Source organism: Pseudomonas sp. JDS08PS003 (assembly GCF_045013505.1).
Taxonomy (GTDB): Bacteria; Pseudomonadota; Gammaproteobacteria; order Pseudomonadales; family Pseudomonadaceae; genus Aquipseudomonas; species Aquipseudomonas protegens_B.
Genome location: NZ_CP120724.1, coordinates 1,025,474 through 1,082,997 on the forward strand (window position 1 = coordinate 1,025,474; position 57,524 = coordinate 1,082,997).

The 57,524-nt window shown below is 59.9% G+C and carries 48 protein-coding genes, 3 tRNA genes and 1 other RNA gene (2 of these 52 running past the window's edge); 37 read left to right on the forward strand and 15 right to left on the reverse strand.

Features of this window, described 5'->3' with window-relative positions; translation table 11 throughout:
- The 8 genes from P7C00_RS04605 to P7C00_RS04640 all read right to left on the reverse strand — a co-directional run.
- On the reverse strand, positions 1 to 811 hold the 5' portion of the coding sequence (locus tag P7C00_RS04605; RefSeq protein ID WP_154946590.1) for an integrase domain-containing protein. Its footprint begins 446 nt before the window's first position; the window shows 811 of its 1,257 coding nt (coding positions 1–811); its start codon is at positions 809 to 811; its stop codon lies beyond the left edge, outside the window.
- Positions 812 to 998: 187 nt separating this feature from the next.
- Positions 999 to 1,392, reverse strand: a transfer-messenger RNA (tmRNA) gene (ssrA, locus tag P7C00_RS04610).
- A gap of 88 nt (positions 1,393 to 1,480) precedes the next feature.
- Complete coding sequence (locus P7C00_RS04615; RefSeq protein ID WP_041115918.1) at positions 1,481 to 1,768, reverse strand: hypothetical protein; 288 nt, start codon at positions 1,766 to 1,768, stop codon at positions 1,481 to 1,483.
- A gap of 213 nt (positions 1,769 to 1,981) precedes the next feature.
- The gene (locus P7C00_RS04620; protein ID WP_404938213.1) at positions 1,982 to 4,792 is read right to left on the reverse strand and encodes an FAD-binding and (Fe-S)-binding domain-containing protein; all 2,811 of its coding nucleotides are present in this window, start codon (positions 4,790 to 4,792) and stop codon (positions 1,982 to 1,984) included.
- Positions 4,789 to 5,460 carry a lactate utilization protein gene (locus tag P7C00_RS04625; protein ID WP_346633681.1) on the reverse strand — a complete coding sequence of 224 codons (672 nt, stop codon included), beginning with the start codon at positions 5,458 to 5,460 and terminating at the stop codon, positions 4,789 to 4,791. Before P7C00_RS04625 ends, P7C00_RS04620 begins: the two co-directional genes overlap by 4 nt.
- Positions 5,460 to 6,914, reverse strand: coding sequence for a LutB/LldF family L-lactate oxidation iron-sulfur protein (locus P7C00_RS04630; RefSeq protein ID WP_404938214.1), 1,455 nt, complete (start codon positions 6,912 to 6,914; stop codon positions 5,460 to 5,462). The genes P7C00_RS04625 and P7C00_RS04630 overlap by 1 nt, the downstream gene beginning before the upstream one ends.
- Positions 6,911 to 7,735, reverse strand: coding sequence for a (Fe-S)-binding protein (locus P7C00_RS04635; protein ID WP_015634106.1), 825 nt, complete (start codon positions 7,733 to 7,735; stop codon positions 6,911 to 6,913). The genes P7C00_RS04630 and P7C00_RS04635 overlap by 4 nt, the downstream gene beginning before the upstream one ends.
- Positions 7,736 to 7,877: 142 nt before the next feature.
- A complete protein-coding gene (locus tag P7C00_RS04640) occupies positions 7,878 to 9,572 on the reverse strand; it encodes a lactate permease LctP family transporter (RefSeq protein ID WP_404938215.1) in 1,695 nt (564 codons plus the stop codon).
- A gap of 261 nt (positions 9,573 to 9,833) precedes the next feature.
- On the opposite strand from P7C00_RS04640, the gene P7C00_RS04645 reads away from it, so the two are divergent.
- A complete protein-coding gene (locus P7C00_RS04645; RefSeq protein ID WP_053149011.1) occupies positions 9,834 to 10,601 on the forward strand; it encodes a GntR family transcriptional regulator in 768 nt (255 codons plus the stop codon).
- Between the two features lie 81 nt (positions 10,602 to 10,682).
- On the opposite strand, the gene smpB is transcribed toward P7C00_RS04645, so the two are convergent.
- Positions 10,683 to 11,165 carry an SsrA-binding protein SmpB gene (gene smpB / locus P7C00_RS04650; RefSeq protein ID WP_025131431.1) on the reverse strand — a complete coding sequence of 161 codons (483 nt, stop codon included), beginning with the start codon at positions 11,163 to 11,165 and terminating at the stop codon, positions 10,683 to 10,685.
- Between the two features lie 117 nt (positions 11,166 to 11,282).
- Between smpB and P7C00_RS04655 the strand changes: the two genes are divergently transcribed.
- From P7C00_RS04655 to P7C00_RS04665, 3 genes are read left to right on the forward strand one after another with little or no spacing between them, the layout of a single operon-like run.
- A complete protein-coding gene (locus P7C00_RS04655) occupies positions 11,283 to 12,686 on the forward strand; it encodes a sodium-dependent transporter (protein ID WP_346633742.1) in 1,404 nt (467 codons plus the stop codon).
- A 7-nt stretch (positions 12,687 to 12,693) separates the two neighbouring features.
- On the forward strand, positions 12,694 to 13,128 hold the full coding sequence (locus P7C00_RS04660) for a type II toxin-antitoxin system RatA family toxin (protein ID WP_346633677.1): 435 nt from the start codon (positions 12,694 to 12,696) through the stop codon (positions 13,126 to 13,128).
- The gene (locus P7C00_RS04665; RefSeq protein WP_404938216.1) at positions 13,121 to 13,435 is read left to right on the forward strand and encodes an RnfH family protein; all 315 of its coding nucleotides are present in this window, start codon (positions 13,121 to 13,123) and stop codon (positions 13,433 to 13,435) included. The genes P7C00_RS04660 and P7C00_RS04665 overlap by 8 nt, the downstream gene beginning before the upstream one ends.
- Positions 13,436 to 13,494: 59 nt before the next feature.
- Here P7C00_RS04665 and P7C00_RS04670 read toward each other — a convergent pair whose 3' ends face one another.
- Positions 13,495 to 14,022, reverse strand: coding sequence for an outer membrane protein assembly factor BamE (locus tag P7C00_RS04670; protein ID WP_102861073.1), 528 nt, complete (start codon positions 14,020 to 14,022; stop codon positions 13,495 to 13,497).
- Positions 14,023 to 14,120: 98 nt separating this feature from the next.
- Between P7C00_RS04670 and fur the strand changes: the two genes are divergently transcribed.
- Complete coding sequence (fur, locus tag P7C00_RS04675) at positions 14,121 to 14,525, forward strand: ferric iron uptake transcriptional regulator (RefSeq protein WP_011059185.1); 405 nt, start codon at positions 14,121 to 14,123, stop codon at positions 14,523 to 14,525.
- 94 nt (positions 14,526 to 14,619) lie between these two features.
- Here the strand turns inward: fur and recN are convergent, their stop codons facing one another.
- Complete coding sequence (recN, locus tag P7C00_RS04680) at positions 14,620 to 16,293, reverse strand: DNA repair protein RecN (RefSeq protein ID WP_404938217.1); 1,674 nt, start codon at positions 16,291 to 16,293, stop codon at positions 14,620 to 14,622.
- 250 nt (positions 16,294 to 16,543) lie between these two features.
- Here recN and grpE point away from each other — a divergent pair, with 250 nt between their 5' ends.
- The 8 genes from grpE (at position 16,544) to P7C00_RS04720 (ending at position 27,044) form a co-directional block, all read left to right on the forward strand.
- Complete coding sequence (gene grpE / locus P7C00_RS04685; protein WP_346633674.1) at positions 16,544 to 17,110, forward strand: nucleotide exchange factor GrpE; 567 nt, start codon at positions 16,544 to 16,546, stop codon at positions 17,108 to 17,110.
- A gap of 102 nt (positions 17,111 to 17,212) precedes the next feature.
- Positions 17,213 to 19,129 (forward strand): molecular chaperone DnaK, encoded by a 1,917-nt coding sequence (gene dnaK, locus P7C00_RS04690; protein WP_123727411.1) that lies wholly within the window; start codon positions 17,213 to 17,215, stop codon positions 19,127 to 19,129.
- Positions 19,130 to 19,450: 321 nt separating this feature from the next.
- Entirely contained in the window at positions 19,451 to 20,575 is a 1,125-nt protein-coding gene (gene dnaJ, locus P7C00_RS04695) for a molecular chaperone DnaJ (protein WP_404938218.1), read from the forward strand.
- Between the two features lie 10 nt (positions 20,576 to 20,585).
- A complete protein-coding gene (dapB, locus tag P7C00_RS04700; protein WP_015634113.1) occupies positions 20,586 to 21,392 on the forward strand; it encodes a 4-hydroxy-tetrahydrodipicolinate reductase in 807 nt (268 codons plus the stop codon).
- 257 nt (positions 21,393 to 21,649) lie between these two features.
- Positions 21,650 to 22,786: a glutamine-hydrolyzing carbamoyl-phosphate synthase small subunit gene (gene carA, locus P7C00_RS04705; protein WP_047301683.1), complete on the forward strand. Its 1,137-nt coding sequence runs from the start codon at positions 21,650 to 21,652 to the stop codon at positions 22,784 to 22,786.
- Between the two features lie 130 nt (positions 22,787 to 22,916).
- Entirely contained in the window at positions 22,917 to 26,138 is a 3,222-nt protein-coding gene (gene carB, locus P7C00_RS04710; RefSeq protein WP_123727413.1) for a carbamoyl-phosphate synthase large subunit, read from the forward strand.
- Positions 26,135 to 26,611: a transcription elongation factor GreA gene (gene greA, locus P7C00_RS04715; protein ID WP_011059193.1), complete on the forward strand. Its 477-nt coding sequence runs from the start codon at positions 26,135 to 26,137 to the stop codon at positions 26,609 to 26,611. The genes carB and greA overlap by 4 nt, the downstream gene beginning before the upstream one ends.
- A gap of 28 nt (positions 26,612 to 26,639) precedes the next feature.
- Positions 26,640 to 27,044 carry an MFS transporter gene (locus tag P7C00_RS04720; protein ID WP_346633741.1) on the forward strand — a complete coding sequence of 135 codons (405 nt, stop codon included), beginning with the start codon at positions 26,640 to 26,642 and terminating at the stop codon, positions 27,042 to 27,044.
- 12 nt (positions 27,045 to 27,056) lie between these two features.
- Here the strand turns inward: P7C00_RS04720 and P7C00_RS04725 are convergent, their stop codons facing one another.
- Positions 27,057 to 27,365 (reverse strand): YhbY family RNA-binding protein, encoded by a 309-nt coding sequence (locus P7C00_RS04725; protein WP_102861082.1) that lies wholly within the window; start codon positions 27,363 to 27,365, stop codon positions 27,057 to 27,059.
- A 104-nt stretch (positions 27,366 to 27,469) separates the two neighbouring features.
- Between P7C00_RS04725 and rlmE the strand changes: the two genes are divergently transcribed.
- From rlmE to P7C00_RS04815, 18 genes are all read left to right on the forward strand, one after another.
- Positions 27,470 to 28,099 carry a 23S rRNA (uridine(2552)-2'-O)-methyltransferase RlmE gene (gene rlmE, locus P7C00_RS04730; RefSeq protein WP_047283886.1) on the forward strand — a complete coding sequence of 210 codons (630 nt, stop codon included), beginning with the start codon at positions 27,470 to 27,472 and terminating at the stop codon, positions 28,097 to 28,099.
- 201 nt (positions 28,100 to 28,300) lie between these two features.
- Complete coding sequence (gene ftsH / locus P7C00_RS04735; RefSeq protein ID WP_060837486.1) at positions 28,301 to 30,205, forward strand: ATP-dependent zinc metalloprotease FtsH; 1,905 nt, start codon at positions 28,301 to 28,303, stop codon at positions 30,203 to 30,205.
- An 8-nt stretch (positions 30,206 to 30,213) separates the two neighbouring features.
- The gene (folP, locus tag P7C00_RS04740) at positions 30,214 to 31,065 is read left to right on the forward strand and encodes a dihydropteroate synthase (RefSeq protein ID WP_404938219.1); all 852 of its coding nucleotides are present in this window, start codon (positions 30,214 to 30,216) and stop codon (positions 31,063 to 31,065) included.
- 16 nt (positions 31,066 to 31,081) lie between these two features.
- Positions 31,082 to 32,419 carry a phosphoglucosamine mutase gene (gene glmM, locus P7C00_RS04745; protein ID WP_199010586.1) on the forward strand — a complete coding sequence of 446 codons (1,338 nt, stop codon included), beginning with the start codon at positions 31,082 to 31,084 and terminating at the stop codon, positions 32,417 to 32,419.
- Between the two features lie 66 nt (positions 32,420 to 32,485).
- Positions 32,486 to 33,241, forward strand: a complete 756-nt coding sequence (gene tpiA, locus P7C00_RS04750; protein ID WP_025131413.1) for a triose-phosphate isomerase — start codon at positions 32,486 to 32,488, stop codon at positions 33,239 to 33,241.
- A gap of 4 nt (positions 33,242 to 33,245) precedes the next feature.
- Complete coding sequence (gene secG, locus P7C00_RS04755; protein ID WP_015634120.1) at positions 33,246 to 33,629, forward strand: preprotein translocase subunit SecG; 384 nt, start codon at positions 33,246 to 33,248, stop codon at positions 33,627 to 33,629.
- Between the two features lie 29 nt (positions 33,630 to 33,658).
- Positions 33,659 to 33,744 (forward strand) — tRNA-Leu (locus tag P7C00_RS04760).
- Between the two features lie 96 nt (positions 33,745 to 33,840).
- Positions 33,841 to 33,917 (forward strand) — tRNA-Met (locus P7C00_RS04765).
- A gap of 130 nt (positions 33,918 to 34,047) precedes the next feature.
- Entirely contained in the window at positions 34,048 to 34,506 is a 459-nt protein-coding gene (gene rimP / locus P7C00_RS04770) for a ribosome maturation factor RimP (protein WP_041120545.1), read from the forward strand.
- 47 nt (positions 34,507 to 34,553) lie between these two features.
- Positions 34,554 to 36,035: a transcription termination factor NusA gene (gene nusA, locus P7C00_RS04775; protein ID WP_346633670.1), complete on the forward strand. Its 1,482-nt coding sequence runs from the start codon at positions 34,554 to 34,556 to the stop codon at positions 36,033 to 36,035.
- 27 nt (positions 36,036 to 36,062) lie between these two features.
- Entirely contained in the window at positions 36,063 to 38,591 is a 2,529-nt protein-coding gene (gene infB, locus P7C00_RS04780; RefSeq protein ID WP_404938220.1) for a translation initiation factor IF-2, read from the forward strand.
- 159 nt (positions 38,592 to 38,750) lie between these two features.
- A complete protein-coding gene (gene rbfA, locus P7C00_RS04785; protein WP_016967778.1) occupies positions 38,751 to 39,152 on the forward strand; it encodes a 30S ribosome-binding factor RbfA in 402 nt (133 codons plus the stop codon).
- 3 nt (positions 39,153 to 39,155) lie between these two features.
- Entirely contained in the window at positions 39,156 to 40,073 is a 918-nt protein-coding gene (truB, locus tag P7C00_RS04790; RefSeq protein ID WP_058438936.1) for a tRNA pseudouridine(55) synthase TruB, read from the forward strand.
- A gap of 115 nt (positions 40,074 to 40,188) precedes the next feature.
- On the forward strand, positions 40,189 to 40,458 hold the full coding sequence (rpsO, locus tag P7C00_RS04795; RefSeq protein ID WP_011059205.1) for a 30S ribosomal protein S15: 270 nt from the start codon (positions 40,189 to 40,191) through the stop codon (positions 40,456 to 40,458).
- Positions 40,459 to 40,655: 197 nt separating this feature from the next.
- Complete coding sequence (pnp, locus tag P7C00_RS04800) at positions 40,656 to 42,761, forward strand: polyribonucleotide nucleotidyltransferase (protein ID WP_346633668.1); 2,106 nt, start codon at positions 40,656 to 40,658, stop codon at positions 42,759 to 42,761.
- Between the two features lie 119 nt (positions 42,762 to 42,880).
- Positions 42,881 to 42,956: transfer RNA gene (locus P7C00_RS04805), tRNA-Thr, on the forward strand.
- Positions 42,957 to 43,238: 282 nt separating this feature from the next.
- On the forward strand, positions 43,239 to 43,760 hold the full coding sequence (locus tag P7C00_RS04810) for a hypothetical protein (RefSeq protein WP_346633667.1): 522 nt from the start codon (positions 43,239 to 43,241) through the stop codon (positions 43,758 to 43,760).
- A 438-nt stretch (positions 43,761 to 44,198) separates the two neighbouring features.
- Entirely contained in the window at positions 44,199 to 44,495 is a 297-nt protein-coding gene (locus P7C00_RS04815) for a DUF6388 family protein (protein WP_185073817.1), read from the forward strand.
- A gap of 40 nt (positions 44,496 to 44,535) precedes the next feature.
- On the opposite strand, the gene nadC is transcribed toward P7C00_RS04815, so the two are convergent.
- Positions 44,536 to 45,384: a carboxylating nicotinate-nucleotide diphosphorylase gene (gene nadC, locus P7C00_RS04820; protein WP_346633666.1), complete on the reverse strand. Its 849-nt coding sequence runs from the start codon at positions 45,382 to 45,384 to the stop codon at positions 44,536 to 44,538.
- A 363-nt stretch (positions 45,385 to 45,747) separates the two neighbouring features.
- On the opposite strand from nadC, the gene P7C00_RS04825 reads away from it, so the two are divergent.
- The 4 genes from P7C00_RS04825 (at position 45,748) to P7C00_RS04840 (ending at position 51,618) form a co-directional block, all read left to right on the forward strand.
- Positions 45,748 to 47,976 (forward strand): DUF1631 domain-containing protein, encoded by a 2,229-nt coding sequence (locus tag P7C00_RS04825; RefSeq protein WP_404938221.1) that lies wholly within the window; start codon positions 45,748 to 45,750, stop codon positions 47,974 to 47,976.
- 63 nt (positions 47,977 to 48,039) lie between these two features.
- Entirely contained in the window at positions 48,040 to 48,600 is a 561-nt protein-coding gene (ampD, locus tag P7C00_RS04830) for a 1,6-anhydro-N-acetylmuramyl-L-alanine amidase AmpD (RefSeq protein WP_346633664.1), read from the forward strand.
- On the forward strand, positions 48,597 to 49,433 hold the full coding sequence (ampE, locus tag P7C00_RS04835) for a regulatory signaling modulator protein AmpE (protein ID WP_346633663.1): 837 nt from the start codon (positions 48,597 to 48,599) through the stop codon (positions 49,431 to 49,433). Before ampD ends, ampE begins: the two co-directional genes overlap by 4 nt.
- Positions 49,434 to 50,913: 1,480 nt before the next feature.
- Positions 50,914 to 51,618: a methyl-accepting chemotaxis protein gene (locus tag P7C00_RS04840; protein WP_404939911.1), complete on the forward strand. Its 705-nt coding sequence runs from the start codon at positions 50,914 to 50,916 to the stop codon at positions 51,616 to 51,618.
- Between the two features lie 18 nt (positions 51,619 to 51,636).
- Here P7C00_RS04840 and P7C00_RS04845 read toward each other — a convergent pair whose 3' ends face one another.
- Positions 51,637 to 52,428 carry a TatD family hydrolase gene (locus P7C00_RS04845; protein WP_346633661.1) on the reverse strand — a complete coding sequence of 264 codons (792 nt, stop codon included), beginning with the start codon at positions 52,426 to 52,428 and terminating at the stop codon, positions 51,637 to 51,639.
- A 3-nt stretch (positions 52,429 to 52,431) separates the two neighbouring features.
- The gene (gene cra / locus P7C00_RS04850; RefSeq protein WP_346633660.1) at positions 52,432 to 53,427 is read right to left on the reverse strand and encodes a catabolite repressor/activator; all 996 of its coding nucleotides are present in this window, start codon (positions 53,425 to 53,427) and stop codon (positions 52,432 to 52,434) included.
- 302 nt (positions 53,428 to 53,729) lie between these two features.
- On the opposite strand from cra, the gene ptsP reads away from it, so the two are divergent.
- Positions 53,730 to 56,591, forward strand: a complete 2,862-nt coding sequence (gene ptsP / locus P7C00_RS04855) for a phosphoenolpyruvate--protein phosphotransferase (protein WP_346633659.1) — start codon at positions 53,730 to 53,732, stop codon at positions 56,589 to 56,591.
- A protein-coding gene (gene pfkB, locus P7C00_RS04860) for a 1-phosphofructokinase (RefSeq protein WP_041115950.1) crosses the window boundary here: on the forward strand, positions 56,591 to 57,524 show its 5' portion. The gene runs 8 nt beyond the window's last position; only the first 934 of its 942 coding nucleotides appear in the window; its start codon is at positions 56,591 to 56,593; its stop codon lies off the right edge, out of view. Before ptsP ends, pfkB begins: the two co-directional genes overlap by 1 nt.

A 57,524-nucleotide genomic window follows, 5' to 3' on the forward strand; every position in this document is an offset into this window, starting at 1 on the left:
GCGGGATGGTCCAGATGCGTTTGTCAAAGTCGATGTCTACCCATCGGGCGGTAGCCGCTTCGGCAGGACGGGTCATAGTGTGCAGTTGCCATTCGATCAGGCAGCGGGTGATCCGCTTGATGCTGGCGTTCGCGATTTCGATCATGAGCTCGGAAAGCTCATCGGGTCGTAGCGCGGCCATGTTCTGTTTTTTGGGTTTCTTGAATACCGCCCGAATGCCACTGAGGGGGTTAGCGAAAATCAACCCGGAGTTCACCCCGTAGGTCATGATCTCGTTGAGCCGTTGGCTCAATCGCTTCACTGTCTCGAGGCTGCCTTTGGCCTCGATTGGGCGAAGCAGTTCGATGACAATCGGTGCGGTAATTTTCGAGAGCGGCGTTGTTTTCAGGTCTGGAAATACATGCAGCGTGAGCGATCGCCAAATGTCTTCGGCGTACGCCGGCGTGACGGAGTCCTTCTTCAGCTCGAACCAGGCGGTGGCTACGTTCTCGAACGTATGTTCCGTCTCCGCTCGTTTGGCTTCGTCCTGTGCATTGCGTTGCACCTTGGGATCAATGCCTTGTGCAAGCAGCTCGCGTGCTTCCACCACTTTCTTCCTGGCGTTCGCTAGCGAGAGCTCTGGGTATGTCCCCAGCCCCATATTGATACGATTTTTGGTTACCGGCTCGCGGTAGTTGAAGTTCCACAGCATCGAGCCATTGCTCCTGACTCGGAGCTGAAGGCCGTCACCATCGCTGAGGACATAATCCTTGTCTTTTGCCTTGACTGCCTTGAGCTGACGGTCGGAGAGGCGGAGGGCTGGAGCAGGCATGAGAGCTACCTCTGACACCGTTTTGGTATTCCAAAAAATAGCACCGGATGGCTTGGAATACCATTTGGAATACCCAAACGGCTGGAACTCAAAAAACCTCTCCAGCGCCCAGTAGTGCTTAACCCCTTGATTTTGCTGGATTTCAGGCACAAAAAAAGACGTCCGTGGACGTCTTTAGATGTTGAAGTGGTGGAGCCGGGGGGATTTGAACCCCCGTCCGCCAGTACTCCGCTGTCGGTACTACATGCTTAGCCGTGTCTATTGAGTTAACCCTCAGCGACCCGACGGGCAGGGTGCTTTGGGCGAGTTGTGTAAGTTTTAGCCGCTTCGTCCACAACGTACTGCACGGCGATTCTGTTCTATATGACAATCATTTTGGGTTTACAGACATCCCCTGATGATTGCTGGACCCGAAGGTACCAGGGGGGAAGGGCTAAGGCTGCTTACGCAGCGAGAGCGTAATCCCCGTAGGTTTCGTCATTGGCAACTATAGGAAGTTGCAACAGTGGATTTACGAGTTCTGTTACCAACTCGGCATGCACCTAAAGTTTCGCAACCGGCGTCGAATCCTAAACGGCCCCGAACCTGTTGTGCATTACCAACAGGTGGGCGGAGTTTACGCTAACCGAGGCCAGAAGGCCAACCCGAAGGTTGGCCCAATGCATCGGCCTACTGATCGCCCTTGGTGTTGTTCTGCAATTGCTGGATCGCCTGGGTGGTCAGGGAGATGCAGTTCTTGGTGCCTTCCTCGGTGCCTTTGGCGTGTTCGGCGGTGGCTTGCTGGACCTTGGCGTCGATGTCGCTGCTCAGGTCCGAACTCATGACTTCGGTGCTGACTTTGGCATCCTTGATCTTTTGCAGGTTGATCTGGCACAGGTCCTCTTGCCCGGCGGCAAACACCGGGGAGGCCAGCATCGCGGCAGTGATGAACAGTCCAGCCAGTGCAGAACGCTTCATGGTTATCTCCTTGATCGCAGGGGCTCGGTGCCTCCGGTCAACGGGGCAGGCTGCCGAGTGGGGCTAAGCCCTTTGTTGCGGGCCTAGAAAATGGACTCTAGCCGCGCGCCGGGGTTCTGTTTTTTTTTTGCGATGAAATGGAAAAGCCATGGGCGCCTTGCGCCAGGCACAAAAAAGGGGCGAAAACGCCCCTTGGTTGCCCGGTTCGATGGCTCAGACCGCCTTGGCCCGGGTGACTCGATCCACCAGGTAGACCAGCCCGTGATAGTCGATCCCGCCATGCTGGCTGAGGCCGATTTCACAGGTGCGGCTGGTGGAGATGCCTTCGCTGCAATACTGCACCGCGTCCTTGAGGCTGCGCAGGGAGTGGGCATTGAGTTCCGGGGTGGTGAAACCCTTGTCGCCGGCGAAACCACAGCAATGGATGCCTTCGGGGATCACCACGTTGTTGCTGCAACGCCGGGCCAGTTCGATCAGGGCCTGGCTCTCGCCCAGGTGCTGGGTGCTGCAGGTGACGTGCACCGCGATCGGCGCTTCCTGTGGGGTGAACTCCAGGCGCTCCAGCAGGTGGGTGCGGATGAAGCGCACCGGGTCGTAGAGGTCCAGGCGTACATCCCCCAGGTCCTGTACCAGGCGCAGGGTGCAGGGGCTGGTGTCGCAGTAGATCGGGTCGAGGCCGCCCCGGCTGGCGTGGAGCAGGGCGCCGATCAGTTCCTGGCGCTTGTCCTCGGCCTGGGTGGCGTAGCCCTTGGAGGCGAACGGCTGGCCGCAGCAGAGGTTGTCCAGGTTGTCCGGCAGCACCACTTGGTAGCCGGCCTTTTCCAGCAGGCCGCGAGTCTTCTCGTAGAGCGAGCTTTGTTCCTTGTCCCCCGCCGCGGGCCCCATGACCCGGGACACACAGGCCGCCAGGTACACCACCCGCGGCCGCGCATCGCTCACCGCCGGGCTGAAGCGGATGACCCTCTCCGGTTGCGGCATGGCGTTGTTCCACTGCGGCACCCGGCCCTTGGACAGGCGGGTCAGGCTCGCCGACAGCTTGCTCAGGCGCGGTGCCCCCAGGAGCATGCGCGCGCCGTTGGCCACGTGCAGGGTGAAGCGGGCGCCCTGCAAGGTGGTGGCGAAGTGCGAGCCGAGCCAGTCGGCGGTGCCGTTATGGGTGGCGTGTTCACTGCGCAGTTTCTTCACCAGCTCGCCGGTGTTGATGCCCACTGGGCAGCGCTGGGCGCACAGCCCGGTGGCGGCGCAGGTATCGATGCCCTGGTACTGATAGGCCGCTTCCAGTTCCGTGGTGTCGATGCCGGCCCGTTTGCGTGCCTGGATATCACGCCAGATGACGATGCGTTGGCGCGGGCTCAGGGTCAGCCCCTTGGACGGGCACACCGGCTCGCAGAAGCCGCACTCGATGCACTTATCCACAATCTCGTCGGCCGCCGGCAGTGGCTTGAGGTGCTTGAGGTGGATCTGCGGGTCTTCGCTGAGCACCACGTCCGGGTTGAGGATGTTGTTGGGGTCCAGCAGGCGCTTGAGCTGCCACATCAGCTGGTAGGCATCGCTGCCCCATTCCAGCTCGACGAAAGGCGCCATGTTGCGCCCGGTGCCGTGTTCGGCCTTCAGCGAACCGCCGAATTCCACCGCCACCAGTTGCGCCACATCGTCCATGAACGCCTGGTAGCGGTTCACTTCCTCGCTGCTGTTGAAGCCCTGGGTGAAGACGAAGTGCAGGTTGCCCTCCAGGGCATGGCCGAACAGGATCGCTTCGTCGTAGTGGTGCTTGTCGAACAGCTCGATCAGGCGGTTGACGCCGATGGCCAGCTGTTCCACGGGGAAGGTCACGTCTTCGATGATCACCGTGGTGCCGGTCTTGCGCACCGCGCCCACCGCCGGGAAGGTGTCCTTGCGGATCGCCCAGAGCTTGGCGTTTTCCTGCGGGTCTTCAGTGAAGTCCACCTGCTTTTCCACCGGGAAGGCGGCCAGGGAATTCATGATCTGCGCCAGTTGCTCGTGCAGCAGCGACGAGGATGCGGCGCGGGACTCGATCAGCAGCGCGCAGGCGTTGGCCGAGAGTTGCTGGACGAAGGCCGGCATGCCGGGCTTGTCCTGCACTGAGCGCAGGCTGCGACGGTCCAGCAGCTCCACTGCCGACACTGGCTGGCTCTTGAGCACGGTCACGGCGTTGCAGCAGGTTTCCACATCGGGAAACACGATCAGCGCCGAGGCCTTGTTCGGGTGGTCGATCACCGTGTCGTAGGTCACTGCGCTGATAAAGCCCAGGGTGCCTTCGGAGCCCACCAGCAGGTGGCTGAGGATGTCCAGCGGCTCGTCGAAATCCACCAGGGCATTGAGGGACAGGCCGGTAGTGTTTTTCAGCCGGTATTTGTGGCGGATCTTCGCCGCCAGCTCGCTGTTGGCGCGGGTGCTGCGGCCCAGTTCGGCCAGGCGCTCCAGCAACGGACCATGGCTGGCGCGGAAGGCGCTGACGCTGGCCTCATCCTCGGTGTCCAGGCGCGTGCCATCGGCCAGCACCAGGCGGATGCCGGCCAGGGTGTGGTAGGTGTTCTGCGCGGTGCCGCAGCACATGCCGCTGGCATTGTTGGCGACGATGCCGCCGATCTTGCAGGCGTTGATCGAGGCCGGGTCGGGGCCGATCTTGCGCCCGAACGGCGCCAGCCAGGCATTGGCCTGGGCACCGATCACACCGGGTTGCAGACGAATCTGCGTACCCTGATGGCGAATCTCCTTACCGTTCCAGTTATCCCCAAGAACGATCAGCACCGAGTCGCTGATGGCCTGCCCGGAAAGGCTGGTGCCCGCCGCGCGAAAGGTCACCGGTACTCGGTCGCGCTGGGCCAACTGGAGCAGGGCCACCACTTCGTCTTCGGACTCGACGCGGATTACCAGCTTGGGGATCAGTCGGTAGAAGCTGGCGTCGGTGCCGAAGGCCAGGGTCGAGAGCGGGTCGTCGAAGCGCCGCTCCTGAGGGATCAGTTGCTGGGCATCACGCAGAAAAGCGGCCGGTAGGCTCATTGGTCCTCCAGGATCAGCACCACCAGGTCTTTCGGGCCGTGGGCGCCGTAAGCCAGGACTTGCTCGATATCAGCGGTCTTCGACGGGCCGGACACAAGAAGCGCGTTGGTCGGCATGCCGGCGGCCCAGTTCATCTGTTGCTGCACCTGATAGAAGTTGTCGCGGATCTCGCTGGCCTTGAGCAGGGCGAAATGCACCGGCGGCACCAGGCTCATCAGCCGCGGCTCTTCCCGGGTCGGCCAGAGGATCAGGCTGCCGGTGGCGGCGATGGCGCCCAGGGTGGTGGTGAGGCTGGCCGGGGTGTCGTTGAACAGCTCGGCTTTCCATTCTTCCACCGGGCGGTCGTAGGCCTTGAGCGCCGGCAGTTGCGGCCGCTCGGCCCAGTACTGGGTGACCCGCTGGCCGTGGGGCGTGCTCGGGGCGATCAGCAGGCTGGGCAACTGGCGTTCCTGCAGCAGGCGGGCCAGCAGTTCAGGCCAACCGGCGCCGGTGCTCAGGTGGATTTCGGTGTGCACCGCTTCCATCTGTTTGCGCAGTTGCGGGATGCGTTGTTCCGCGCTGTAGGTGTAAGGCTCGGTGACCAGCGCCTCGTCGAAGTTATCCACAATCGGCGTGGTGCCGCTCAGGCTGTTGCGCAGCTTGGCGAGGATGTTGTGTTTCGCGCTCATCAGCGGTCTCCCTGCTTGTCCAGGTGCTCACGGGCCAGATCATGCAGCGACCGGGCGGCGGGTTTTGGCGCACTGTGGTTCTGCGTCCAGGGGCCGACCTTGCTCGGGGTGAGGGCGCGCAGCCGGGTGGCGGCCAGGGTGAACAGGCGATACAGGCGCGGTGAGCTGTTGAGGCGGGCCCAGGCGTTCCAGATGAAACGTTCCTTGCGCGAGTACTTGCTGCCCTGGCCACGCATCACTTGATGTGGGCTGTCCGGGGCCTTGACGTTCTCTTCCCGCAGGCGCCGCAGCAGCGCCGGGATCGGGATCTTCACCGGGCAGACTTCGCCACAGGCACCGCACAGCGACGAGGCGCTGGGGTGATCGGGAACCTTGGCCAGACCGACCATGTGCGGGGTGATGATCTTGCCGATCGGCCCCGGGTAGACCTCGCCGTAGGTGTGGCCGCCGACCCGGGTGTAGACCGGGCAGTGGTTCATGCAGGCGCCGCAGCGGATGCAGTTCAGGGTCTGGCGCAGTTCGCTGTCGGCAAACGCCTGGCTACGACCGTTGTCCAGCAGCACCAGGTGCACTTTCTGGGGGCCGTCGAGCTCATGCTCTTTGCGCGGGCCGGAGATCATGTTGACATAGGTAGTGATGGGCTGGCCCAGGGCCGAGCGAGTCAGCAGCGACAGCAGGGGAACCACGTCTCGCAGGTTCTCGACGACTTTCTCGATCCCGGTGACGGCGATGTGCACTGGCGGCACGGTGGTGGACATGCGCCCGTTGCCTTCGTTTTCCACCAGCAGCAGGGTGCCGGTCTCGGCCACGGCGAAGTTGACGCCAGAGACGCCGATGTCGGCTTCGAAGAACTTCTGCCGCAAGACCTTGCGACCGATCTGAATGAGTTGGTCAACGTCCTTGGTGTACTCCACGCCGAGTTTGTCGTGGAACAAGGACGCGACCTGACCGGCATTCTTGTGGATCGCCGGCATAATGATGTGTGAAGGCTTCTCGTGGTCGAGCTGGACGATGAACTCGCCCATGTCCGACTCAAGGCATTCAATGCCTTGTTCAGCGAGGACATGGTTCATTTCCATCTCTTCGCTGACCATCGATTTGCCCTTGATCACTTGCCGCGCCTCGTGAGCGCGGATGATCGAGAGGACGATGCCATTGGCCTCGTCCACCGTTTCCGCCCAGTGCACTGTCACACCGTTGCGGGTCAGGTTCTGTTCCAGGCGCTCGAGCAGGTCGGGCAGCTTGGATAACGCCCGGGCGCGAATCGCGTTGCCCAGGGCGCGCAGGTGTTCTCTTTCGTGGGCATCGCTGAACGAGGCCGCACGCTTGGCCATGAGTGAATCCATGGCACTGCGAAAGTTGTTTCGCAGCTGTTGGTCACCCAGGGCCTGGTGGGCCCGGGTGCGAAAATCGTCCGCCAGCGTCGTGGTCGGAATCAGCTCTGGGGTGCTCATTGTGCACCTCCAGTACGTTGCCAGAGGAAGCTCGCCAGGTGCTGGCCGCGCAATGCCTCTTGCTGTTTCTCCAGCGCCCCGTTGATGTTCATCAAGCAGCCGCAGTCGGCACTCAGCACCTGATGTGCGCCGGATTCCTTCAGCGCCCGGGTCTTGTCCGCGACCATGGCGCCGGAGATGTCCGGCATTCGGACGCTGAAAGTCCCGCCAAAGCCACAGCATTCGCTTTCGTGGCTGTGTTCTACCCGTTCCACATTGCTCAGCTGTGACAGCAACTCACGGCCGTGCAGGTGGGTGTTCATTTCCCGGCGTGCCGAGCAGGAGGTGTGCAAGGCCACCTTGACCGGAGCGCCACTGTCCTTGAGCTGCACTTTGCACACGTGCAGGAGGAACTCGGCCAGTTCATAGGTGCGGGCGGCCAGGGCCTGCACTTGTTGCAACGTCTCGGGCTCGTCCTTGAACAAGTCCGCGTAATGCTCGCGCAGCATGCCCGCGCAGGAACCCGACGGCACCACCACCGGATAGTCGCCGGCAAACAGCGCCAGTTGCGAGCGGGCCACGGTGCGCGCCTGTTCGGTGTAACCCGAGGTGTAGGCCGGTTGTCCGCAGCAGCTTTGCCCTTGCGGGTACTCCACGCGAATGCCTTCGCGCTCCAGCAGGTGAATCGCGTCCATCCCGGCTTCGGGATAGAACAGGTCGACCACACAAGTGCCGAACAGGTAGACCCGCGACGGCTTCGCGCTGGGGTACTGCCGGGGTTCGGCCAGCGGCGGTGCGACACGGGTCGCATTGGGCACGGCGTTGTAGAAAAGCTCGCTCATCAGGCGTGTCTCCGGGTGGTCCCGGTTATTCGTCCGTCGCGGCGGCTGAAAGGTAAACCAGCAAGCTTTCAGCAGCCTTGCAGACCGGGTGGTGAATGACTGACGCCGCGGGTGAGGGCGGCGTCGGCTCTTTCGGTGTCGCTTAGTGCACCAGCATGCCGGTGAACCAGTAGGCCTGGGCCAGGGTGATCAGACCGACAATAGTGGCAAAGAACAGGCTGTGCTTGAGGGTGAAGCGGAACAGGTCGGATTCCTTGCCCACCAGGCCGGTGGCGGCGCAGGCCACGGCGATCGATTGCGGCGAGATCATTTTGCCGGTCACGCCGCCACTGGTGTTGGCCGCGACCAGCAGGGTGTCATTGACCCCAATCTGGTGCGCGGTGGTGGCCTGCAGCGAACTGAACAGGGCGTTGGACGAGGTATCGGAACCGGTGAGGAACACCCCGAGCCAGCCCAGGAACGGCGAGAAGAACGGGAACGCCGCGCCGGTGGCGGCCAGTACCAGGGCCATGGTCGACGACATGCCCGAGTAGTTGGTGACGAAGGCGAATGCCAGCACCATGCCGATGGAGAGAGTCGGCCAGCGCAGCTCGTAGAAAGTCTCTTTCAAAGTGGTCAGACCAGTTTTGAAATTGATCTTCAGCACCAGCATGGAGATCAGCGCGGAGAAGAAAATCGCCGTGCCAGTGGCGGAGATCGGGTCGAGCTTGAACACCGCCGGGATGGCCGTTGGCGTGGTCACGATCGGCGCCATCTTGATCACCAGTTGATCCAGATGCGGGATGGCGAAGTTGAACACCCAGCCGTACATCGAGCCGCCGGCGGCGAACATCGCCTTGAAGGGCTTGAGGGTCCAGATGGTCACCAGCACGGTGAGGATCAGGAACGGCGACCAGGCCTTGAAGATCTGGCCCAGGCTGTAGGGCGAAGCGACGGTACTGCGTGGCTGGCCGAAACCGCCGGCGCTGGCGGTGATGGCGACGCCAGAGGTGGCGCCGGCAATCTGCGCGCCGGCGGTGCGCTTGGGCTGCCAGATTTTCAGGAACAGGGTCAGGGAGATCAGGCTGGCCAAGGCCGAGGTGATATCCGGCAGTTCCGGGCCGATGAAGTTCGAGGTGAAGTACTGGGTAATGGCAAAGCTCAGGCCGGCTACCAGCGCGGCGGGCCAGGTCTCTTTGACGCCGCGCAGGCCGTCCATCATGAACACCAGCCAGAACGGCACGAACAGCGACAGCAGCGGCAACTGGCGGCCAGTCATGGCGCCGATCTTGAAGGCGTCGATGCCCGTCACCTGGCCGGCGACGATGATCGGAATCCCCAGAGCGCCGAAGGCCACGGGTGCGGTGTTGGCGATCAAGCACAGGCCGGCGGCGTATAGCGGGTTGAATCCCAGACCCACCAGCAGGGCGGCGGTGATTGCCACTGGTGCGCCGAAGCCTGCCGCACCTTCGAGGAAGGCGCCGAAGCAGAAGCCGATCAGCAGCACTTGCAGGCGCTGGTCGTCGGTGATCGACAGCACTGAGCTGCGGATGATTTCGAACTGGCCGCTCTTCACGGTCAGTTTGTAGAGGAATACAGCGGCGACAATGATCCAGGCGATGGGCCACAGACCGTAGGCAAATCCATAGCCAGCGGCAGCGAGGGCCATGTCGGCGGGCATCTTGAAGGCGAAGATCGCCACCAGGATCGACAGGGCCAGGGTGATACTCCCGGCGACGTGTCCTTTGAGACGGAACACGGCCAGAGCCAGGAAGAAGAACACGATCGGGATAACGGCGGCGAGGGCGGACAGGCCGAGGCTGCCAAGCGGGCTATAGAGCTGTTGCCAGGTTTGCATAATGGGGTGGCCCCTAATTGTTGTTGGTCAGGCACTGCGAGTGTCTTGGTAAATTGGTAAGACCAATTTACAAGCGCTGTTGGCTAGGGTAAAAGCCTTGTGCGTGGTGTGTCAATTTGCCGCCCTAAAACTTTTGTCGAATGCGCTATGGCGCGGGCATCTGATCGGTGCAAAAGGCCTCGTTCTGCTAGGTGTTGGCGCGCCGCGAATAGGCCAGAATAGAGCCCCCCGGCGAAGGGTCGGGAGGGTGGAGAGTGAGTTATGGGGTTTGATCAGATACGCCAGCGCCGTTTGTCCGACGATATTGTCGAGCGTCTGGAAGGGATGATTCTTGAAGGCACCTTGAAGGCTGGCGAGCGGCTGCCGGCCGAGCGGGCACTGGCCGAGCAGTTCGGTGTCTCTCGGCCCTCACTGCGCGAGGCGATCCAGAAACTCACGGCCAAGGGGTTGCTGATCAGTCGTCAGGGCGGTGGCAACTATGTGGTGGAATCCCTGGGCTCGACCTTCAGCGATCCACTGCTGCACCTGTTGGAAAACAACACGGATGCCCAGCGCGATCTGCTGGAGTTTCGTCATACCCTGGAGGCGTCTTGCGCTTACTACGCGGCGCTGCGCGCGACGGCGGTGGACCGTGAGCGGCTGACTCAAGCCTTCGAGGAGTTGCAGGATTGTTATTCCCGTTCGGACGATATCAGTCGTATCGAGGAAGGCGCGGCGGATGCCAAATTCCACCTGGCAATTGCCGAGGCCAGCCATAACGCGGTGTTGCTGCACACCATTCGCGGGCTGTTCGACCTGCTCAAGCGCAACGTGGTGACCAACATCGGTGGCATGTATAAACAACGCACGGAAACTCGCGACATGCTGATCAGTCAGCATCGCGATCTGTACCTGGCGATTATTGAAGGGCGCGCAGAGGAGGCTCGGGAAGTCTCCAGCCGGCACATTCTTTATGTGCAAGAGGTGCTTGAGGAAGTGCGTCAGGAAGTACAGCGAGTGGCCCGGGCCGAGCGGCGCAAGGGCATGTAATGCAAATCGCCGGCAAGTCGGCTCCTACCTGGGTTATGTAGGAGCCGGCTTGCCGGCGAAAACGACCTCAAGGCAGGAAGATCAGTCTTCCTTGCCCTTGGTCCGCACCGCGCGCTGCAGCTCACGATCGGAATCGCGCTCGCGTTCGGTATGACGCTTGTCGTATTCCTTCTTGCCCTTGCCCAGTGCTATTTCACACTTGATCAGGTGCTTGCTCCAGTAGAGCGAAAGGCACACGCAGGCGTAACCCTTCTGCTGCACGGCGGCAAACAGCTTTTCCAGCTCTCGCTGGTTGAGCAGCAGCTTGCGCGAGCGCGTCGGGTCGGCGATGACGTGGGTGCTGGCGGTGGTCAATGGCGTGAAGTGGCTGCCGAGCAACCAGGCTTCACCATCCTTGAGCAGCACATAACTGTCGACCAGCTGTGCCTTGCCTGCACGCAGACTCTTTACTTCCCAGCCGGCCAGGACCATGCCAGCCTCGAACCGATGTTCGATGAAGTAATCGTGACGCGCCTTTTTATTTTGCGCGATGGTCCCTGTTGGGTGTTTCTTCTGTTTAGCCATAGGGGCGGCATTATAGGGAGTTGCGCGCGCGTCGGCTACGGTGACGCAGCGTGCTTGAGCAGGTTGATTGAATCCCGGACAATGCGGCCTCTTTTTTTTCGGTTGGGCGCGTTAACGATGTCGACAGACAGGGTCTCTGTCCACGGGGGCTGGGCAAGCCGCTGGGTCTTTATACTCGCTGCAACTGGTTCGGCCGTGGGCCTGGGGAGCATCTGGAAATTCCCCTACATGGTCGGCGTCTATGGTGGTGGTGCCTTTGTCCTGGTGTTTCTGGCGTGTATTGCGCTGATCGGGTTGCCGGTGATGCTGGCGGAAACCCTGATTGGCCGTCGTGCGCGACAAAGCCCGGCGAATGCCCTGAAGGTGCTGGCCCTGGAGGCCGGGCACTCGGCCAAGTGGTCCTGGGGCGCCTTTGCCGGAATGATCACGGCGCTGCTGATTCTCTCCTTCTATAGCGTGGTGGGTGGTTGGTCCCTGGACTACATCATCGATATGGGGCGTGGCGACTTCCAAGGGGTTGCGGCGGACCAGGTCGGGGCATATTTCTCTGCAGTGACTGCCGATCCCTGGCGCCTGACTTTGTGGCACACGCTGTTCATGCTGCTGTCGGCGTGGGTGATTGCCAAGGGCGTCGTGGCCGGGCTTGAACGCAGTCTGCGGATCATGATGCCGCTGCTGTTCGTGATGCTGTTGGTGCTGCTGGGCTACAGCATGACCACCGGGCATTTCATGCAGGGCCTGCATTTCATGTTCGACTTCAGCCTGGACCGACTATTGGATGGGCTGTTGCCGGCCATGGGGCATGCGTTCTTTTCCCTCAGCGTGGGGGTTGGCTCGATCATGATCTACGGTGCCTACATGCCCAAGCATTCATCCCTGGCCGGCACCGTGGTGGGGGTGGCGCTGCTGGATACCTTCGTTTCTCTGGTGGCGGGGATGGCCCTGTTCCCTATCGTATTCGCCGCCGGGCTGAATCCCAGCGAGGGGCCGGGGTTGATGTTCATCAGCCTGCCGTTCGCCTTCGGCAATGTGGCGTTCGGCCAGCTTATGGGCGTAGTGTTCTTTATCCTGGTGGCGATTGCGGCCTGGAGCTCGGCCATTTCCTTGTTGGAGCCGATGGTGGCTTATCTCGTCGAGAAGACTAAAATCCGCCGCGGCTGGGTGACATTCTGGCTGGCGTTCAGTTGCTGGTTCGTGGGATTGGGAACGGTGTTCTCTTTCAACATCTGGCAGCAGGCCAAATTCTTCGTGAACGAAGGCGGTGTTTTTCATCTCTATCGATGGGGCGCGGCCGGCGGTCTGGATTTCTTTGGCGTAATCGACTTTTTCACCTCGCGGATCATGTTGCCTCTTGGCGGTTTGTGCTTCGTGGTATTTGCAGGTTGGGTGATGGGCCGTGAGGCGGTTCGTGATGAGCTGTCGTTGCGCAGTCCGCTGTTGTTCGCCCTGGCCTTGTTTTTGATGCGCTATGTGGCGCCCGTCGGCATTCTTGTGGTGTTTGCCGCCCAGTTGTGGAAATGAAGCTCACATGACGACCCATATTCAACGTTCGGCCCTTTTGCCCTATCCGGCGCAGTTCCTGTATGACCTGGTCAATGATGTGGCCCGGTACCCGGAGTTTCTTCCCTGGTGTTCTACTGCCGAGGTGCTGGAAAGCAGTGAACAGCGTATGCGTGCCAGCCTAGCGGTGGCCAAGGGCGGCATGAGCCAGCGTTTCGTGACCTGCAATACCCTGGTGCCGGGGCAGTCGATCGAGATGAATCTGGAAGAGGGGCCGTTCAATCAGCTGCATGGCCTTTGGGTGTTCAAGCCGTTGGGGGAGAAGGCCTGCAAGATCAGCCTCGATCTGTCGTTCGACTACGCCGGGCCGTTGGTGCGTGCCACCCTGGGGCCTCTGTTCAATCAGGCGGCCAATACCCTGATGGATGCATTCTGTCAGCGGGCCAAACAACTGCATGGTTGAGCCTCTGATTGCCATAGAGGTGGTTCACGCTGCTGTCGACCGCCAGGTACTGATCAATGTGCAAGTGCCCCAGGGTTCGACCCTGCTTGCAGCGCTGGAGGCTTCTTCTATAAAGGAGCATTTTGCGCAGCTGGATCTGGCGGCGTGTCCGCTGGGAATCTTCGGAAAGCAGGTTTCCGATCCTGGGCAGTATGTGGTTCAGGCTGGAGATCGAATTGAAATCTATCGTCCGCTGCTGGCAGATCCGAAAGAGGTGCGGCGTCTGCGTGCTGCCAAGGCGGCCGAGGCTCGTAAGCGTGAGCAGTGATCGTTAGCGACAGCCAATAAAAAGCCCGGGCATGCCCGGGCTTTTTTATTCGCCACAAATTATTGCGGAGAAGTATCCAATGGTTCAGGTGTAGGCACTGGTACGGTTTCGACGCCATCCACATCTTTCTGGATCTGGTCCAGCAGCGAGCCTGGTTTGACCGGCTTCTCGGCTTTGGGCTTCTCGGCGTTCTCGGCAGGGGCGGTAACGGTGTTGCCGCTCTCCTTGCCCAGCAAGGCTTCGTCGCGGCTCACGCCTGGCATGAAGTCACCGGCCAAGCTGACCAGTTGGTCGTTGCCGTTGAAGATCAGGCTCACGCGTTCCTGTTGGCGTTCACCGCCACCAGGCTGCAGGCTGTAGAGATAATCCCAGCGATCGGCATGGAACGTGTCGGTCAGCAGAGGGTTGCCCATGATAAACCGTACTTGCCGTCGGGTCATTCCGGGGCGCAACTGGTCTATCATGTCCTGCGTGACGACATTGCCCTGCTGGATGTCGATTTTGTAAACCCCGGGGAATGAACAACCGGCGAGTGCGAGCAGTCCCACGAAGGTGAAACTGGTTAGCAAGAGCTTGGTGTTTTGCATCGGTGGGCGACTTCCACTATCTTGGCTGGGACAACGTAAACCCCGATCATACCCGCATTAAGAGAAGCTGCGAAGCAGCATCGGCGAGAAAGCTGACCATGGTTGAAAATAGCGAACTACGTAAAGCCGGCCTTAAAGTGACTCTGCCACGGGTCAAAATTCTACAAATGCTCGATTCCACCGAGCAGCGGCACATGAGCGCTGAAGATGTCTACAAGGCGCTGATGGAAGCTGGTGAGGATGTGGGTTTGGCCACGGTTTACCGTGTACTGACTCAATTCGAAGCAGCCGGACTGGTGGTACGCCATAATTTTGATGGCGGTCACGCTGTATTCGAGCTGGCGGATGGCGGTCACCACGACCATATGGTCAACGTGGAGTCTGGCGAAGTGATCGAGTTCTTCGACGAAGAAATCGAAAAGCTTCAGAAGGCGATTGTCGAAAAGCACGGTTTCGAGTTGGTGGATCACAATCTTGTGCTGTATGTGCGCAAGAAGAAGTAAGCCCCTCACGCGACTTTCATAGTCGTGAAACGATCGAAGGCGACCTTAGGGTCGCCTTCGTGCTTTGTGTCTATATAAAAGCAGTGCTTGAGACTCAAGCCTTGGTGGTCACTACCATTTTCTTGGCGTGGGCCAGGGACTCCTTGGTCAAATTGATGCCGCCCAGCATTCGGGCAATTTCCTCGACCCTTTCATTTTTGCCCAGCTTGGAAACGGCGGTGTGAGTCGCGTTGTTGCCGCGTACCTTGTGCACGAACAGATGCTGATGCCCCTGGGCGGCGACTTGTGGCAAGTGGGTAACGGTCAGCACCTGGCCGCGCTCTCCGAGACGCCGTAGCAATTGGCCGACGATCTCCGCGGTCGGGCCTCCGATCCCGACGTCGACCTCGTCGAATACCAGGGTTGGAACGCGGGAGGTTTGCGCGGTAATCACTTGAATGGCCAGGCTGATGCGTGACAACTCGCCACCCGATGCAACCTTGGCCAGGGCCTTGAGTGGTTGTCCGGGGTTGGCGCTGACCAGCAGTTCAACCTGTTCCAGGCCATTGGGCAGCAGCTCATCGCTGGTGTTGGCTCGCAGTTCGATGGTGAAGCGCCCGCCAGGCATGCCCAGGCGCTGAATTTCCAGCTCCACTGCACTGGCCAGGCCAGTCGCCGCTTGCTGGCGCAATTGGCTCAGCTCCTGGGCTTTTTCCTGGTAGTGCCGGGCGAAGGACTGCAATTCTTCGCCAAGCCGCTCAATGGACTCATCGTTGGCGTCCAGGGTCTCTATTTCATCCAGCAAGGTCTGCTGCATGGCGGCCAATTCGAAGGGTTGGATGCGATGTTTGCGCGCCAAGGTGTAGATCGAGTCCAGTCGCTCTTCGAGTTGTTGCAGGCGTGCCGGGTCGGCATCGAAATGATCAAGAAAGCGATTTAGCTCACCCACCGCTTCTTCTACCTGGATCTGAGCGCTGGCCAATAGATTGGTGGCTTCCCCCAGCGAGCCCGATGCATTGCCGATGCTGGACAGGCGGTTGAGGCTGACGGTCAATGCGTTGAGGACATTGCCGGAATCACTTTCGCTGCATTGCTCCACCACCTGCCGGCAAATGCCCAACAGGGTTTCAGCGTTGGTCAGGTTCTTGTGTTCCTGCTCCAGATCCTCGAGTTCGTTTTCCCCCAGGCCGAGGTTCTCCAGTTCTTCGAGCTGATAGCTGAGCAGTTGGTGACGAGCTCGTTGCTCATCGCCGGAGTTGGACAGGCGTTCCAGCTCCTGGCGGGTCTGGCGCCAGCGTTGGGCGGCCAACTGCACCTGGCGGGCGAGATCGGTAGCGCCGGCGTATTCATCCAGCAGGCGCCGGTGGGTATCGGTCTTGAGCAGTGACTGGTGCTCGTGCTGGCTGTGGATATCGATGAGCAGTTCGCCCAGGGCCTTGAGGTCTCCGAGCGGGCAGGGTGTACCGTTGATATAGCCACGGGAGCGTCCTTCGGCGGTGATCACCCGGCGCAGTATGCAGGGGCCGTCGTTGTCCAGATCGCGTTCGGCCAGCCAGCTGTGGGCCTCGGGAATATCCGCCAGGTCGAAGGTGGCAAGGATGTCGGCCTTGTCGGCGCCTGGCCGTACCACGCCACTGTCGGCGCGATCGCCCAGGGTCAGGCCGAGCGCATCGAGCATGATCGACTTGCCGGCGCCGGTTTCGCCTGTAATGACGCTCATCCCGCGATCCAGTTCCAGATCCAGGTGTTCGACGATGGCGTAATTGTGTACGGACAGGTGCACCAGCATTAAGGCCGCTCCCAAACTAGATGTCTGGTTATTTATACAGTGTTTTGTTTCGGGCTGACAATGCTTTCCCTTAGCTCGATTTGCTTGGTCATTCTGGCTTTTTAGTGCGCCCGGTAATGTCTGCATACAGGATTTATCGGGTCGGAATGACTTTTGCTGTGGCTGCGGACTTGAACCCTGAAAATGCGACCCCATATAGCTGGGCAGAAGAGTGAGCCTGGCTCACAGACGATATTGAAAGGAGAATTTCATGGCTGACGAACAGACGCTGGATACGCAAAATCTAGACGCCAATCAGGCTCCCGAGACTTCGGGTGAAGACCTGACGGCTCGTGTACAAGTGCTCGAAGAGCAACTGGCTGGTGCGCAGGATCAGGCTTTGCGTGTTGCAGCCGATCTGCAAAACGTCCGCCGCCGCGCCGAGCAGGATGTGGAAAAGGCTCACAAATTTGCTTTGGAGAAGTTTGCCGGTGACCTGTTGCCAGTGATCGATAGTCTGGAGCGTGGCCTGGAACTGTCCAATCCGGACGACGAAAGCATCCGCCCAATGCGTGAAGGCATCGAGCTGACCTTGAAGATGTTCCACGACACCCTCAAGCGTTATCAGTTGGAAGCCATCGATCCTCACGGCGAACCGTTCAACGCTGAACAGCATCAGGCCATGGCCATGCAGGAAAGCGCGGATGTCGAGCCAAACAGTGTTCTCAAAGTGTTTCAGAAGGGCTACCAGCTCAATGGTCGCCTGCTGCGCCCGGCCATGGTCGTGGTCAGCAAGGCCCCTGCACCGATTTCGCCTTCGATTGACGAAAAGGCTTGAAAACGGCTGTAGAGCCCCCATTTATCAGTCAAGCGTTTAAGTGCTACCGCAGTTTGCCACCACAGCTGCGGCATCCAAATCCAAAGTTTCGGGAGAGTTAACATGGGCAAGATTATCGGTATTGACTTGGGGACCACCAACTCGTGCGTCTCCATTCTTGAAAACGGCAACGTAAAAGTTATCGAAAACGCTGAAGGCGCGCGTACCACGCCGTCGATCATCGCGTACGCCAACGATGGCGAGATTCTGGTAGGTCAGTCGGCCAAGCGTCAGGCTGTCACCAACCCGCACAACACCTTGTACGCAGTTAAGCGTCTGATCGGTCGTCGTTTCGACGAAGAAGTTGTGCAGAAAGACATCCAGATGGTCCCTTACAAGATCGTCAAGGCTGACAACAACGACGCCTGGGTTGAAGTGAACGGCCAGAAAATGGCTCCGCCACAGATCTCGGCTGAAATCCTCAAGAAAATGAAGAAGACCGCCGAAGACTACCTCGGTGAAGCAGTGACCGAAGCGGTCATTACTGTTCCGGCCTACTTCAACGACAGCCAGCGTCAGGCCACCAAGGACGCCGGTCGCATCGCCGGTCTGGACGTCAAGCGCATCATCAACGAACCAACCGCAGCCGCTCTGGCTTACGGCATGGACAAGGCCAAGGGCGATCACACCGTGATCGTTTACGACCTGGGTGGCGGTACTTTCGACGTTTCCGTGATCGAGATCGCTGAAGTCGATGGCGAGCACCAGTTCGAAGTACTGGCTACCAACGGTGACACCTTCCTGGGTGGTGAAGACTTCGACATCCGTCTGATCGACTACCTGGTTGATGAGTTCAAGAAAGAAAGCGGCATGAACCTCAAGGGTGACCCGCTGGCCATGCAGCGTCTGAAAGAAGCTGCTGAAAAAGCCAAGATCGAGCTGTCGTCGAGCCAGCAGACCGACGTCAACCTGCCGTACATCACTGCAGATGCCACCGGTCCTAAGCACTTGAACGTTAAGATCTCCCGCGCCAAGCTGGAATCTCTGGTTGAAGACCTGGTTCAGCGCACCATCGAGCCATGCCGTATCGCTCTGAAAGACGCCGGTATCGACGTCGGCGCGATCAACGACGTGATTCTGGTCGGCGGCCAGACCCGTATGCCGCTGGTACAGAAAACCGTAACCGACTTCTTCGGTAAAGAAGCTCGTAAGGACGTCAACCCGGACGAAGCTGTTGCCATGGGTGCTGCGATCCAGGGTGCGGTACTGGCCGGTGACGTGAAAGACGTGCTGCTGCTGGACGTCAGCCCGCTGACCCTGGGTATCGAAACCATGGGTGGCGTGATGACCGCGCTGATCGAGAAAAACACCACGATTCCTACCAAGAAATCGCAAGTGTTCTCGACTGCCGACGACAATCAGGGCGCAGTGACCATTCACGTGCTGCAGGGCGAGCGCAAGCAAGCCGCGCAGAACAAGTCCCTGGGCAAGTTCGACCTGGCCGACATTCCACCTGCTCCACGTGGCGTGCCGCAGATCGAAGTGACCTTCGACATCGACGCCAACGGCATCCTGCACGTAGGTGCGAAGGACAAGGCTACCGGCAAGACTCAGTCGATCGTGATCAAGGCCAACTCGGGTCTGTCGGATGAAGAAATCCAGCAGATGATCCGTGACGCTGAAGCCAACTCGGAAGAGGATCGCAAGTTCGAAGAGCTGGCCACTGCCCGTAACCAGGGTGATGCGCTGGTGCACTCGACTCGCAAGATGGTGGCTGACGCCGGCGACAAAGTAACTGCGGAAGAGAAGACCGCGATTGAAGCTGCCGTGGTTGCCCTGGAAGCCGCTGTCAAAGGCGACGACAAGGCTGCTATCGACGCCAAGGTCGAAGAACTGTCGAAAGTCTCGGCCCCGGTTGCTCAGAAGATGTACGCCGAACAGGCTCAGCCTGCTGAAGGCGCTGCACCGCACGCCGAGTCTGCTGAAAAAGCCGACGACGTCGTCGATGCCGAGTTCGAAGAAGTAAAAGACCACAAGTAATGGCTTGTTGGTCGGCCGGTTGACTGCCTTCGGGCGGTGACTGGTAGGATGTCGCCGCGCGGGAGCTTGCTCCCGCGTTGGCGTGTCTGGAGTCAGCGAATTTTGATGGCGTACAACCTTCGTTTGTGCGCTGGCGGTCGGGTCGGAGAAGCTCCTGCTTTCCGGCTGCGATGACCGCAATTATCGACCTGCAACCGGGTCGTCTATCCAAGACCAGGATCGTTGAATTGACGTGAGTTGGGTCCGGGCCTGTATTGGGGCTCAGCGAGTTTGGCAGAGCTCAGGAGGGTTTGCCGGACGTCCTTAAGAGTGCAAAGACTTATGGCAAAGCGTGACTATTACGAAGTATTGGGTGTGGAGCGTGGTTCCAGCGATGCGGAGCTGAAAAAGGCTTACCGTCGCTTGGCGATGAAGCATCACCCGGACCGTAATCCCGGCGACAAAGCGTCGGAAGACATGTTCAAGGAGGCCAACGAGGCCTACGAAGTACTGTCCGATTCCAGCAAGCGTGCCGCGTATGACCAGTACGGCCACGCTGGTGTCGACCCGAGCATGGGTGGCGGGGGTGCCGGCTTCGGCGGGCAGAACTTCTCCGATATCTTCGGTGACGTGTTCAGTGATTTCTTCGGTGGCGGTCGCGGCGGTTCCCGTGGCGGTGCGCAACGCGGCAGCGACCTGCGTTACACCCTGGAGTTGAACCTGGAAGAGGCGGTGCGTGGCACCACGGTGAATATCCGTGTGCCGACACTGGTCAACTGCAAGCCATGCGATGGTTCGGGCGCCAAGAAGGGGTCTTCCCCTGTCACTTGTCCGACCTGTGGCGGTATTGGTCAGGTGCGCATGCAGCAGGGTTTCTTCTCGGTGCAGCAGACCTGCCCGCGCTGCCATGGCCAGGGCAAGATCATTTCCGATCCGTGCGATTCGTGCCACGGCGAAGGTCGGGTCGAAGAGTACAAGACGCTGTCGGTGAAAGTGCCGGCAGGTGTCGATACCGGCGACCGTATTCGCCTGTCCGGCGAAGGCGAGGCGGGGACCCAGGGTGGCCCGACTGGCGACCTGTATGTGGTGATCAATGTGCGTGAGCACGCGATCTTCCAGCGCGACGGCAAGCATCTGTTCTGTGAAGTGCCCATCAGCTTCGTAGATGCGGCGTTGGGTGGCGAGCTGGAGATTCCGACCCTGGATGGTCGGGTCAAGCTGAAGATTCCCGAAGGAACTCAGACCGGCAAGCAGTTCCGGATTCGTGGCAAGGGCGTTGCTCCCGTGCGTGGTGGCGGTGCTGGCGACCTGATGTGCCGGGTTGCGGTGGAGACGCCAGTGAACCTGAGTCGTCGTCAGCGCGAGTTGCTGGAAGAGCTGCGCGGTTCGCTGGATGGCGACAATTCGCACTCGCCGAAAACCACGGGTTGGTTCGAGGGCGTCAAGCGCTTCTTCGGCGACCTGTAAGGAGTAATGCATGCGACGTATAGCAGTGATGGGCGCCGCGGGGCGCATGGGCAAGACTTTGGTCGAGGCTGTGCAGTTGCGCTCGCCGCTCTCCGGGCTGACGGCAGCTATCGTTCGTCCTGGCAGTTCGCTGGTGGGTGCGGATGCAGGTGAGCTGGCGTCCCTGGGGCGTCTTGGCGTGTCGATGTCCGATAGCCTGGAGAAGGTTGTCGATGAGTTTGATGTGCTGATCGATTTCACCTTGCCGGAAGTGATGCTCAAGAACCTGGCCTTCTGCCGTAAGGCGGGCAAGGCCATGGTGATTGGTACTACGGGTTTGGGTGCCAAGGAAAAGCAATTGCTGGCCGAGGCGGGCAAGGAGATTCCCATCGTCTTCGCTGCCAACTTCAGTGTTGGGGTGAACCTGTCGCTGAAGTTGCTGGACATGGCGGCTCGGGTGCTGGGTGATGATGCGGACATCGAAATCATCGAGGCTCATCACCGTCACAAGATCGATGCGCCTTCGGGCACAGCCCTGCGCATGGGTGAGGTGATTGCCAGTGCCTTGGGGCGCGATCTGCAACAGGTTGCGGTCTATGGTCGTGAGGGGCATACCGGTGCGCGTGAGCGCGAAACCATCGGTTTCGCCACTGTGCGTGGTGGTGACGTGGTGGGAGATCACACTGTGCTGTTCGCCACTGAGGGCGAGCGCCTGGAAATCACCCACAAGGCCTCCAGCCGCATGACCTTCGCCAAGGGGGCGGTGCGTGCCGCTCTCTGGCTGGATGGTCGTGAGGCAGGTCTTTACGACATGCAGGATGTGCTGGATCTGCGTTGAGATGCATCTGAAGTGGGGTTGAGGTTGTGCCTTGACCCCCGCTTCAAACCGCTAAGCGATGTTCTGTCGCATTCCTCTGCCTTTAAGGCTCATTAGCGGTGGACCGAAAAAGCCTTTTTCTGTAAGCTACAGCTTTAGTGTGTCCACTAAAAGCGCGCAGATAATTCGACGAAGAAGCGGGGTGACGTGTCTATACGTCATTCCGCTTTTTTGCAACCTGCGATCGCCCTTTCAGGCTCTATTTACGGGAGGTCTTCTTGACTAAGCCAGCCATACTCGCCCTTGCTGATGGCAGCATTTTTCGCGGCGAAGCCATTGGAGCCGACGGTCAAACCGTTGGTGAGGTGGTGTTCAACACCGCAATGACCGGCTATCAGGAAATCCTTACCGATCCTTCCTACGCCCAACAGATCGTTACCCTGACCTATCCCCACATCGGCAACACCGGCACCACGCCGGAAGACGCCGAGTCCGACCGCGTCTGGTCGGCTGGCCTGGTCATCCGTGACTTGCCGCTGGTGGCCAGCAACTGGCGTAACACTCTGTCTCTTTCCGATTACCTGAAAGCCAACAACGTCGTGGCGATCGCCGGTATCGACACCCGTCGTCTGACCCGCATCCTGCGTGAGAAAGGTGCTCAGAACGGCTGCATCATGGCCGGTGACAACATTTCCGAAGAAGCGGCGATTGCAGCGGCTCGCGGCTTCCCGGGCCTGAAAGGCATGGACCTGGCGAAAGTCGTCAGCACCAAGCAAAGCTACGAATGGCGTTCGACTGTCTGGGATCTGAAGACCGACAGCCACGCCACCATCGAAGCCGCCGATCTGCCGTACCACGTGGTCGCCTATGACTACGGGGTCAAGTTGAACATCCTGCGCATGCTGGTGGAGCGCGGTTGCCGCGTGACCGTGGTGCCTGCTCAGACCCCGGCGAGCGACGTCCTGGCCCTCAATCCGGATGGCGTGTTCCTGTCCAACGGTCCTGGCGACCCCGAGCCTTGCGACTACGCGATCAAGGCCATCAAGGAAATCCTCGAGACCGAGATTCCGGTATTCGGTATCTGCCTGGGTCACCAACTGCTGGCCCTGGCTTCCGGTGCCAAGACCCTGAAAATGGGTCACGGTCACCACGGCGCCAACCACCCGGTCCAGGACCTGGACACCGGCGTGGTCATGATCACCAGCCAGAACCACGGTTTTGCGGTGGATGAAGCTACGCTGCCGGGCAATGTCCGGGCGATCCACAAGTCGCTGTTCGACGGCACCCTGCAGGGTATCGAGCGTACCGACAAGAGCGCGTTCAGCTTCCAGGGCCACCCTGAAGCCAGCCCGGGCCCGAACGATGTGGCGCCGCTGTTCGACCGCTTCATCAACGAGATGGCCAAGCGACGCTAAGCGTTCGCCTTGAAAGTGTAGCGAGCAGCGCCTGAGGGCGGCCCCGGCGAGTCCGGCGGAATCCCCTCAGGCGCCTCAGAGAATGTTCAAGACGGCTTGCCGACTGACCTGCGGATTTGAGTGACAACCCATGCCAAAACGTACAGACATTAAAAGCATCCTGATTCTTGGCGCTGGCCCGATCGTGATCGGCCAGGCCTGTGAATTCGACTATTCCGGCGCCCAGGCCTGCAAGGCTCTGCGCGAAGAGGGTTACCGGGTCATCCTGGTGAACTCCAACCCGGCCACCATCATGACCGACCCGGCCATGGCCGACGCCACCTACATCGAGCCGATCAAGTGGCAGACTGTTGCCAAGATCATCGAGAAAGAGCGTCCGGACGCGCTGCTGCCAACCATGGGCGGCCAGACTGCTTTGAACTGCGCTCTGGACCTGGAGCGCGAAGGCGTTCTGGAGAAGTTCGGCGTAGAGATGATCGGCGCCAATGCCGACACTATCGACAAGGCTGAAGACCGTTCACGCTTCGATGCGGCCATGAAGTCCATCGGCCTGGCGTGCCCACGTTCCGGTATCGCTCACAGCATGGAAGAGGCCAATGCGGTCCTCGACAAGCTGGGCTTCCCTTGCATCATCCGTCCGTCCTTCACCATGGGCGGCACCGGTGGCGGTATCGCTTACAACCGTGAAGAGTTCGAGGAGATCTGCGCCCGCGGTCTGGACCTGTCGCCGACCAAGGAACTGCTGATCGACGAGTCGCTGATCGGCTGGAAAGAGTACGAGATGGAGGTGGTCCGCGATAAGAAGGACAACTGCATCATCGTCTGCTCCATCGAAAACTTCGACCCGATGGGTGTGCACACCGGTGACTCGATCACCGTAGCTCCGGCACAGACCCTGACCGACAAGGAATACCAGATCCTGCGTAACGCCTCCCTGGCGGTACTGCGTGAGATCGGCGTGGAAACCGGCGGTTCCAACGTGCAGTTCGGCATCTGCCCGAACACCGGCCGCATGGTCGTGATCGAGATGAACCCGCGGGTGTCCCGTTCCTCGGCGCTGGCCTCGAAAGCCACTGGTTTCCCGATCGCCAAGGTCGCGGCCAAGCTGGCGGTGGGTTACACCCTGGACGAGCTGTCCAACGACATCACCGGCGGCAAGACTCCAGCCTCCTTCGAGCCGTCAATCGACTACGTCGTGACCAAGCTGCCACGCTTTGCCTTCGAGAAATTCTCCAAGGCTGACGCGCGCCTGACCACCCAGATGAAGTCGGTGGGTGAGGTCATGGCCATCGGCCGGACCTTCCAGGAGTCCCTGCAGAAAGCCCTGCGAGGTCTGGAAGTCGGTGTTTGCGGCCTGGATCCGAAACTCGACCTGAGCAACCCGGAAAGCATGAACGTGCTCAAGCGCGAGCTGACCGTGCCGGGCGCCGAGCGTATCTGGTACGTGGCTGACGCCTTCCGTGCCGGCATGACCGTCGAGCAGATCTTCGGCATGAACATGATCGATCCTTGGTTCCTGGTGCAGATCGAAGATCTGATCAAGGAAGAAGAGAAGGTCAAGACCTTGGGGCTGTCGGCTATCGGCCGCGACCTGATGTTCCGCTTGAAGCGCAAAGGCTTCTCCGACCAGCGTCTGGCCAAGCTGCTGGGTGTGACCGAGAAGAACCTGCGTACTCACCGTCATAAGCTGGAAGTGTTCCCGGTCTACAAGCGCGTCGATACTTGCGCCGCCGAGTTCGCTACTGACACCGCTTACCTGTACTCGACTTATGAAGAAGAGTGCGAAGCCGCACCTTCGAGCCGTGACAAGATCATGATCCTGGGCGGCGGTCCAAACCGTATCGGCCAGGGTATCGAGTTCGACTACTGCTGCGTACACGCTGCACTGGCGCTGCGCGACGATGGTTACGAAACCATCATGGTCAACTGCAACCCGGAAACCGTTTCCACCGACTACGACACCTCCGATCGCCTGTACTTCGAGCCAGTAACCCTGGAAGACGTGCTGGAAATCGTCCGCGTCGAGAAGCCAAAAGGCGTGATCGTTCAGTATGGCGGCCAGACTCCGCTGAAGCTGGCTCGTGCCCTGGAAGCGGCCGGTGTGCCGATCATTGGCACCAGTCCTGACGCCATCGACCGTGCCGAAGACCGTGAGCGCTTCCAGCAGATGGTTGAGCGCCTGAACCTGCGTCAGCCGCCAAACGCTACTGTGCGCAGCGAAGACGAAGCGATTCGTGCCGCGACCAAGATCGGTTATCCGCTGGTGGTGCGTCCGTCCTATGTTCTGGGCGGCCGGGCGATGGAAATCGTCTACGAGGAAGAAGAGCTCAAGCGCTACCTGCGTGAAGCGGTGCAAGTGTCCAACGACAGCCCGGTGCTGCTGGACCACTTCCTCAACTGCGCCATCGAGATGGACGTGGATGCGGTCTGCGACGGCACCGATGTGGTGATCGGCGCGATCATGCAGCACATCGAGCAAGCCGGCGTTCACTCCGGTGACTCCGCGTGCTCCCTGCCGCCGTACTCGCTGCCGGCGCACATCCAGGATGAGATGCGTGAGCAGGTCAAGAAAATGGCCCTGGAGTTGGGCGTGGTTGGCTTGATGAACGTACAGTTGGCCCTGCAGGGCAATGAGATCTACGTTATTGAAGTGAACCCGCGCGCTTCCCGCACCGTGCCTTTCGTGTCCAAGTGCATTGGCGTCTCCCTGGCGATGATCGCGGCTCGTGTAATGGCTGGTAAGACCCTGAAAGAACTGGGCTTCACCAAGGAAATCATCCCGAACTTCTACAGCGTCAAGGAAGCGGTGTTCCCGTTCGCCAAGTTCCCGGGCGTTGACCCGATCCTCGGCCCAGAGATGAAGTCCACCGGTGAAGTCATGGGTGTGGGCGATACCTTCGGTGAGGCGTTCGCCAAGGCCCAGATGGGCGCCAGCGAAGTGCTGCCAACTGGCGGTACCGCATTCATCAGCGTCCGTGACGATGACAAACCTCTGGTTGCAGGCGTTGCCCGTGATCTGATCAACTTGGGTTTTGAAGTGGTCGCTACTGCAGGCACTGCCAAGCTGATCGAAGCGGCCGGCCTGAAAGTGCGTCGTGTGAACAAGGTGACTGAAGGTCGTCCGCATGTGGTCGATATGATCAAGAACGACGAAGTCACCCTGATTATCAACACCACTGAAGGCCGTCAGTCGATCGCTGACTCTTACTCCATTCGTCGTAACGCCTTGCAGCACAAGATCTACTGCACCACCACCATTGCTGCTGGCGAAGCTATCTGCGAAGCGTTGAAGTTCGGTCCAGAAAAAACCGTGCGTCGCTTGCAGGATCTACACGCAGGATTGAAGGCATGAATAAATACCCAATGACCGTCCAGGGCGCTCGCGCCCTGGAAGAAGAGCATGCTCACCTGACCAAGGTCGTGCGTCCGAAGCTCAGCCAGGACATCGGTACGGCCCGCGAGTTGGGTGACTTGAAGGAAAACGCTGAATACCATGCTGCGCGTGAACAGCAAGGCATGGTCGAGGCGCGGATCCGTGATATTGAAGGCCGTCTGCAGAACTCGGTGGTCATCGACGTCACGACCATTCCTCATACTGGCAAAGTAATCTTTGGCACCACGGTCGAGATCGCCAACGTCGAGACCGACGAAAGCGTGACCTACCAGATCGTTGGTGAGGACGAGGCTGATATCAAGCTCGGTAAAATCTCCGTCGGCTCGCCGATTGCCCGCGCCTTGATTGCCAAGGAAGAGGGTGATGTGGTGGCGGTCAAAACGCCTGGCGGCGTTATCGAGTATGAGATTGTCGAAGTCCGTCACATCTGAAAGAAGGCGCCCGCTGCATGCGGGCGCCATGCTTTGGCAGCTGACCCAGATGTTGTGGGTCGGCGGCTTGTGGTTATTGCATCTTGGCTTGCTTCCCGCTCTGAGCCAGATTGGCCTCGCCCCCTTGCTCATCGAAGAGATTTCGATGCTGCTCAGTGCGTTGTTGGTGGGCTTTTCGGCGGCGTGCCTGGTTCTGCAGGCGCTGGTACTGATTCAGTCCGAAGGGCTGAGAAGTCTTTGGCGTGATGTTCGAGGGCAACTGCTGTTGATGGCAATGTATGCGTGCGGGATGTATTTCACTGTACGAATTCTGTTGCCGGAAGCTCAACGCTGGCAGTTGTTCAGCTATCTGGTTCTGGGCTTTTCCGGCTTGATACTGGTGCTGCAGCCGGTGCCAGGATGGGGTGGAAGGGTGCGCCAGGCACACCCTTGACCCGAGTCGGCGTCAGTTGAAACGATGGACGTTCGACAATTGCTTGTTTACCTTGGCGTTCTTGCGGTAGATCAGCGCCATCTTGCCGATGACCTGCACCAGATCCGCTTTGCCGGCCTTGCACAGTTCGGCAATGGCTTCCAGGCGCGATTCGCGCTCGAGGATGTTGAGCTTGATCTTGATCAGCTCGTGATCGCTCAAGGCGCGTTCAAGTTCGGCTAGCACACCTTCGGTCAAACCGTTGTCAGCCACAGTCAATACTGGTTTCAGATGGTGGCCAATGGATTTGTACTGTTTCTTCTGCTCTTGAGTGAGCGGCATAATCTGACCCCTGCGTCTGATCTTGTAAAAAGCGGCGGCCAGTTTACCCGAGCGAGTCCGGGACCGCCCAGTTAATCACGACCCGTTTTATTTTGAGGTGGCCCGTGGCCCGTTCCAAAACTAGCCATAACTGGCTGAAAGAGCACTTCAACGACCCATTCGTCAAAATGGCGCAAAAAGATGGGTATCGTTCCCGTGCCAGCTACAAGCTGCTGGAGATCCAGGAAAAGGACCGCCTTATCCGTCCTGGCATGAGTGTTATTGACCTGGGGGCTGCCCCGGGAGGCTGGTCGCAGGTGACCAGTCGTCTGATTGGTGGTCAAGGGCGATTGATCGCCTCGGATATCCTGGAAATGGACAGCATTCCCGATGTGACCTTTATTCAAGGGGACTTCACCGAGGATGCGGTGCTGGCACAGATTCTCGAAGCAGTCGGAAATTCAGAGGTTGACCTTGTGATTTCCGATATGGCCCCCAATATGAGTGGATTAGCGGCCGTGGACATGCCTCGTGCGATGTTCCTGTGCGAATTGGCGCTGGATCTTGCGGGTCGAGTATTACGTCCAGGTGGTGATTTTCTTATCAAGATCTTCCAGGGTGAAGGATTTGATGAGTACCACAAGAGCGTTCGGCAGATGTTCGAGAAGGTGCAGATGCGCAAACCGACATCGTCCCGTGACCGTTCTCGGGAGCAATACCTGCTGGGGCGTGGCTTCCGTGGTCGCAGTGAGTAAGTAAGGATTTTGACTGGGGTGATAGGATTTTCGTATTTCGCCCCGTCAGATTAAACGCATATTGTGTAGTCTAAGTTTCACATAGGGTTACAGACAGCGCCTGCCAGAGCTGTAGGTAATGTAGTAAGTTAGGCCGGTGAATATCATGCGAAGCGCGCGCCAGTAGCGGAGCTTGCTTCAGAGGGTAGTTAATTGAACGACATGGCAAAGAATCTGATCCTTTGGTTGATCATCGCTGCCGTCCTTGTGACGGTGATGAACAACTTCTCCAGCCCTAACGAGCCGCAAACCCTCAACTACTCCGACTTCATCCAGCAAGTTAAGGATGGCAAGGTCGAGCGCGTAGCTGTTGATGGCTACGTTATTACCGGCAAGCGCAACGATGGTGACAGCTTCAAAACCATTCGTCCTGCCATTCAGGACAATGGCCTGATCGGCGATTTGGTGGACAACCATGTCGTGGTCGAAGGCAAGCAGCCTGAGCAGCAAAGTATCTGGACCCAATTGTTGGTGGCCAGCTTCCCGATTCTGGTGATCATTGCAGTCTTCATGTTCTTCATGCGGCAAATGCAAGGTGGCGCAGGTGGCAAGGGTGGGCCGATGAGCTTTGGCAAGAGCAAGGCGCGTCTGCTCTCTGAAGATCAGGTGAAAACCACTCTGGCTGACGTTGCTGGTTGTGACGAGGCCAAAGAGGAAGTTGGCGAGCTGGTGGAATTCCTGCGTGATCCAGGCAAGTTCCAGCGTCTGGGTGGTCGCATTCCTCGCGGCGTGCTGATGGTAGGCCCGCCGGGTACTGGTAAGACCTTGCTGGCCAAGGCCATTGCGGGCGAAGCCAAGGTGCCGTTCTTCACTATTTCCGGTTCCGACTTCGTCGAGATGTTCGTTGGTGTCGGTGCCAGCCGCGTTCGCGACATGTTCGAACAGGCCAAGAAACATGCTCCATGCATCATTTTCATCGATGAGATCGACGCTGTCGGTCGTCACCGTGGCGCCGGCATGGGCGGCGGTCATGATGAGCGTGAGCAGACCCTCAACCAATTGCTGGTTGAGATGGACGGCTTTGAAATGAACGATGGCATCATTGTTATCGCCGCCACTAACCGTCCTGACGTGCTCGACCCAGCGCTGCTGCGTCCCGGTCGTTTCGACCGCCAGGTGGTGGTTGGCCTGCCGGATATTCGCGGTCGCGAGCAGATTCTCAAGGTTCACATGCGCAAAGTGCCGATGGGCGAAGATGTTGCCCCGGCAGTGATCGCGCGTGGTACACCGGGTTTCTCCGGTGCCGACTTGGCAAATCTGGTGAACGAGGCCTCGCTGTTCGCGGCTCGTACCGGTAAGCGTATTGTCGAAATGAAGGAATTTGAACTGGCCAAGGACAAGATCATGATGGGCGCAGAGCGCAAATCCATGGTCATGTCCGAGAAAGAAAAGCAGAACACCGCTTATCACGAAGCCGGCCACGCCATTGTCGGTCGAGTCGTGCCTGAGCATGATCCGGTCTACAAAGTCTCGATCATCCCTCGCGGTCGGGCATTGGGCGTCACCATGTTCCTACCGGAAGAAGATCGCTACAGCCTGTCCAAGCGAGCCCTGATCAGCCAGATCTGCTCGCTCTATGGTGGCCGTATCGCAGAAGAGATGACGCTGGGCTTTGACGGTGTGACCACCGGTGCATCCAACGACATCATGCGCGCCAGCCAGATTGCTCGGAACATGGTCACCAAGTGGGGTCTCTCCGAAAAACTCGGTCCGCTGATGTATGCGGAAGAAGAGGGCGAAGTATTCCTGGGTCGCAGTGCAGGCAGCCAGCATGCCAGCTTGTCCGCCGAAACAGCGAAACTGATCGACTCTGAAGTGCGCAGTATCATTGACCAGTGCTACGGCACTGCCAAACAGATCCTTACGGACAACCGTGACAAGCTGGACGCCATGGCGGACGCCTTGATGAAGTACGAAACCATCGATGCCGATCAGATTGACGACATCATGGCGGGGCGTACTCCGCGTGAACCTCGTGATTGGGAGGGCGGTTCGGGTACTACTCCTCCAGTAGTGCAAAACGAACGTCCGGAAACACCCATCGGCGGCCCTGCTGCCGACCACTAAGGTTTTAAATGACTTCTGTTCCTTCCTCCACCCGGTTGCCTTGCGGCAACCGGGTTCTTGATTTGGCCCGTGCGCATGTCATGGGCATCTTGAATGTAACCCCCGACTCCTTTTCCGATGGCGGTCGCTTCAGCCAGCTGGATGTCGCTTTGCGACATGCCGAGGCCATGGTTGCCGCCGGTGCTACGCTGATCGATATCGGCGGCGAGTCAACTCGGCCAGGTGCCCGGGCGGTATCGCCGCTGGAGGAGCTGGAGCGCGTTGCCCCTGTCGTCGAGCGAATTCATCGCGAACTGGACGTGGTTATTTCCGTTGATACCTCAACCCCGGCAGTGATGCGCGAAACTGCACGTCTGGGGGCGGGGCTGATTAACGATGTGCGTGCGTTGCGCCGTGATGGCGCTCTGGATGCAGCAGCTGCCACAGGCTTGCCGGTGTGTCTGATGCATATGCTCGGGGAGCCGGGCGATATGCAGGACAATCCGCATTACCAGAATGTCACTCAGGAAGTGGGTGTCTTTTTGGCCGAGCGAATGGTGGCGTGTTCGGCCGTCGGGATTGGCGCTGAACGGATTGTTCTCGACCCGGGCTTTGGCTTTGCCAAGACCCTGCAGCACAATTTGAGCCTGTTCAAGCATATGGAAGCCCTGCATGCCCTTGGGCGCCCCCTTCTGGTTGGGGTTTCGCGCAAAAGCATGGTTGGCCAAACCTTGAATCGACCTGTGGCTGAGCGATTGCACGGCAGTCTGGCGCTCGCGGCATTGGCGGTGACCAAGGGGGCGAAAATTATCCGCGTTCATGATGTCGCCGAGACAGTGGACGTTGTGCGAATGATTGCGGCAGTGGAATCCGCCGAATAAGAACGATGGAGTACTTATGACTAAGAAATACTTTGGCACCGACGGCATTCGTGGTCGTGTGGGCGAATTCCCGATTACTCCCGATTTCATGCTCAAGCTCGGTTGGGCGGCTGGCATGGCCTTTCGCAGCATGGGTGCCTGCCGCGTGTTGGTAGGCAAGGACACGCGTATCTCTGGGTACATGTTCGAGTCGGCTCTTGAGGCAGGACTGTCCGCGGCCGGTGCGGATGTAATGCTGCTGGGGCCGATGCCGACTCCGGCGATCGCCTATCTGACGCGCACTTTCCATGCGGAGGCCGGGATTGTCATCAGTGCTTCGCACAATCCCCATGATGACAACGGCATCAAGTTCTTCTCGGGTGAGGGCACCAAGCTGCCTGACGAGGTGGAGTTGATGATCGAAGAGTTGCTGGATGCACCGATGACCGTGGTGGAGTCGAGCAAGCTCGGCAAGGTGTCGCGGATCAACGACGCATCAGGGCGCTACATTGAATTCTGTAAGAGCAGCGTGCCATCGAGCACCAGTTTTGCCGGCTTGAAGGTCGTCCTGGACTGCGCTCATGGTGCCACCTACAAGGTCGCGCCGAGTGTATTTCGCGAGTTGGGCGCACAAGTCACGGTTCTGTCTGCGCAGCCTAATGGCTTGAACATCAACGAGAACTGCGGTTCGACTCATATGTCGCAATTGCAGGCGGCGGTCCTGGCCGAGCACGCGGATCTGGGTATTGCCTTTGATGGGGATGGTGACCGGGTGCTGATGGTCGACCAGACCGGTGCAATTGTTGACGGTGATGAACTGCTGTTCATCATTGCCCGGGATCTGCATGAGCGTGACAAGTTGCAAGGCGGTGTGGTCGGGACGCTTATGAGCAATTTGGGGCTGGAGCTGGCTCTGGCGGATCTGGGCATTCCTTTTGTCCGGGCCAATGTAGGTGATCGTTATGTGATTGCCGAACTGCTGGAGCGTAACTGGTTGGTGGGGGGGGAAAACTCCGGGCACATTGTGTGCTTCCGGCATGCCACGACGGGTGATGCGATCATTGCTGCATTGCAGGTGCTGATGGCGCTCAAGGCGCGTGGTGAAAGCCTGGCCCAGTCACGCCAGGGGCTGCGCAAGTGTCCTCAGGTGCTGGTCAATGTTCGCTTTGCCGGGGGGGATAACCCGGTTGAGCATCCTGCCGTGAAAGAGGCCTGTGAGCGTGTCACTGCTGCGATGGCGGGGCGTGGACGGGTTCTGCTGCGCAAGTCCGGTACCGAGCCTTTGGTGCGTGTCATGGTCGAAGGTGACGATGAAGCACAGGTTCGCGCTTATGCTGATGAGCTGGCAAAACTGGTTGCTGAAGTTTCTGCCTGATTTCGGCTTGCCAGTGTTGTTTTGGTTGGGTAACATCTGCGCCCACTTTGACCGACGAGGTACAGCATGCGTCGCCCTATGGTAGCTGGTAACTGGAAGATGCACGGTACCCGCGCCAGCGTCGCTGAGCTGATCAATGGCCTTCGTCATCTGGCCTTGCCAAGCGGTGTTGATGTCGCGGTTTTCCCGCCTTGCTTGTATATCAATCAAGTGATTGATGGCTTGAAAGGTAAGTCGATTTCGGTCGGCGCGCAGAATTCTGCGGTGGAATCCATGCAAGGTGCGTTGACGGGCGAGATCGCCCCGAGTCAATTGGTGGACGCAGGTTGTTCCCTGGTGCTGGTTGGGCACTCCGAACGCCGCCTGATCATGGGTGAGCGGGACGCGACTCTCAACCGCAAGTTCGCTGCGGCACAGGCTTGTGGTTTGAAGCCGATTCTGTGTGTAGGGGAAACCCTGGAGCAGCGCGAAGCCGGGAAGACTCTAGAGGTTGTCGGGCGTCAGCTTGGCAGCATTATCGAGGAGTTGGGTGTTGGCGCGTTCGCCAATGCTGTTATCGCTTACGAGCCGGTCTGGGCCATTGGTACCGGGCTGACTGCAACGCCGCAACAAGCGCAGGACGTGCACGCAGCTATCCGCGCGCAGTTGGCGGCAGAGAATTCTGAAGTGGCACGAGGAGTGCGGCTTCTATACGGCGGCAGCGTGAAGGCGGCCAATGCGGTCGAACTGTTCGGCATGCCGGATATCGATGGGGGGCTCATTGGTGGAGCTTCCCTGAATGCAGATGAGTTCGGTGCGATCTGTCGCGCCGCGGGAAACTGAAAAAATGCTGGAAACAGTCGTAGTCGTTTTTCATCTGCTGGGTGCCCTGGGCGTAGTTGCTCTGGTTTTGCTGCAGCAGGGTAAAGGTGCGGATGCTGGCGCGTCTTTCGGTGCAGGTGCTTCAAATACTGTGTTCGGAAGCCAAGGTTCCTCTACCTTTCTTAGTAAGTTTACTGCTATACTTGCCGCCGGTTTCTTCATAACCAGCTTGGGGTTAGGTTACTTTGCTAAAGAGAAAGCTCATCAGCTGACTCAAGTAGGTTTACCAGATCCAGCAGTGCTTGAAGTACCAAAGCAAAAACCGGCTTCTGATGATGTCCCGGTGCTCCAAGAGCAAAAGTCGGCCAATAGTGCGACTGATGTACCTCCAGCTCCAGAGCAGAAGTAAGAAGAGTTTCACGCAGTAACGTAGTCTATGCCGAGGTGGTGGAATTGGTAGACACGCAACCTTGAGGTGGTTGTGCCCATAGGGTGTAGGGGTTCGAGTCCCCTTCTCGGTACCAATTATCAGGAGAGCCCGCTGTTGCGGGCTTTCTTGTAGGTGGAAGGTTACATTGACCCAAAAAGGGATCAGTCGTATACTTCCGCCCCAGCTTTGTCGCGGGGTGGAGCAGTCTGGTAGCTCGTCGGGCTCATAACCCGAAGGTCGTCGGTTCAAATCCGGCCCCCGCAACCAGTTTTAGCGGAGCCCCTTTTCAGGGGCTTTTTGTTAGCTGGACACTTTATAACGCCGCTATTCAACGGCGTTTCCGGGATGGGCGCTTCGCCCATTTTTTATTTGCACAAGCATGCACGAGGGGGTTCAGGTGTCGAGCAAGCTAGAACAGTTGCAGGCCTTGTTGGCCCCGGTGGTCGTGGCCCTTGGCTATGAATGCTGGGGTATTGAGTTTTCGGCTCAGGGTCGCCACTCATTGTTGCGCGTTTATATCGATAAAGAAGGCGGTGTGCTGGTGGACGATTGCGCCATCGTCAGCCGTCAGATCAGCGGTGTTCTCGACGTAGAAGATCCGATCTCCGTTGAGTACACCCTTGAAGTTTCCTCTCCTGGCATGGAACGCCCACTGTTCACTCTTGAGCAGTTCGCCAAGTATGTCGGTGAGCAAGTGAAGATCAAGCTGCGCTCGCCCTTCGAAGGTCGGCGTAATTTTCAGGGCCTTCTCCGCGGGGTGGAGGAACAGGACGTCGTGGTGCAGGTGGATGACCATGAGTTCCTGTTGCCGATCGATATGATCGACAAGGCCAACATTATTCCCAGTTTTGACTGAGACGCGGATCCCGCGGATCCAATGGCTTGCGAAAGGCGAGGCGTACGATGAGCAAAGAAGTACTGCTGGTTGTTGAGTCGGTATCCAATGAAAAGGGTGTACCGGCAAGCGTGATTTTTGAAGCGCTGGAGCTGGCCCTGGCCACTGCTACCAAAAAGCGTTTTGAAGACGAAGTGGACCTGCGTGTGGAAATCAATCGCCACACCGGTTCCTACGAGACTTTCCGTCGCTGGACGGTGGTCGAAGAAGCCGATCTGGATGATCCAGCGGTGGAAACCTGGCCGAGCAAGGCCCACGAGACTCATCCCGAAGCCAAAGTCGGTGATGTGATCGAAGAAAAAATCGAATCCATCGAGTTCGGCCGCATCGCTGCACAGACTGCCAAGCAGGTCATCGTGCAGAAAGTTCGCGAAGCCGAGCGCGCACAGGTGGTTGATGCCTATCGCGAGCGCCTGGGAGAAATCATCTCCGGCACCGTGAAAAAAGTGACACGTGACAACGTGATCGTTGATCTGGGTAACAACGCTGAAGCGTTGTTGGCCCGTGAAGACATCATCTCCCGTGAGACTTTCCGGGTTGGCGTGCGTCTGCGTGCGCTGCTCAAGGAAATCCGCACCGAGAACCGCGGCCCGCAGCTGATCCTGTCGCGTACCGCACCGGAAATGCTGATCGAGCTGTTCCGTATCGAAGTGCCGGAAATTGCCGAAGGCCTGATCGAAGTAATGGCCGCCTCCCGTGATCCGGGTTCGCGCGCCAAGATCGCAGTCCGCTCCAAAGACAAGCGCATCGACCCGCAAGGCGCGTGCATTGGTATGCGCGGTTCGCGCGTCCAGGCCGTCTCCGGCGAGTTGGGTGGCGAGCGTGTGGACATCGTCCTGTGGGACGAGAACCCTGCGCAGTTCGTGATCAACGCCATGTCGCCGGCTGAAGTTGCGGCAATTATCGTTGACGAAGATGCCCATGCCATGGACATCGCCGTTGGCGCAGACAATCTGGCTCAGGCCATCGGTCGCGGTGGTCAGAACGTGCGTCTGGCTAGCCAATTGACTGGCTGGACCCTGAACGTGATGACCGAATCGGACATCCAGGCCAAGCAGCAAGCAGAAACCGGCGACATCCTGCGCAATTTCATCGACGAGCTGGAAGTTGATGAAGAACTGGCACAGGTGCTGGTAGATGAAGGCTTCACCAGCCTGGAAGAGATTGCCTACGTACCGCTGGAAGAAATGCTCAACATCGACGGCTTTGACGAAGACATCGTCAACGAGCTTCGCGCTCGGGCCAAGGATCGCTTGTTGACTAAAGCCATCGCTACTGAGGAAAAGCTGGCAGACGCCCATCCGGCCGAAGACCTGCTCTCGCTTGAGGGTATGGACAAGGATTTGGCGATGGAACTGGCGGTGCGCGGCGTAATTACCCGCGAAGACCTGGCCGAGCAGTCTATTGACGACCTGCTCGACATCGACGGCATTGACGATGATCGTGCCGGCAAGTTGATCATGGCCGCCCGAGCCCACTGGTTCGAGTAATTAGGCGCGGCCTGAGGAGAGAAGTGCATGACGCAAGTCACGGTGAAACAACTGGCCGATGAGGTCAAAACACCGGTAGAGCGCCTGCTGCAGCAGATGCGTGAGGCAGGTCTGCCGCACACCGCCGCCGAGGAACATGTGAGCGACAGTGAGAAGCAGTCGTTGCTGACTCATCTGAAAAGCAGCCACAAGGCGAAAGTGGAAGAACCACGCAAAATTACTTTGCAGCGCAAGACCACCAGCACCCTGCGTGTCGCTGGCAGCAAGAGCATCAGCGTTGAAGTGCGCAAGAAGAAAGTCTTCGTGCAGCGCAGCCCGGAAGAAATCGAAGCCGAGCGTCAACGCGAACTGGAAGAACGTCGCGCAGTAGAAAATGCTGCCCGTCAGAAGGCTGAAGAAGAAGCCAAGCGTCGCGCCGAAGAAGAAGCGCGTCGCCAGCCTGCTCCAGTTGCCGAAACTGCAGTCGCTGACGCGGTTGCAGCCCCGGCTTCTGCGCCAGTTGCCGCCGAGCCTGTGCAAGACGCCCCGGTAGCCGCTCCGGCTCCTGTGGCTGACGTGCGCAAGAAAGACGAGCAGCGCCGTCCGGACAAACCACGTGCAGACGATAACAATCGTCGCGGCAGTGGCGATGGTGAGCGCAAAAACGCTCCGCATCGTGCTTCGGTCAAGGAGAAGGCGCCTGCGCCGCGCGTTGCCCCACGTACCACCGACGAAGAAAGCGATGGCTTCCGTCGTGGTGGTCGCGGCAAGGCCAAGCTGAAGAAACGCAACGCTCACGGTTTCCAGAGCCCAACCGGCCCTGTCGTGCGTGAAGTGAAGATCGGTGAGACCATCACTGTTGGCGATCTCGCCCAGCAGATGTCGGTCAAGGCTGCTGAAATCATCAAGTTCATGTTCAAGCTGGGCACTCCAGCCACCATCAACCAGGTTCTGGATCAGGAAACTGCCCAGCTGGTTGCTGAAGAACTGGGCCACAAAGTGACCCTGGTCAGCGACACCGCCTTGGAAGATTCCCTGGCCGAGTCCCTGAAGTTCGAAGGTGAAGCGGTTGCCCGTGCGCCGGTCGTGACTGTAATGGGCCACGTTGACCACGGTAAGACCTCGCTGCTGGACTACATTCGTCGCGCCAAAGTCGCCGCGGGCGAAGCTGGTGGTATTACACAGCACATCGGTGCCTACCACGTAGAAACCGAGCGTGGCATGGTCACCTTCCTCGACACCCCTGGTCACGCCGCGTTTACCGCCATGCGTGCCCGTGGTGCCAAGGCTACCGACATCGTGATCCTGGTGGTTGCAGCGGACGACGGCGTGATGCCGCAGACCATTGAAGCCGTTCAGCACGCACAGGCAGCCGGCGTACCGCTGGTAGTCGCCGTGAACAAGATCGATAAGCCAGGCGCCGATCTGGACCGTATCCGCAGTGAACTCTCGGTTCACGGCGTGACCTCGGAAGATTGGGGTGGCGATACTCCGTTCGTACCGGTTTCCGCGAAAATGGGTACCGGCGTCGACGACCTGCTGGAAGCCGTCCTGCTGCAGGCTGAAGTACTGGAACTCAAGGCGACTCCTTCGGCCCCAGGTCGTGGTGTCGTGGTGGAATCCCGTCTCGACAAGGGCCGTGGCCCGGTAGCGACCGTGCTGGTTCAAGACGGTACCCTGCGTCAAGGCGACATGGTACTGGTCGGCTCGAACTATGGCCGCGTGCGCGCCATGCTCGATGAGAACGGCAAGTCAATCAAGGAAGCCGGTCCTTCCATCCCGGTCGAGATCCTCGGCCTGGACGGTACTCCGGACGCTGGCGATGAGATGAGCGTAGTGGCCGACGAGAAGAAAGCCCGTGAAGTGGCTCTGTTCCGTCAAGGCAAGTTCCGCGAAGTCAAGCTGGCCCGTGCTCACGCCGGCAAGCTGGAAAACATCTTCGAAAGCATGGGCCAGGAAGAGAAGAAGACGCTGAACATCGTCCTCAAATCCGACGTCCGTGGTTCGTTGGAAGCTCTGCAAGGCGCTCTGAACGGCCTGGGCAACGACGAAGTGCAAGTGCGTGTAGTGGGCGGCGGCGTCGGTGGTATCACCGAGAGCGACGCCAACCTGGCACTGGCCTCCAACGCTGTACTGTTCGGCTTCAATGTGCGTGCTGATGCCGGCGCACGGAAGATCGTCGAGCAGGAAGGTCTGGATATGCGTTACTACAACGTGATCTACGACATCATCGAAGACGTCAAGAAAGCCCTGACCGGTATGTTGGGCAGCGACGTTCGGGAGAACATCCTGGGTGTTGCCGAAGTTCGCGACGTGTTCCGCTCGCCGAAGTTTGGCGCGATTGCCGGTTGCATGGTCATCGAAGGTGTCGTGCACCGTAACCGTCCAATCCGTGTACTGCGTGAAGACATCGTTATCTTCGAAGGCGAGCTGGAATCCCTGCGCCGCTTCAAGGATGACGCTTCCGAAGTACGTGCCGGCATGGAATGCGGTATCGGCGTGAAGAGCTACAACGACGTCAAAGTCGGTGACAAGATCGAAGTCTTCGAGAAGGTCCAGGTTGCTCGCAGCCTCTAACTCGCGCACTTCAAGAGCCCTGGTGGCCCGTAGCATGTCCATGCACGGCATCGCCAGCGGCCTCTAAACGCAACGCCCGGTCTGGCTCCTGCCAGGCCGGGCGTTTGCCGCTTTCAGACCACACGGCTTTCGCCGTGAGGCAGTAACAGGTAACAAGACATGGCAAAAGAATACAGCCGTACCCAACGTATCGGTGATCAGATGCAGCGCGAACTGGCGCAACTGATCCGTCGCGAAGTCAAAGATCCACGCGTCGGCCTGGTGACTATCACCGCCGTGGAAGTCAGCCGCGATGTCGGTCATGCGAAGATCTTCATCACCGTGATGGGCCAGGAAAACGCCGAAGAGATCGCCCAGAGCATCAAGGTGCTGAACTCGGCGGCAGGTTTCCTGCGCATGCAACTGGCCAAGGAAATGAAGCTGCGCAGCGTGCCGCAACTGCACTTCCATTACGACGAAAGCGTGGCCCGCGGGGCGCACCTGTCGGCCCTGATCGAGCGTGCCGTGGCTGAAGACAGCCAGCATGGCGACGCGCCTGCCCCTGAAGACGCCAAGGAGTAAGCGGTGGCTCAGGTCAAGCGTATCCGTCGTAACGTCAGCGGCATCATCCTTCTGGACAAGCCGCTGGGCTTCACCTCTAACGCGGCCCTGCAGAAGGTCCGCTGGTTGCTCAATGCCGAGAAGGCCGGTCACACCGGCAGTCTCGATCCGTTGGCCACTGGCGTCCTGCCGCTGTGCTTCGGCGAGGCCACCAAGTTTTCGCAATACCTGCTCGACTCCGACAAGGGTTACGAAACCCTGGCGCAGTTGGGCAAGACCACCACCACTGCGGACGCTGAAGGCGAAGTTTTGCAGACCCGCGAAGTGACCGTTGGTCGTGCCGATATCGAAGCGGTATTGCCGGAATTTCGTGGCGAAATCAAACAGATACCGCCGATGTACTCCGCCCTCAAGCGTGATGGCCAGCCACTCTACAAACTGGCTCGTGCAGGGGAAGTGGTGGAGCGCGAACCGCGTTCTGTTACTATTGCGCGCTTGGAATTACTTGCCTGCGAAGGCGACACTGCCCGCCTGGCGGTGGACTGCAGCAAAGGCACCTATATCCGTACCCTGGTGGAAGATATCGGTGAAAAACTCGGCTGTGGTGCTTACGTTGCAGAACTGCGGCGGACCCAGGCCGGACCTTTCAGCCTGGCCCAGACGGTCACTCTGGAAGAGCTGGAAGCAGTGCACGCCGAAGGCGGCAACGAAGCGGTTGACCGCTTCCTGATGCCATCGGACAGCGGCTTGCTGGATTGGCCGCTGCTGCAGTTCTCGGAGCACAGCGCGTTCTACTGGCTCAATGGCCAGCCGGTACGTGCCCCGGATGCACCGAAGTTCGGCATGGTGCGGGTACAGGATCACAACGGTCGCTTCATCGGTATCGGTGAAGTGAGCGAAGACGGGCGCATCGCGCCGCGTCGACTGATTCGGTCAGAATGACCGGACGAGGGTGGCTGTTAACAGGCACGGTCACTACTCATTTATAGATACAGGGATTTGTCCCTGGCCTGTTGAAACTGTTCTTGAACAGTTTCCTGATATAAGGATTGCCCACATGGCACTCAGCGTTGAAGAAAAAGCTCAGATCGTAACCGACTACCAGCAAGCTGTTGGTGACACTGGTTCGCCAGAAGTGCAAGTTGCACTGCTGACCGCCAACATCAACAAACTGCAAGGTCACTTCAAAGCCAACGGTAAAGACCACCACTCCCGTCGTGGCCTGATCCGCATGGTAAACCAGCGTCGTAAGCTGCTGGACTACCTGAAAGGCAAAGACCTGAGCCGTTACAGCACCCTGATCGGTCGTCTGGGTCTGCGTCGCTAATCAGCGATTGCGCTATGAGGTTGGTTGTTTGCCATGCGTCAGCGGTTTTTCCGCCGGCGTATGGCAGGCTTCCAGCCTCAAGTTTTATCTGCTGCACTGTTTTACCTGGACAATAAAGGCTGGGCCGATTCCCCGCATTGCCCAAGAATTTCGCAAGAAGCAAGTTTCCCCAAGAGCCACAAAGAAGGTAGGACACCGTGAACCCGGTAATCAAAAAATTCCAGTTCGGTCAGTCGACCGTAACCCTCGAGACTGGCCGTATCGCCCGTCAAGCCTCCGGCGCAGTATTGGTCACCGTTGACGACGACGTCAGCGTATTGGTGACCGTGGTTGGCGCCAAGCAAGCGGATCCAGGCAAGGGCTTCTTCCCTCTGTCTGTGCACTACCAGGAAAAGACTTACGCTGCCGGTAAGATCCCTGGCGGTTTCTTCAAGCGCGAAGGCCGTCCTTCCGAGAAAGAAACCCTGACCTCGCGTCTGATCGACCGTCCGATCCGCCCTCTGTTCCCAGAAGGCTTCATGAACGAAGTGCAGGTTGTCTGCACCGTGGTTTCCACCAGCAAGAAGACCGATCCGGACATCGCTGCGATGATCGGTACCTCGGCTGCCCTGGCCATTTCCGGCATTCCTTTCGACGGCCCGATCGGCGCCGCTCGTGTGGCTTTCCACGAAAGCACCGGCTACCTGCTGAACCCGACCTACGAGCAGCTTCAGGCATCCAGTCTGGACATGGTCGTGGCCGGTACCGAAGAAGCCGTCCTGATGGTTGAATCGGAAGCCAAAGAGCTGACCGAAGACCAAATGCTGGGCGCTGTACTGTTCGCCCACGATGAATTCCAGTCGGTGATCAAGGCTGTCAAAGAGCTGGCTGCCGAAGCTGCCAAACCTACCTGGGACTGGGCTGCTGCTCCAGAAGCCACCGAACTGCTGGGCGCTATCCGTGCCGAGTTCGGCGAAGCCATCTCCCAGGCTTACACCATCACCGTCAAGGCTGACCGTTACGCTCGCCTGGGCGAGCTGAAAGACCAGGTGGTCGCCAAGCTCTCTGGCGAAGAAGGCCAGCCTTCCGCTGCCGACGTCAAAGCCGCTTTCGGCGAGATCGAATACCGCACCGTTCGCGAAAACATCGTCAACGGCAAGCCACGTATCGACGGCCGCGACACCCGCACCGTACGTCCGCTGAACATCGAAGTCGGCGTACTGCCCAAGACTCACGGTTCGGCCCTGTTCACCCGTGGCGAAACTCAGGCCCTGGTGGTTGCGACCCTGGGTACTGCCCGTGACGCACAGCTGCTGGACACCCTGGAAGGCGAGAAGAAAGACCCCTTCATGCTGCACTACAACTTCCCTCCGTTCTCGGTGGGCGAGTGTGGTCGCATGGGCGGCGCTGGTCGTCGTGAAATCGGTCACGGCCGTCTGGCTCGTCGTTCGGTCCAGGCCATGCTGCCAGCCGCTGACGTGTTCCCTTACACCATCCGCGTAGTATCGGAAATCACCGAATCCAACGGTTCCAGCTCCATGGCCTCCGTTTGCGGTGCTTCCCTGGCGCTGATGGACGCTGGTGTACCGATGAAGGCACCGGTTGCCGGTATCGCCATGGGCCTGGTTAAAGAAGGCGAGAAGTTCGCCGTCCTGACCGACATCCTGGGTGACGAAGACCACCTGGGCGACATGGACTTCAAGGTAGCCGGTACCGCCAAAGGCGTCACCGCGCTGCAGATGGACATCAAGATCAAGGGCATCACCGAAGAAATCATGGAGATCGCCCTGGGCCAAGCCCTGGAAGCTCGCCTGAACATCCTCGGTCAGATGAACCAGATCATCGGGCAGTCCCGTACCGAACTGTCGGCCAACGCACCGACCATGATCGCGATGAAGATCGACACCGACAAAATCCGTGATGTCATCGGTAAAGGCGGCGCCACCATTCGTGCGATCTGTGAAGAAACCAAGGCTTCGATCGATATCGAAGACGACGGTTCGATCAAGATCTTCGGCGAAACCAAGGAAGCTGCAGAGGCCGCGCGTCAGCGCGTTCTGGGCATCACCGCGGAAGCCGAGATCGGCAAGATCTACGTCGGCAAGGTTGAGCGCATCGTCGACTTCGGCGCCTTCGTCAACATCCTGCCGGGCAAGGATGGTCTGGTGCACATCTCCATGCTGAGCGACGCTCGCGTTGAGAAAGTCACCGACATTCTGAAAGAAGGTCAGGAAGTGGAAGTGCTGGTACTGGACGTGGACAACCGCGGCCGTATCAAGCTGTCCATCAAAGACGTGGCAGCAGCCAAGGCTTCGGGCGTTTAATCACCCTTTAGCCTTACGCTGAACAAGCAAGCGCCCCGACTGGTTCGGGGCGTTTTGCTATCTGCGATAACAGCCTCTCGGTTGCCGGCCCAGGGCGCGGGTGCTAGTTTTTAGCCCACGCCGGTGTAGCTCAGTCGGTAGAGCAGCGCACTCGTAACGCGAAGGTCGCAGGTTCGATTCCTGTCTCCGGCACCAGATATCGAGTTTTGAGCGGTTTGCGAATGTACGGCCCCTCCAGCAAAGTCCGCCTAGCGCTGAATGAGTGCCCTCGAAAGATACTTCTCTAAGAAATGCCGGTAGGCAGGTTTAACTTGTTTTGAGTTCGTCGGTTGTATCCATAAGTCCTTATTGAAAGTCTCTGTGGCTTGTTCTGGAAGTTTTAGATGCTGCTGTTCTATTCAGTAGGCAGTGCTGTAGTTTGTTGTTGATTGAGCGGTATTGCCCATAATGACGCCCGGGAATCATGGAGTGTTCAGCGTGAAGAAGTGGAAGTTGGCGTTAATCGGAATAGTGTCTCTGGCCCTTGCAGCCTGTGAGAAAGCCCCTTTGTATGAGTTTGAGGGACAGTACTTTGCAACGGAGGGCGAAGAATGCACCACTCCAGCGAATGCGAAAGATCGTGAACAATATTATTTGGAAATAACCAAAGATGTACGGGGCACAGGCGTATTGTACTCAGCTAATTTTCCAACAGCTTCGAAGGCTGGACTGCCTGTTGTCAGTGCGCAAAGCGTCTCACCCAATGACGATAACGAACTGATTTTTAACTTCTATGAGCCTAAGGCATCCGCGACACCTGCTGAAGCTAGAAGATTTAATATCGTGCTCTCCGTTATTCCTAATCAAGGCAAGGAAGGACACTTGTGGGTGACCAAGGCTGAAATGAATATTGCCACCAATGGGACAATTCAGAAGTACGACATCCTAGAAAATCTAAGAAGATTTTTCGAGCTCGGCAAGGCAGGCGTTTGCTTGAGAAAAGGAACAACTACGGGCTGAGTGCAAATAGCACTTTCTTGTGAACCGGTGTAAGCCAATCGCCAGAGGCCAGAGGCCAGAGGCCAAGGCCAAGGCCAAGGTCATGGGGATGAGGTATTCACCTGCCTTCGTGATTACCTTGGCGCTTGTAAGCTTTTCTTTGTCGTTGCCAATCTTGGTTTTCTAGGGCGTAACCTTGTTTCCTGAGGTTTCTGGCGAGTCTGTGTCTGGTGATGGTCCGCAAATCCGCCGATTTCTCTCTCATCGGTGCATCAGGTCATATAAATCGTCGGCCAAAGGTCCTATATTCGGTTTCTGTCTGAGTACCAGCATGCTGTTTTCAGATGATCCCGAATGGTTCTGAAGGCCAGATAAATCGGCGGTTGCAACGATTTTTTGCGGCAGAGAGATCCCAACGATCCAGATCCATCTTCCATTCCCACGATCAGAGAGAACGAGATGATTCCTAAAGAGGCAAGAATCGACGTAGCGCTTGAAAGGTACCTGGCTGCCACGCCTTCCTTGCAAGAAGAAATCAACGCCCTGAGCCCCGAAGAACAGAAGCAGCAGGCGCAATGGGCCTTTGAGGACGAGGCGGAGTCTCGCGGCATCGAGCCGTGGGAGCTGGTGCTCGATCTGGTGGCCGAGACACCGGAGGAGTTGAAGGCCATGCGCCTGGAAGTGCATCAGGAGGTTGCTGAAGCGCTGGGCATGGACCTTGAGGATTATCTGCAGCTCAACGAGATCGACAGTTGAACCCGACGCCAGCCTTAACCAGGCTGGCGTTTTTCATGGATCAGATGCTCAAGCGCATGGACAGGTCCAGGGCTTTCACATCCTTGGTCATGGCACCGATGGAAATGTAGTCCACCCCGGTTTCGGCAATCGGGCGCAAGGTGCTTTCGTTGATTCCCCCGCTGGCTTCCAGCTTGGCCTTGCCGGCATTCAGGCGCACGGCCTCGCGCATATCGTCCAGGCTCAGTTCATCGAGCATGATGATGTCGGCACCGGCTGCCAGCGCTTCCTTCAATTCCCCAAGACTTTCCACTTCCACTTCCACCGGCTTGCCCGGGGCGATCTTGTGGGCGGCGCTGACGGCCTGGGCGATGCCGCCACAGGCTGCGATGTGGTTTTCCTTGATCAGGAAGGCGTCATACAGACCGATGCGGTGGTTGTGGCAGCCACCGCAGGTGACCGCGTACTTCTGGGCCAGGCGCAGGCCGGGAAGGGTCTTGCGGGTATCCAGCAGCTTGACCTGGGTATCGGCGACAAAGTCGGCCAGATATTGGGCACGGGTGGCCACGCCGGATAGCAGCTGCAGGAAGTTCAGCGCGCTGCGTTCGCCGGTGAGCAATGAACGTGCCGGGCCTTCCAAGTGGAACAGCGCCTGGTTGGGTACCACTCGCTCGCCGTCAGCCACTTGCCAGTGCACGGCAACCCGCGGGTCCAGCTGGCGGAACACCGCATCCACCCAGGCCGTACCGGCGATGACCGCTGCTTCGCGAGTGATGATGGTGGCTTTGGCCAGACGTTCGGCCGGGATCAACTGCGCGGTGATGTCGCCGCTGCCGATGTCTTCCAGTAACGCGCGGCGCACGTTGGCTTCTATTTCGGCGGTCAGGTCGGCGAGGCGTAGATTCGGCATAACGGGCTCCACAAACTAAGTGCGCCGATTATAGGGGCATGGGATCGGCGAACCCAAGGTGGCAAATGTCGGCGAGCCTTTGACGAACCTGTCTTTCGTCGCTTTGTCTGATGGGTATGAGTGAATTTTCTCGTTGGTCTGAGGGTTATTTCCGGATAGGCGACAGAGTCTGCTGGCGTAAGAGGGGGCTTTTACAAGATAATATGACTTGTAATTGACGTCATAGCTTTGACGTATCTTTGGCTCCCCCTTAAATAAAGTGCAGTGGAATGCATTTGCTTCCGCTGAGAGCCGACTGTGAGCGTCGTCGGCTTGACTGAACCTTGATCTCGAACCGAAGAAACACCTTTCCAGGAGGCTTGGATGCACAACGACGGGAATGTAGTGCCTTTGCACAAGGCGGCTACAGATCAGGCGACCGCTTCGCCGCTTGCCCGCCTGCCGGTGATTCTGCTTCAGGTTCGAGACAAGGCCGCCCAGCAGTTGCGTCACGGTTTGCAGGAGTTGTTCGATAACGCCGACGACACGCTGTTCGAGATGGCCGATCGGGCACAGAACAACGTTGAGCAGAACACCCTGTTTGAAGCCATGCGCGACCTGCGCTTGAAGCGCAAAAGCATCGAACGCGGTTTTCTGGAGAAGTTTTTCGAAGCCTTCGCCGGTCTGGTGCAGTACGACCCGGCCCTGGTCATTCCCCATGCAGTGGCTTACGACCCTTCTCTTGACCCTTCCCAGGATGACCTGGAAAAGACCGTGGCCGTGGATGCCATGGTGGCCAAGGTCCTCAACCGGGACGGCTTCGCCCTCGGGCAACTGACGGCGCGCCTGGGCGTGCTGCTGGGCCGACGCTTGGCGGATGCGGAAAATCCTCTGGCTCCGGCGCTGCTCTGTGAGTACTTCCTCCAGGCCGGACGCAGCCTGGGGGTGGAGATCAAGGTCAAGTTGATCATCCTCAAGCTGTTCGAACGGTATGTGCTCAGCGATGCCGAACTGCTCTATGGCGAAGCCAATCAGCTGTTGATTGCCACCGGAATCCTGCCAGAGCTGATGCCGGCCCCAGCGCGTCGGGCCTCCGATCGAGCCCAGGCTGAAGCCCAGACCGCCACCGTCGATGGCAGTGGGCACAAGCCGGGCCAGAGCCCGCTCGACGAGAGCGTGCAGGAAGTCTTCGCGGCCTTGCAGACACTGCTCCTGCATGTGCGCGGCAGCGTTGCACCGACCCTGGAGGCCAGCGCCGAAACCCAACCGATTTCGACCCGTGACCTCATGCGCCTGCTGTCCCATTTGCAGCAGTACGTGCCGGCCCCCAGTGCCCAGGAAGATTTCGACCTGCGCAATCAGCTGGAACAACTGCTCACCCGGGTCAGCGTCAAGAGCGGCAAGTCCCGGGTCGTGGATGTTGCCGACGAGGACGTGATCAACCTGATCGCCATGCTCTTCGAGTGCATCCTCGACGACCGCAACCTGCCGGAGTCCCTCAAGGCGCTGATCGGACGCCTGCAGATTCCCATGCTCAAGGTGGCGGTGCTGGACAAGAGTTTCTTCAGTCGCGGCAACCACCCGGCGCGGCGCCTGCTCAATGAAATCGCCGCTGCCGCGATGGGCTGGGGCGGCTGCGATGATCATCAGCGTGACAGCCTGTACTTGCGTATCGAGCAGGTGGTGCAGCGCCTGCTGAGCGAATTCACCGACGACCCGGCGATTTTCTCCGAGTTGCTGGCAGACTTTCTTGCCTTCACCGCCGATGAGCGGCGCCGGGCGGAGTTGCTGGAGCAACGTACCCGGGATGCCGAGGAGGGCCGGGCCAGGGCGGAGCTGGCGAGACGGCGGGTGGAGCAGGCGCTCAACGAAGCGCTGCTGGGCAAGGTGCTGCCGCAGAAAGTGGTGGATTTTGTTCGCGATGCCTGGAGCCAGGTGCTGTTGCTCAGTTGCCTGAAGCACGGTGATGATTCTGCCGAGTGGCACACCGCCGAGGGGACCATGAACGAGCTGATCTGGAGTGTGCAACGCCACGAGCAGCCGGATACCGCGATGCGCTTGCTGGCCCTGGTGCCGGGACTGCTCAAGGGCCTGCGAGACGGCTTGAGCGGCGCTGCTTTCGATCCCTTCGCCACGAGCGAGTTCTTCAGCCAACTGGAGCTTCTGCATCTGCAGGCATTCGAGCGTGAAGCCCTGGCACCGCAACAGCGAGTGGTGACCCTGGAGGCCGAGCATACCGACCTGATAGTGGTGGCCCAGGAGATCGTCCTGCCCAGCGCCGAAGAAGGCCCCCTGGAAGCAGCGCCTCTGGTCCTGCCGGCGAATGACCCCAGCGTGCTGCAAGTGGAGCAGCTGCGCTTGGGGGCCTGGGTCGAGTTTCAAGAGGACGAGGACAATACCCTGCGCTGCAAACTGGCGGCGATTGTCCCCCATCCCGTGGCCAAGTACGTATTCGTCAACCGCACCGGGATGAAGGTCCTGGAGCGTACGCGCATGGGCCTGGCCCTGGAGTTTCAGCGTGGCTCGGTGCGGGCGCTGGACGATACCTTGCTGTTCGACCGAGCCCTGGAATCGGTGATCGGCAATCTGCAGCGACTCAATCACGGCAAGTGATCGCAACCCGAGGGGGTAACGCGGCATACTGGGCCACTCAAGGCTTTAGTTGAAGGAGTCGGTATGCGGCTGGACCCTGCCACGGGTTGGTGTCACGGCGTACGGCACTGCCCGTCAGTCAATTTCAATGAACGCCCGGCAGGCGAGATCTCCCTGTTGGTGATTCATAACATCAGTCTGCCGCCGGGGCAGTTCGGCACCGGCAAGGTGCAGGAATTCTTTCAGAATCGCCTTGATGTCACAGAGCATCCTTATTTTTCCGGGATCGCCGACTTGCGCGTGTCCGCGCATTTTCTGATCGAGCGTGACGGCGCGGTCACCCAGTTTGTCTCTTGTCTGGACCGGGCCTGGCACGCGGGAGTGTCGAGCTTCGAGGGGCGGGACACGTGCAACGACTTTTCCCTGGGCATCGAACTGGAGGGCACTGACGAACTGCCTTTCACCGACGCCCAGTACCGCTCCCTGAGTGCCCTGACCGAACAATTACAGGCGGCTTTCTGCGCCATCACACCACAACGGATTTGTGGTCATAGCGACATCGCCCCCGGGCGCAAGACCGACCCGGGCCAGGCTTTCGATTGGGCACGCTATCGTGCCGCCTTGGAGAAGGGGGAAGGACAATGAGTTTTCTGGTGTTGCTGCTGGCGGTGTGGATCGAGAAGTTCTCGGCCTTGCGTCAGCGGGTGCAGCGCGATGGCTGGTGGCTGAAGGAGTTGGCGCGCCTGGAGGCCAGCCCGCGTCTGGCGGGGCATCCATGGTGGCTGTTGCTGTTGCTGGTGTTGCTGCCGGTGGCCTTGCTCGGTCTTTTGCTGCTGGTGCTGGAACCTGTCACCTACGGGCTGCTGGCCCTACCGGTGCATTTGCTGGTGGTGATCTACGCCCTGGGCCGCGGCGACTTGCTCGGTGGCCTCGGACCGTTTCGCGATGCCTGGCGCCGTGAGGACCTGCAAGCGGCGGTGCATGTGGCCAAGCGTGATCTGAACATTGGCGCCGACAGTGGCGAGCAACTGCTGGAGCGGGTCCAGGGCTACCTGCTATGGCAGGCCTTCCAGAGCTTCTTCGCGGTGATTTTCTGGTACTTCCTGCTGGGTCCGGTGGCTGCCTTGAGCTATCGCTTGCTGGCCCTGGCTGCGGACAACGGCAAGAACCCTGCCCTGGTGGAGCGTGCGGCGCAGTTGCGCCATGCCTTCGACTGGTTGCCGGTGCGCCTGCTGGCGGCGAGCTTCGCGCTGGTGGGCAACTTTGTTGCCGTGAGCCGGGTGATGCTCCACGAATTGCTCAATTGGCACATCAGCGCTGCGCAACTGGTGGAGAAGGTCGGCCTGGTGGCCGCTGAAATTCCTCCTCCTTTGACCGGACCCGAAGGTATCAACAGCCTGGACCGCATCTGGGAGCTGCTGCTGCGGGCGGCCGTGCTCTGGTACGCCGGTTTTGCCCTATGGACCGTTCTTGCCTGACGTAGCGAGGGTCCCCTGGATGCCGCGCTAGCGGTTAACTTTAAGTTACAAAACCTCCCCCGGAATTGAGCTATACAGACGGAGCGCCGAATAGTGGCTTTCTGCTGCCTTCGCCTGCCTGCCCATAACAATAAAAGAAAAGGGAGACTTCCTTGTGAAGAGCTTGCTCTATCCCGCTGTCGCGCTGATGAATCGCCTGAGCTTCGGCATGAAGTTCAGTCTGATCAGCGTGCTGTTCTTTCTACCCATGCTGGTGACCAACTTCTATCTGGTGCGCGACTCCTACCGGGAGTTCCAGGGCACCCGGGTCGAGCTGCAAAGCCTCGACTTGCTGGGCAGTAGCCTGAGCCTGCGCCGGGACCTGGAGACCCTCAACAATCTGGTGCAAATCAACGCCAGCCTCGGTCAGTCCGGCAAGGCCGGGGATCTGGAGGGCAAGATAGTCGCCCTGGAAAAGTCCGTGCTCGAGCGCATGCAGGCTCTTCAGGCTGTCACCGTCGATCCCCAGCAGGTCGAGGTGTTCAACGCCAAGCGCGATGAGCTGGTGGCGACCTTCAAGGCCCAGCAGGTGGAAAGCTCGCTGCTGAACAAAAGCGGGCTGATCGGCAAGCTTCTGGGCAGCGCGCAGCTGTTCAGTCAGATCATCGCCAGCCAGTCGGGCCTCAGCCGCGACGGCCAGGGTGACATCCGCCAGCTCAGCGACCTGATCACCAGCATCACCCCGCAAGTCACCCAGACCCTCGGAGAAGGTCGGGCCATGGGCGCCTATTCCCTGGGCCAGGGCTTTCTCAACTCTTCATCCAGCACCCGTTTCGATGAACTGCTGGTGCAGATCGAAAAGCTTCAGGCCGAGTACGGGCTCAAGCTGCAGGATGCGCTGGGCTCCAGCCGCGCCGCCCACGACGCGCTGGACAGCCTCGCCAGTGCCAGCAAAGGCAGCCTCAAGCAGGCCAGCGAACTGTTCGAAGAGCAGGTGGTGATGGCCGATACCCTGGACGCGCCCTGGCAGGGTTTCTACGACCAGATCAGCAGCCTGATGGCACAGACCTATCAACTCAACGAAGGCACCTTGAAGTTCCTCGACATCGAGTTGCAAAAACGCCTGGAGCAGAACCGTAGCCATATGGTGCTGCTGGTGGCGGCCCTGGCCCTGGTGTTCCTCTCGATCGTCTATCTGTATGGCGGTTTCTATGCGTCGACCCGCACCACCTTGCGGCGTCTGGGAGCGATGATGGACAAGGTGGCGGCGGGGGACATGACCGTCACCTTCACCGCCCACAGCCGCGATGAGTTGGGAGAACTGGGCAGCGTGTTCAACGGCACAGTGCGCAAGATCCACGACCTGATCGAACGGGTCGGCCACACCGTCAGCGAAGTCGAGCGCCAGGCCGGGCAAGTGGAAAGCGTCTCGGCCCAGAGCAACCAGGCCGTGGCCGGCCAGCGCAGCCAGATCGAACAAGTGGCCACGGCCATGAACCAGATGTCCGCCACCTCCCAGGAAGTGGCTCGCAGCGCGGCGGCGGCGGTCAGCAGCGCCCATAGCGTCAATGATGAAACCATCAGTGGCCGCGGTCTGGTGGAGTCCCAGCAGGGCAGCATTGCCCGGCTCGCCAGCGAGATCGATCAGTCGGTGCTGGTGATCAACCAGTTGGCCAGCGACAGCCAGGCCATCAGTCGGGTGCTGGAGGTGATCAAGAGCATTGCCGAACAGACCAACCTGCTGGCCCTGAATGCCGCCATCGAGGCCGCCCGCGCCGGCGAGCAAGGCAGGGGCTTTGCCGTGGTGGCCGATGAAGTGCGGACCCTGGCCAAGCGGACTCAGCAATCCACCGAAGAAATCGAGGAGATGATCGGCAAGCTCCACGGCGGCGTCAGCGCGGCGGTCAAGGCCATGGGCAGCAGTCACGCCATGGCCAATGGCACGGTCGACCAGTCGGAAAAGGTTCAGCAGGCCTTGGAAAATATCCTGGGCGCGGTGGGCATGATCGTCGACCAGAACCAACAGATCGCCGCCGCCGTGGAGCAGCAGACGGCGGTGGCTCACGACATCGACCAGAACATTGTCGAGATCAATCGTGCCGGTGAACGCACCGCCGAGGGCGCGCACCAGACCGAGGATGCCAGCCGCCAGCTGTCGGCCCAGGTAGTGCAGTTGAAACAGCTGATTGGTGCGTTTCGCGTCTGACCGGGGAGGGGGCGATCGTTATGGCGCGCTTGAGGGCCAGCCGAACAGCTCGCAGGCATTGCGGGTGCTGGCGCTGGCCAGTTGCTCGGGAGCGATGCCGATGATGTCTGCCAGGGCGGTGCAGATCGCCGGTAAATGCTGCGGGCTGTTGCGCTGGCCGGGAAACATGGCGGGCGCCATGTCCGGCGAGTCGGTCTCCAGCACCAGGGACTCCAGGGGCAGGTCGGCGAGGACCTTGCGCAAGCGCAATGCCTGAGGCCAGGTAGCGGCGCCGCCCAGGCCCAGCTTGAACCCCAGCTTGATGTATTCCCGGGCTTCCTCGCGGCTGCCGGCAAAGGCGTGGATGATCCCGCCACGCTTGAGTTTGAACGCCTTCAAGGTGGCGATCACCGCCGCATGGCTACGCCGCACATGGAGCAGGGCGGGCAGCTGGAAATCGGCTGCCAGTTGCAACTGCGCTTCGAACAGCGACTGCTGGCGTTCGCGGTCCAGTTGCGCCAGAAAGTAATCCAGGCCGATTTCGCCCACCGCGCATAGCTGCGGATGCCCCGCCAGTCGCGTCAACCAGTCCCCCAGTTGCTTGAGGTCGGCGGGCTGATGATCGTCCAGATAGACCGGGTGCAGGCCAAAGGCGGCGTATAACTGTGGGTCGCACTGCACCAGATCCCAGACGCGCTGCCAATTGGCCTGATAGACCCCCAACACCACCATTCGCGAGACGCCCCGGGCGCGGCTGTCGGCCAGCAGCGCCTCACGGTCATTGTCGAAATCCGGAAAATCCAGATGGGTGTGGGTGTCGATCAGCTCCACGGTTCAATCCTGCTGGATACGCTGTTTGAAGGTCCGGGCAATGGCCTGGACGCCGGGCTGGTATTGCCCCTCTTCGATGGCGGCCAGGGCCAGTTGCAGGGCTTTCTCGGCGATCAGTGGGTGCTGTTGGGCCATGGCGTTGACGGGCAGCGGCAAGAAGTCCAGCAGTTGGGTATCACCGAAGGTGCCCAGGCGCAGCGGGCGGGATTTGAGCGGGAAGTCGTGCAAGGCGTCGAACACGCCCTGCAGCAGCACATAGGATGTGGTCACCAGGGCATCCGGCAGATGGCCCAGGCGCTGCAGCAGCTCTTCCATCAACTGTCGGCCGCAATCACGACTGAAGGCTTCGCCGTGCTCGATCAGCACTTCGCCACCGAAGCCTTGCAGGGCCTGGCGGAATCCGGCGGCGCGCTCCTGGCTGATGCTCAGCTCCGGGCGGGCGCCGATCAGCACGATCTGCTTGGGTTCGGGCTGCAACAGGCTCTGGGTCAGGTGCAGGCTGGCTTGCAGGTCGTCGCTGATCACCGAGCAGAACAGCTCGGGCGGCATCACCCGGTCGATGGCGATGATCGGCAGGCCCTGGGCCTGCAACTGCAGGTAGCTGTCATCTTCCGGCGGCAGGCAACTGGCGACGAACAGCGCATCGCAACGCCGAGCACGGAACAGCTGGAGCAATTGCCGCTCACTGTCCGGTGCGTCGTCGGAGCTGGCGATCAGCAACTGATAACCCCGGGCCCGGGCGCCTTGCTCCAGCAACTTGGCGATCCGCGCGTAGCTGGGGTTTTCCAGGTCCGGGAGAATGAAACCCAAGGTCCGGGTGTGCCGGCTGCGTAAGCCGGCCGCCTGGGGGTTGGGCCTGAAGCCGTGTTCTTCCACCACCGCACGCACCCGTTCCACGGTGGCGTTGCTGATGCGTTGTTGTTCGGCCTTGCCGTTGATGACGTAACTGGCGGTGGTGACGGACACACCGGCCAGGCGAGCGATATCACTGAGTTTCAACCCGGGATTTCCTTGTTTTTGGTGCTTGCCCCGATATTTTCGCCAATCCTACCTGATCTGGGCAGGCGACCAACGTCGGAACCGGCAATCGACCAGAAGGACTACAAGGCACTGAGATTATCGAGTAACGTACCAATCTTGCTAGATTAAACGTTTCAGCTGGCGTATTTTCTAGGCAAAAGCGCAAACGGAAAATCGCCCCTGCCAGGTAATGAGTCCCGTTTGTGGCCATAAAGACGCCTACGCTGCTTACTTAAAACAATACCTAGCGCCGCCACCTGCCGCGCTAAATAGGAGAAGCCATGCTCGAGCTCACTGTAGAGCAGATATCCATGGGCCAGTCGGCTGTGGATAAGTCCGCGGCGCTGCATTTGCTGGCCGACAAACTGGTGGCTGACGGCCTGGTGGCCGAGGGTTACCTGGCCGGTCTCAAGGCCCGCGAGGCCCAGGGCTCGACCTTTCTTGGCCAAGGCATCGCCATTCCCCACGGCACCCCGGAAACCCGCGATCAGGTGTTTGCCACCGGCGTGCGCCTGCTGCAGTTTCCCGACGGCGTGGATTGGGGCGATGGGCAGATCGTTTACCTGGCCATCGGCATCGCGGCCAAATCCGACGAGCATTTGCGACTCCTGCAACTCCTGACCCGCGCCCTGGGTGAAACCGATCTGGGCCAGGCCCTGCGTCGCGCCAGTTCCCCGGAGGCCCTGCTCAAGCTGTTGCAGGGTGCGCCCCAGGAACTGGCGCTGGATGCGCAGATGATCGGCCTCGGGGTGGCGGCGGAAGACTTCGAAGAACTGGTCTGGCGTGGCGCCCGTCTGCTGCGCCAGGCCGAGTGCGTGAGCAACGGCTTTGCCGCGGTGCTGCAACAGGTCGATGCGTTGCCCCTGGGCGACGGCCTGTGGTGGTTGCACAGCGAGCAGACCGTGCTGCGCCCGGGGCTGGCCTTTGTCACCCCGGACAAACCCATCCGCTACCTGGGCCAGCCCCTGAGCGGCCTGTTCTGCCTGGCCAGCCTGGGGGAGGCCCATCAAGCGTTGTTGGAACGCCTGTGTGCGCTGCTGATCGAAGGCCGAGGCCAGGAACTGGGCCGTGCCACCAGCCGCCGTGCGGTGCTGGAAGTGCTCGGCGGCGAGTTGCCGGCGGACTGGCCCAGCGCCCGTATCGCCCTGGCCAATGCCCACGGCCTGCATGCCCGCCCGGCCAAGGTGCTGGCGCAATTGGCGAAAAATTTCGAGGGCGAGATCCGCATCCGCATCGCCGACGGCAAGGATTCGGCCGTCTCGGTAAAAAGCCTGAGCAAGCTGCTGAGCCTCGGTGCCCGACGCGGCCAGGTGCTGGAACTGATCGCTGAACCGAGCATTGCCGCCGACGCTTTGCCTGCTTTGTTGGCGGCCATCGAAGAGGGGCTGGGCGAAGAGGTTGAGCCACTGCCGGCCGTCAGCGCCCCTCGGGAAGAACAGCAGGAAGTCGTGGTCCCGCTCAGCGCCCCGGCCTCCGGCAGCCTGATCCAGGCCATCGCCGCCGCTCCCGGCATCGCCATCGGCCCGGCCCATATCCAGGTTCAGCAAGCCATCGACTACCCGCTGCGGGGCGAGTCCACCGCTATCGAGCGCCAGCGCCTGCAGCAGGCCCTGGCCGAAGTGCGCCAGGACATCGACGGCTTGATCCAGCGCAGCCAGGCCAAGGCCATTCGCGAGATCTTCATCACCCACCAGGAAATGCTCGACGACCCCGAGTTGACCGACGAAGTGGACACCCGCCTCAAGCAGGGCGAAAGCGCTGAAGCGGCGTGGATGACCGTGATTGAAACTGCCGCCAAACAACAGGAAGCCCTGCAGGACGCCTTGCTCGCCGAGCGTGCCGCCGACCTGCGGGACATTGGCCGCCGGGTGCTGGCGCAACTGTGCGGCATCGAAACTCCCGCCGAGCCGGACCAGCCCTACATCCTGGTGATGGACGAAGTCGGTCCCTCGGACGTCGCGCGCCTCGATCCGACCCGGGTCGCCGGCATTCTCACCGCCCGCGGCGGCGCCACCGCCCACAGCGCCATCGTTGCCCGGGCCCTGGGGATTCCGGCCCTGGTGGGCGCGGGGGCCAGCGTGTTGCTGATCAAGTCCGGCACGTCCTTGCTCCTGGACGGCCAGCGCGGTCGCCTGCATGTGGACGCTGATAGCACGACCTTGCAACGGGCGGCCGAAGAGCGTGACAGCCGCGAGCAGCGGCTCAAGGCGGCCGCCGAACAGCGCCATCAACTGGCCCATACCACCGATGGTCATGCCGTCGAGGTGTTCGCCAATATCGGTGAAAGCGCCGGTGTCGCCGCCGCCGTGGAAAACGGTGCCGAGGGCATCGGCCTGCTGCGCACCGAACTGATCTTCATGGCCCATCCCCAGGCTCCGGACGAAGCCACCCAGGAAGCCGAATACCGCCGCGTACTCGACGGCCTCGCCGGGCGTCCGCTGGTGGTGCGCACCCTGGATGTGGGCGGCGACAAACCGCTGCCTTACTGGCCGATCGCCAAGGAAGAAAACCCCTTCCTCGGTGTGCGCGGCATCCGCCTGACCCTGCAGCGGCCACTGATCATGGAAGCGCAATTGCGCGCCTTGCTGCGCTCGGCGGACAACCGTCCACTGCGGATCATGTTCCCCATGGTCGGCAGCGTCGAAGAATGGCGTCAGGCCCGGGACATGACCGAGCGTCTGCGCCAGGAAATCCCCGTGGCCGACCTGCAACTGGGGATCATGATCGAGGTGCCGTCCGCCGCCTTGCTGGCGCCGGTGCTGGCCAAGGAAGTGGACTTCTTCAGCGTCGGCACCAACGACCTGACCCAATACACCCTGGCCATCGACCGCGGCCACCCGACGCTGTCGGCCCAGGCCGACGGCCTGCACCCGGCGGTGCTGCAACTGATCGACATCACCGTGCGTGCCGCCCATGCCCACGGCAAATGGGTGGGGGTCTGCGGCGAGCTGGCGGCCGACCCGCTGGCGGTGCCGGTGCTGGTGGGCCTGGGGGTGGATGAACTCAGCGTCTCCGGACGCAGCATCGCCGAGGTCAAGGCGCGGATTCGCGACCTCAGCCTGACTCAGGCACAAACCCTTGCTCAACAGGCTTTGGCCGTCGGCAGCGCCAACGAAGTGCGCGCCCTAGTGGAGGCCATGTAATGGCGAAGATTCTCACCCTGACCCTCAACCCGGCGCTGGACCTGACGGTGCAGCTGGCGCGCCTGGATGCGGGGCAGGTCAACCGCAGCGACGCCATGCACACCCATGCCGCAGGCAAGGGCGTGAACGTGGCCCAGGTGCTGGCCGACCTCGGTCATCAACTGACCGTCAGCGGCTTTCTCGGGGAAAACAATCCACAGGCCTTCGACGCCTTGTTCGCCCAGCGCGGCTTTGTCGATGCCTTCATTCGTGTGCCCGGCGACACCCGCAGCAACATCAAACTGGCCGAAAGTGATGGGCGCATTACCGATATCAACGGTCCTGGGCCGGTGGTCAGCGCGGCGGCGCAACAGGCCTTGCTTGAGCGTCTGGAACAGATCGCTCCCGGGCATGACGCGGTGGTGGTGGCTGGCAGCCTGCCGCGAGGCGTCAGCCCTGAGTGGTTCCAGGCACTGCTGCTGCGCCTGAAAAACCTCGGCCTGAAAGTTGCCCTCGACACCAGCGGCGCCGCATTGCGCGCCGGTCTGGCCGCGGGGCCCTGGTTGATCAAGCCCAACACTGAAGAGCTGGCGGACGCCCTCGGCAGTCCGGTGGTATCCGTGGCGGGGCAAGCCGAGGCGGCGCGCCTGCTGCGCGCCCAGGGCGTGGAGCACGTGGTGGTGTCCCACGGCGCCGAGGGGGTCAACTGGTTCAGTGCTGCACCGTCCTTGCAGGCCCTGCCGCCCAAGGTCAGCGTGGTCAGCACCGTGGGCGCCGGCGACTCGCTGCTGGCGGGCATGCTCCACGGCCTGCTCAGCGCCCAGCCGTTTGAACAGACCCTGCGCACGGCCACGGCGATTGCCGCCATGGCCGTGACCCAGATCGGTTTCGGCATCAGCGACAGGGTGCAACTGGCCCGGCTGGAGCAGGGGGTGCGCGTGCACCCCCTCCTAG

Excerpts from the sequence above, each read along its gene's own strand:
- nusA (WP_346633670.1), top strand. The coding sequence starts at position 34,554 with ATGAGCAAAGAAGTACTGCTGGTTGTTGAGTCGGTATCCAATGAAAAG.
- folP (WP_404938219.1), top strand. The coding sequence starts at position 30,214 with ATGACTTCTGTTCCTTCCTCCACCCGGTTGCCTTGCGGCAACCGGGTT.
- P7C00_RS04655 (WP_346633742.1), top strand. The coding sequence starts at position 11,283 with ATGTCGACAGACAGGGTCTCTGTCCACGGGGGCTGGGCAAGCCGCTGG.
- glmM (WP_199010586.1), top strand. The coding sequence starts at position 31,082 with ATGACTAAGAAATACTTTGGCACCGACGGCATTCGTGGTCGTGTGGGC.
- infB (WP_404938220.1), top strand. The coding sequence starts at position 36,063 with ATGACGCAAGTCACGGTGAAACAACTGGCCGATGAGGTCAAAACACCG.
- P7C00_RS04840 (WP_404939911.1), top strand. The coding sequence starts at position 50,914 with ATGTCCGCCACCTCCCAGGAAGTGGCTCGCAGCGCGGCGGCGGCGGTC.
- recN (WP_404938217.1), bottom strand. The coding sequence starts at position 16,293 with ATGCTGGTGCACCTGTCCGTACACAATTACGCCATCGTCGAACACCTG.
- rbfA (WP_016967778.1), top strand. The coding sequence starts at position 38,751 with ATGGCAAAAGAATACAGCCGTACCCAACGTATCGGTGATCAGATGCAG.
- ampE (WP_346633663.1), top strand. The coding sequence starts at position 48,597 with ATGAGTTTTCTGGTGTTGCTGCTGGCGGTGTGGATCGAGAAGTTCTCG.
- ftsH (WP_060837486.1), top strand. The coding sequence starts at position 28,301 with ATGGCAAAGAATCTGATCCTTTGGTTGATCATCGCTGCCGTCCTTGTG.
- P7C00_RS04620 (WP_404938213.1), bottom strand. The coding sequence starts at position 4,792 with ATGAGCCTACCGGCCGCTTTTCTGCGTGATGCCCAGCAACTGATCCCT.
- ptsP (WP_346633659.1), top strand. The coding sequence starts at position 53,730 with ATGCTCGAGCTCACTGTAGAGCAGATATCCATGGGCCAGTCGGCTGTG.
- rpsO (WP_011059205.1), top strand. The coding sequence starts at position 40,189 with ATGGCACTCAGCGTTGAAGAAAAAGCTCAGATCGTAACCGACTACCAG.
- P7C00_RS04615 (WP_041115918.1), bottom strand. The coding sequence starts at position 1,768 with ATGAAGCGTTCTGCACTGGCTGGACTGTTCATCACTGCCGCGATGCTG.
- P7C00_RS04725 (WP_102861082.1), bottom strand. The coding sequence starts at position 27,365 with ATGCCGCTCACTCAAGAGCAGAAGAAACAGTACAAATCCATTGGCCAC.
- tpiA (WP_025131413.1), top strand. The coding sequence starts at position 32,486 with ATGCGTCGCCCTATGGTAGCTGGTAACTGGAAGATGCACGGTACCCGC.
- greA (WP_011059193.1), top strand. The coding sequence starts at position 26,135 with ATGAATAAATACCCAATGACCGTCCAGGGCGCTCGCGCCCTGGAAGAA.
- P7C00_RS04640 (WP_404938215.1), bottom strand. The coding sequence starts at position 9,572 with ATGCAAACCTGGCAACAGCTCTATAGCCCGCTTGGCAGCCTCGGCCTG.
- P7C00_RS04815 (WP_185073817.1), top strand. The coding sequence starts at position 44,199 with ATGATTCCTAAAGAGGCAAGAATCGACGTAGCGCTTGAAAGGTACCTG.
- P7C00_RS04645 (WP_053149011.1), top strand. The coding sequence starts at position 9,834 with ATGGGGTTTGATCAGATACGCCAGCGCCGTTTGTCCGACGATATTGTC.
- P7C00_RS04665 (WP_404938216.1), top strand. The coding sequence starts at position 13,121 with ATGGTTGAGCCTCTGATTGCCATAGAGGTGGTTCACGCTGCTGTCGAC.
- smpB (WP_025131431.1), bottom strand. The coding sequence starts at position 11,165 with ATGGCTAAACAGAAGAAACACCCAACAGGGACCATCGCGCAAAATAAA.
- fur (WP_011059185.1), top strand. The coding sequence starts at position 14,121 with ATGGTTGAAAATAGCGAACTACGTAAAGCCGGCCTTAAAGTGACTCTG.
- dnaK (WP_123727411.1), top strand. The coding sequence starts at position 17,213 with ATGGGCAAGATTATCGGTATTGACTTGGGGACCACCAACTCGTGCGTC.
- P7C00_RS04825 (WP_404938221.1), top strand. The coding sequence starts at position 45,748 with ATGCACAACGACGGGAATGTAGTGCCTTTGCACAAGGCGGCTACAGAT.
- ampD (WP_346633664.1), top strand. The coding sequence starts at position 48,040 with ATGCGGCTGGACCCTGCCACGGGTTGGTGTCACGGCGTACGGCACTGC.
- P7C00_RS04660 (WP_346633677.1), top strand. The coding sequence starts at position 12,694 with ATGACGACCCATATTCAACGTTCGGCCCTTTTGCCCTATCCGGCGCAG.
- P7C00_RS04630 (WP_404938214.1), bottom strand. The coding sequence starts at position 6,914 with ATGAGCACCCCAGAGCTGATTCCGACCACGACGCTGGCGGACGATTTT.
- carB (WP_123727413.1), top strand. The coding sequence starts at position 22,917 with ATGCCAAAACGTACAGACATTAAAAGCATCCTGATTCTTGGCGCTGGC.
- secG (WP_015634120.1), top strand. The coding sequence starts at position 33,246 with ATGCTGGAAACAGTCGTAGTCGTTTTTCATCTGCTGGGTGCCCTGGGC.
- nadC (WP_346633666.1), bottom strand. The coding sequence starts at position 45,384 with ATGCCGAATCTACGCCTCGCCGACCTGACCGCCGAAATAGAAGCCAAC.
- grpE (WP_346633674.1), top strand. The coding sequence starts at position 16,544 with ATGGCTGACGAACAGACGCTGGATACGCAAAATCTAGACGCCAATCAG.
- P7C00_RS04670 (WP_102861073.1), bottom strand. The coding sequence starts at position 14,022 with ATGCAAAACACCAAGCTCTTGCTAACCAGTTTCACCTTCGTGGGACTG.
- P7C00_RS04625 (WP_346633681.1), bottom strand. The coding sequence starts at position 5,460 with ATGAGCGCGAAACACAACATCCTCGCCAAGCTGCGCAACAGCCTGAGC.
- dapB (WP_015634113.1), top strand. The coding sequence starts at position 20,586 with ATGCGACGTATAGCAGTGATGGGCGCCGCGGGGCGCATGGGCAAGACT.
- P7C00_RS04635 (WP_015634106.1), bottom strand. The coding sequence starts at position 7,735 with ATGAGCGAGCTTTTCTACAACGCCGTGCCCAATGCGACCCGTGTCGCA.
- dnaJ (WP_404938218.1), top strand. The coding sequence starts at position 19,451 with ATGGCAAAGCGTGACTATTACGAAGTATTGGGTGTGGAGCGTGGTTCC.
- P7C00_RS04720 (WP_346633741.1), top strand. The coding sequence starts at position 26,640 with ATGCTTTGGCAGCTGACCCAGATGTTGTGGGTCGGCGGCTTGTGGTTA.